This is a genomic window from Bradyrhizobium sp. UFLA05-153, from assembly GCF_054185185.1.
In genome coordinates this window covers 1-55,772 of the sequence record NZ_JBBIAM010000047.1, presented here as the reverse complement: position 1 = coordinate 55,772, position 55,772 = coordinate 1, and the positions used below count along the sequence as shown (strand labels likewise).

The following is a 55,772-nucleotide window of genomic DNA, read 5'->3' as shown; positions in this document are numbered from 1 at the left end:
TTTCTTTACAACCCGACCCGCAGTAGCTGGCCGCCTCTCCGAGCCGCTAGGAATCGAAAATTTGCGAGACGCTGACGATGCCGCTTTCATGCCGGCATGCGTCCTGTTCGCGTAGAGAACCGCACACCGTCCGGTCAACGTCCCATCAAGATCAACTTCGGCGAGATGCGCCAGGTGGGCGTGCGTGGCGTCCTGGTCTACTGCGCCGACTATCGTTGCACCCATTCCACCTTGAGCGCCGATCGCTGGCAGGTCCCGTCCGGACCTGAATGGATCCATGAGATCGGCTAGCCTACCTGAGCTGGGGCCTTTGGCAGCCACTGCCTTCCATGGTTGCTGGGGCACCGGTCCTTGGCCAACGCATTACACTTAGCGATGGCCGACCATTTCTAACAAATGCTGCAAAGAGTGGGGGACATCTCCCCCTGCGGCGTACCTCCGCAGCAATTCAGTGGCAACTTCCATCGTTACGCTGCGCGACCATCCCTCCGCGGTGTTGAAAGCAACGATGCGCACCGGATACCTGTACTGCTCGTTCAGAAGGTCGTTGATCAGCGTCTCGCGGGTGTCCTCTTCGTCGACCTCGTGCCAAGCGCAACCCGACCAGATCCCGAAGACGTCCAGCACCACGTACATGTTATGATCAGCATCTTGTGGCACGATCGATGGCGGGTCGGGGACTTCGGAAAGTTTTCTTTTTGCAATAAAGTCGTCGATGAACTGTTTGGCTCGTCCAATTGCGCTCTGGCGATCAACCTCTGTGCTTCCGAGCTTCTCAATATCGCCCAAGCGGACGATCCATTTCCAGCCCTTAGGCGAAAGCGATTGGACGAGAAAAAACTCTATTCCACCATGTTCCATTGCACGCGCTCCATCGCTTTGCAGGCGGGAGCGCAACAGGTCTCTCAGTCACCGACGCCTAGACACGCTTCTGCCGATGATGCCGAGGCAAACAGCCTGGCAAAGCGATCGTTGCAATTGCAGCGCGGAATTCCCTTCAACGTCCAAGGACCACGAAAGTGAGTCTGTCTGTCGCTTCTCCCAGAATCGCTTCGATCGGCTGTCAAAATTGGAGACCCGTCAGGCTCGCTTTGATAAGCGTCATCGTCACAGTTGGTGCGGCCGCAGGTCAGCATGGCCAAGCCAGCAAATAAGTTGGGTCCTCATCGTCAACGTTATGATGTTAGTGCGAGATGCCTGCGTTCGGCAATAAGCACCACTGCAGTCCCCGCCAGTCATCGTGCCGAGGCCGCCAACTTTGTAGGAAGGTTTTCTCTCGGCGTGGATTCATTGGAGGCTTTTACCGAGAGGCATGAAGATGACTAGCTCTGTCGAGAGTCGTTCCTTTCGGCGCCCGGGCCGGCTGCACTTGGCGCGAAACCGACGAAGCCGACACGGACCGCGAGACCGTGCTGCGCGACATCCTCGCGGGCCAGTACGCTATCCGTTGCGGATCATCGCGTTCAACGCCGTCGAGGGCTAGTCGCGGGATGCCACGGCAGATATCGCGGACGATCTCGCGCAACGGTCGCCGCGACCGCTGTTTCACCAGCACTGCAAGCCTTCATCGAGGCCAATGCGACACGGCCTTTTGCCGTCTAGCTCGCGCTGCCGTTGGCATTGGGGCAGGAGCTTGGGCTTGCGTTATCGAAACACGAAGGCGCCGATGGCATGGCCGGGCTTGGGACGGTCGATCGAGCCATCTTCGCCATAATGGGATTGCTGCTGGCATTCACCATTGCTGGTGCACTGCAGCGGTTCGACGACCGACGACAGTTGGTTATTCAGGAGGCGACGGCCGCCACTACGGCCCACGATCGTTCAGCCTTTTTGGCGGAGACGATGCCCGCAAGCTACAGACCCTTCTCAAAGAGTATGTTCGCGCACGGCGCACGATTTCCTGTTGCTGCAAAGAGCGGAAGATTTTTCCGGCAGGCAACAGAGCAAGTTGCTCGAACTAAAAAACCGGCTATGGGACTCTGCTGCCGTTGGAGCTTGTTCGCAACCGAACTGTCGGCCCGCCTGCGGCTTGTCGCAGCTCACCATCGCGCTCTATATCGTCACCGACATGGAGTATCCGCGCCTCGGTCTGATCCGGATCGAGCGCTTCGACCATTTTCTTGCGGACGCTTATGAGCAAATGGGCGCTGCGCTTCCGGTCGGGAACCGCGATCCATGATCGAGCAGCGCGGGGGCTCTCGCCGGGTCTGCGCGGTTGCTGTCGCTCCACCGGCCACATGCGCTTTGTGCCACTTAAATTTGTAAGTTGTACATCAGCTATTCAGGGCCGAAGATGATTCCGTTGTGTTCTCGAATAGCTGGGGCGACGACATCCGACCTAATTTCAAAGTCACGCAGTCTCGGTGTCCGCTCAACGGTGCTCATGTCCACGCTGATTGAGCATCTCGTGTCAAAGAAGGATCAGTTCGCACGTCGTCAGAAAAGATGGTTGAGGAGTATCGAACCATGTTTGTGCGCACCACCACAGACGATCGCCCCAATTCGCTCAGTGACTTTGGCATAGCGAGCGGCTCAAATCCAATCGTCAGGTTAAATGAATTCACGTATAGAAAAGGCAAGGTAATCTACGGCGAGAGGGAGCCTGCCGAGTACGTCTATCAGGTAAAAGCAGGGGCGGTGCGAAGTTACAAGCTGCTCTCAGATGGCAGACGCCAGATCGGCGCATTTCACTTGGTGGGGGATATTTTTGGGCTCGACAACGCTGAAACGCATCGATTTACCGCAGAAGCGGTGGTAGAGACCACTGTTTGTTTGATCAAACGGCAAAGCCTTGAGGTGGTGGCGGAGAGTGACATGGTTGTCTCACGCAACCTGCTCGGCTTGACAACCAGCAAGCTGCAACACGCGGAGGACCACGTGCTGCTGCTTGGGCGGAAAACCTCGCTGGAGAGAGTTGCTGCGTTTTTACATGAGATGGACGAGCGCCTGAGCGCTGCCGATGTGATGTCGCTGCCAATGACGCGTCGTGATATCGCGGACTACCTTGGCCTAACGCTCGAAACTGTATCGCGTGTAGTGTCGCGACTACATAAAGCGGGCATCCTCGAGTTCATCGGCAATACTCAACGGGAAATCGCAATCCTCGATCGACAGCGGCTTGCGAGCTTTGACCTGCAAAATTAACCGAGTCGGACGGATTGCTGCGATCAAAAGGACGGCTTTTCTTTGCGAGAGTCGATGCCCAGCAAGCCGCTCTGTCTGCTTGATTTTGATCTGTCGGGTTTGGAGCGTCTTCGCCATGATGTAGGGCAGTTGGTCGGCCGCAGCCACGAGCGCCAGCGCTCAATGCCGCCGCCGAGCAGGCGCGATCATTTGATCAAGACGGGCCGCGATTGATCCGTTCAACGGCCAAGCGCGATCTGAAGCGGAAGAATGTGCTGAGGCCAATAACACGGTCGAGATGCGAAAGACATTGCTGCGCTCCGCGGTTTCACAGATGCCGACTTCTGGTTGGTTCGGGCACGGCCTCTCTTCGTTCGAACGCACGTCATGCCTGAAGATGTTCCCGCATAATGTTATCCTGCAGGCTGCGGTCGAGTTCGGTTGGCTCGGTGGCGCGACGCTTGTGCCGATGATTGTGTTTGCGCTGCGCCGACTCTGGATGTTGGCGATAATGGACCGTGAAGGCGCCTTTGTTCTCAGCGCGCTGGTTTTTGTCCTGGTGAACGATCTTGCTTACGGCAGCTTGGTATCGTGTGGCCTGCTGTTCCTGTTCCTGGGCTACGCTGCCCGGCTCACGCAACAATCGTCTCCAGTGACAGGGGCTCTGCGCCATTACCGACCGCTCATGGAGGGCGATCCGTGAAGCTTCCGGCGCCCGATTCGCACAGGAATCGGGTGCGGGCTCGGCTTGTGACGCACGCCCGCCGGTTGAGACGGTGAATGCAAGGCGGGGGACTTCAGCCTCGCTTCAGAGCTCCCGCTCCATAGCAGATCCAGTCCGGCCCCGATGGGACCTGCTTGCCGGCGGTCGCCAGGCAGAGCTAGTAGGCCATACGCATGGGCAGCAAATAGGCACTTGCCTATAACTTTACGAATCCCGGAACGCACCGGAGCTTGTGTCGTTCTGACTCTGCTCCGATTGGGGCCTCCCGTAAGTCCGATCGGAGGGCTCAGCAGCATGGCGGCCTCAGTTCTGGAGCTGGGGCCGTTTATTGCGAGAAGGGACATGTTCCGTTCCGTTACAACCGCAAGGGCATATTCAGGTTGTGTCTAAGAACGAAAGAAGGTCGAACCTCAAGCCCGAGGCGGCAAATCAGGGGCTATGACCTGCTTGCCAATCTCCGTCATGGCGCGTTCGACTTCTTCCGCGAGCACGCCTAGATGGTCGGCTAGTTTGGCAAACAATTCCCGCTTCTTTTTATCGGTCGCCAAATCGCGGATCAGGGCGCACTCCGCCGCATCTGTCCGGAGCTTTTCCAACTGAGCCTGGATGTCTTTCATTTGAATGCTGCCGTGCCCGTTCCGCTACGGGAACGATTAGGACCCCCAAGGACCTTGCGTCTGTCCAAAAGTGAACAGAGCGCAGCGTCTGGTCTGGAGTTCTGGTCCTTGCAACTCGTTATGTTGATGCGCGGTTCGAACGAGCGCGCGCCACCAACGACCAGGTAGAGGAAATGCTGCGCCCCTCACGCGAGCAGATTGCCACTTCCAAGGCGCTGCTTAAGCTGGAAGTCCCGAAGCTCTGGCATCCGGAGCCGCCGAGAGGCTAAAGCCGCTCCTTTGAACTAACGCGACTTGTGATACTCTGCGCTCATCACCGGCCAAGGCATGTCCGTAGGCGTCGGTGGCTGAGAGACTGAGCGCGCTCCCGCCTGCATAGGCAAGGGAGTTGCGCTATGGCCGACAAGCGCATTTCAAAACGTCGATTCCTGAGCGAACAAGACATCAAGCTCATCGACTACACGCGCAAAATCATCAAGCAGGCGCGAGAACTATTAGACAGTCCTGCGCCCGATACCTTCTTGGGTCGAGAAACCCATTCTCGCTTCCCGGAAAACAAACCGGATTAACCTTTGCAATAGGAACAGATGGCGGGGACGGGACATTGTAGCTTGACCATGATTGATCCCCTATTCGCACGCGCGCAATCTGCTATCGAAGAGAGCCGAGAACTCCAGCGCCGAAGCCGCTCGCTTCAGGTAGAACACGAACGCGAACGTGGTGAGCTTCGCTTGATGGTATTCGAGAGCGCCATGTCTCGGAGTGAGAGCAAAGCCTACCGCGATAACAGAGGTTGAGGCTGCTCAGTGTCCAGCTCCCCGATTGACCATACCGCCATAGTGAAGCGGTATCGGCACCAGGCCGAAGAGCTTCGCACCAAGGGCGACATAATGGCCGACGCAGATACGCGGGCCTGATATGGCAAGGTGGCGGACGCCTGCGAATTACTAGCCAACAACCAAGAGAAGGTTTCGCCCAAAGAGTAAGGCATGCGCCGCCGTCTTTCTAAATGAACCTGTCGATGGAGTTTCCCGACCTATCGTGGAAGTACTGTATGCGGCAGCTTTACATCGCGTCACGCATTCTGACCGTCCCAACTTCTGCTATCGTTCGCTTGAGCGTTTGTGCCGACAACAGGCGGCGCTTCATCCACCGACACCACGCGCCGGGAACTAGAGCGCATGGCTGTTGAATACAAACAATTGGCCGATTGGCTGGATCGGCAACCATCCGAGGCGGATCGAACACCAAGAAGGCAGAAGCCGCTCAGTCGGCGTCATCTCTGTTGATTCGCCGCACACAGGTCCCGCTCTCGTGCAGCTCCAGCACCGCCTAGGACAAATTAGTTTTAGTGAACTACTCCTTAGCTGAGGAAGCGCGTTAAGGGGCGAACGGCTCCAGGGTGTTCCTTTTCGGCGGGGTCGGCCATCTCCAACAAACAATGCAAAAAGGATGGGACAGCCTCGCCGTCCTCCGAGCGTCGCCGCAGATCAGCGGCGATGTCTGTCGTTACGACGCGCGACCATCCCTCGGCGGTGTTGAAACAGACAATGCGCAGGGGAGGGCTATACCGGCCCTCCAAGAGATCGAATATCAGTGTTTCGTGGTCATCCTCACCGTCGCACCAAGTGCCGCCCCAACCACGTCCCGGATGCGTCCAACACGATGTAGGTGTCGCGGTCTAAATCTTGCGGCACGCTGGATGACGAATGAAACATAACCCCACTCCTTTCGGAAGACAAACCCGGCGCCATTGAATCACGAGCGCTAAAGCAAAGGCCGCTGTCCTGAAACAGCGGCCCTAACCGGGTTTCAAAACAATTCGCGATGAAACAGCTCAGCCTTCCCCGGGGAGCGGAGATGATCTCGCGAATGATCAGGTCCTGACACCACACATGTGAATCTGGGCCGCCCAGTGGAGGTACCTCTGTTGGGCTGCGGCCTCAATGCGGAAACGCTCGCATGCCTCCGTTCAAGCGGGAAACGTGCCATCCCCGCCGCCGGCCGTCCTGGACGGGCTCGATGCCGCTGGCGAGCTCAACGAGCTTGCGGGATTTCACGACCCGGCCCTAGCGCGATTCGGGCCAGCTCATCATAATCGGCACTAAGGAGCCACTTGGCGCACCCATTCGGACTTGATCTCTATTCGGAACGGGTGCCTCTTCTCGGGTTCTAACCACCAGCTTCCATACTCCGCCTGGAGCCAATTTGTCTTCGATATCGCGAGCGAGCCTGATGGCCGTGCGCCAAGCTGCCTCGTCATTCGGCAAATCCTCGCCAAGCTCGTCTCGATATGGATGACCGTTGTGAATATCGAAATAGTATCGCGGCATGACGCATCAACGCGATCCACACGGTTGGGTTTCGCAGCGCCTAGGTGTGCCGTCATAGTTGGCTCGCTGCCGCCCCTCAGAATGCCGCGGGCGTTCCTTATCGCGTCAGATGTATCAGGAAAACCTCGCAGGCATTCTCGGCTTCTGCGAGGGTCTTGAAGGGAGACCCAGCAATTTTGATTGCCGGCTTATTCAAGTGGATGGGGCGCCATGAGGCACCCATGAAGCCCGGGACCGGTACGACTTTCATTGCTGATCACGAACGAAAATTCGCCACTGCTCGCCATCCATATTTCGAGCTCGTCCCGTGAAGTATCAACGCGGGTAAAGTGCAGGGCCATTTCACCCACCTTTTGGTCGTCAGAAGGTGGCACGGGCGCGGGCCGGGCGCATTTACCTGCGTAAATTCCGGACTGCGTCGCGCCGAAGCGCCCCGCTCGAGGGGAGCGGCCGCGGACCTCCAGACGAAGGCGTTAGGATTGTGCTGCAGCCGTTTTCTATGCCCGGCTGTGAGCCCGGTCGCCGCTTGTGAAAGGAACAGCTCCAAAAATCTAGCGTTGGGGAAAGATTGAAAAGCTTTGCCCGTGCTTAATCCCGATCAGGTTTTAGTTGCGTGCCCGAACTGCCGAATGTGGCCAATGGCAGCGCATTTCATTCAATCGAGCTGGAACGGCCAGCCGCAGGAAATTGATTTCCGGTGCCTGAGATGCGGTCATGAACTGGCGGTGGCGATCGCAAGCACCGGTGAAGTTAGAGCGATCAGCAAGCGGCCTCGTAGAGGGGTCTTCGAGGCCGGGGTGGTTGTGAGCGCTATTGAGCGATGCGCCGCCCTTCCGCCGTCAACTCGTACCGCTGCCCATTCCTGAGAATGAAACCGGCTTTGATCAGTTGGTCCGCCAAATCCCGGCTGCATAGAGGTCTGCTGCCTCCCGGGTGAAATAGCCGACCGCTGCGCTCTTGCAGAGGGCCATAGAGCAGGGCTTGTCGCAGCACTCTTTGAATCGCTCGCGAAACGGCGGTCATGGATGCGAGCTATAGCACCGGAAATGGCCACCGCTACACATCATGGTGCCCCCCCGACCCCGGACTATCCAACCGCAACAGGCACGGGCGCGCAAGCAGATTTCCCCAAGACGCGCCGAAGCGCCCGGGGAGGGTCACACCGTCCCGACTTTGGAGACGACGTAACCGCCGGCGGCTGGGACGCATCGCCGCAGGCTCAGGGCGTGAACGACGCGGCCCGCCGGAGGAACCTGGCGGGCCACTGTTCGTACTAACTCGTGTCGGCCATTGCTTCTGTGAAGCAGGGCAATTGGAAGTGGTCGGCAGGGGCCGCTGGCTATTACAGAGGGTCGGCGGCCCCACCTCAAGTTACAAACCTATCGACGGTTGATCAATGAGGGAAAAAGGTCGCGGCCTGCGTTCTGCAGGACTAGGCTCTCGGACACCGTATGGTGCCGAGAGCCGCAGATCCATTTCTGCATACACAAGAGGGAGACTTGCGGTCGAGGCCAAGTCCCCAACCTGCAACTTGGCCTCGCCGCGTTCGTTCCTAATTCCTCGCCGCCGGGAAAAGAAGGTATGGCTGGTGGCCCAATCCATGGAGGATGGATGATCCTCCAGCGTGCTAGCCTCACTTTTTAGCTGACAATCTCCTTAGCCTTGATGCCGCGCAAGGCCTCGATGCAGTCAGCTACCAAATGCAAGAACTCTTGCCGCTTTATGCCTTTCACCTGACGACCTTCCATATTGACGAGAATGAATCTCGCCATCTCGTAGGCGACTTCGAACTGCGATTTGCCTGTAACCCGCCGATTCACGCTGGCGGGCCTTCGACTGGGTGAGGCTCGCTGTCCTGTTCTGAACGAAAACTCTGGGAACGACGTTAAGAATTATCACCGCGCGGCCTCCGGCATTTTATCGGTGATGAGAGCGCCTATCTGCGCTCCCGCCTCCTCGAACGGAATGGAGAAGCGCAAATGAAGCGTCTCCGTTTCACTCACGAACGCCTCGTCACCGAGGCAAAACAGCTTCGCGAGAAGGCCAAGTTGCTTCCCCCTGGTGTCGATCGGGAGGCTCTGCTTCGCAAAGCCAGGTTAGACGAAATGGTCGCTCATATCGACAAGTGGCTTACTTCGCGAGGTCTAAGACCGCCGACATGAAACCGGGAATGCGCACGGGCGTTGAGCCTTATGGATGACAAAGAGCTGGAAGCCCGCAGTGAACAAGCGCTCGTCGTGGTGAGCCTCAGTACGGCAACGCTGATTGCGTGCTTCACCCTTCTGCTTTCTCAACTGTAAGGCCGCCTCAGTTGCCGCCTCTCCGTTGATCACCGAGCTATGAAGCGAATATCATTTTGTCTCCGCCCTTGCTGACGGATCGCACATCGAACCGGACGGGCTTCTTCCAGATCGCAATCCGTTTAGCTTCCGTGATTGGCATCACTCTCGTTGAGGGCCTTAATCGGCAAGGAATCGCAAGCGAGACCGCCGGGCTTCCTGACGTCGGGAAAATAACAATCCATCATGAAATGAGACGTGGGGAAGCTCGCTAACCGTGCTCGCTGATCAACGCATGATCCCACGATTCGGCGGGCAGATGATGGTGCGGGAACTTCAATTCGCAGGGGCGGCTGCTCGCCGCGCGGAAGAGGCCGCGACGGATCTCGCCAGAGGCCGGTCGAAGCGGTCCAGAAACACGATTAGGGACCCGACGACATCAAGTTGAAGCCGGCAAATGATCGCCTGCTTTCAAGGGACGGAGACACACCTATGACCCGCTATCTGAACGCCCGCGCTCTCGCCTTCACCGCCGCGCTGCTCATGGCCGCCCTCGCGTTTGTCCCGCACCCGGTCAGCTCCGATCTCGGCGCCGGTTGGAATTGCAGGCAGAACGTTCTCATGACGAGCTGCCGACTGGCTCGGCAATGAGAGGGTTGGAGAGGCCGGGGCGAATTTCATTGCTTCAGCTTCTCGGTCTCGGCCCGCGCGAGCCTTCGCGCCCTTGCTCCTCTTCTCCGCTGAACAGGTCCGGACGCAGCCGGCGGCTCGGCAGGTCATCCCAATAGAAGTACACGCTCGGTCGGCGTCGGCGAAACGGACTCGTAGCTACCGCACGCCGGCACGACTTCATGTTTCTTGATGCTGATCGGGCTGGCCATGCCGCTATCCAAGCGGCCTCGTAGGCCACCTCGCAAATTGTCGATTCCTAGCAGTCACAACTCGCGCGCGCATGCGGCATAGTCGCACCTAGGTTGCTTTTCTTTGCGAAACGTCTGAACAAGGTATCTAATAATGGTTGAACTCTAAAGGTTCAACATTTGGGGTTTATGGTCATGCGCCACTTTTCGAGGCGACGACACCCCGAGAAACCCAAGCTTTACAAGTGGGTCGTCGTTTACGGAGGCATGTCCGTTGAGTGTAGCGACGAAGCCGGCGCGAAGAAATTGGCGGCCAAGCTCCGCCGGAAGGGTTACCGGCTAGCGGCTCGAACGGCGGATGGCATATCGCCCTCCTGGCGCATCGATCCCGAGGAGCTGGACGAGTGGTTGGGCCGTGAACCCAAAGCCCGTTGAGGGGCTGGCAGGCCGCTTTTGTGATCCCGTCCGGCCGGCGCGCCAGCAGCCGTTCCAGGTTCGTCTTGCGCAGGTGCAGCGGCAGTTCGCGCAAATCATCGCCGCCCATCGCCAGCACGTCGAGTAGAGCTGGACTTCGTGATCGTGCTTGCGGGAGTGCAGCGCATTGAAATCGGAAATGCCGTCAACCCCGATGATCACCGCTTCGCCGTCGATGACGAAATGCTTCTGCCGGTTCTTCAGCGCGGCCTCGGCGATCCAGGGATAGCGCTTTGTCCAGTCGGTGCCGTTGCGCGACTGCAGGCGCACGCGTCGGCCGCAGGCTGGCTTTCTGAGCGCCGCCCTCCCGCTGGCCGACGATGAACTCCCGGCTAAGAATTACGCTTCGGCACGCGGCTCATCCGCACGCCCCTGCGACGGCGCAGCAGCAGGCTGCCCCGTTTCTTCAGCGCTTTGAGATCTAGCTTGGCGATCTTTATGAGGCTTCACCACGATGACTTCCCAGCCCTTGGCCTTGCAGTAGTCGCGCACCCGATCGCGGCTCCAGGCTCGCATGTACATCACGACAGGCGCCGCCCTGGTCACCACGTCGTCGGTGAGCTCGATGCCGGCGACGAAGTAGCGGCTCTTGATCTGGGCGAGCATCATCGGTCCTGGGCATCACCATTGCGTGGCCGACCACCGCCAGGATTGTTCTTGCGCCGCGGCAACAGAAGGCGGATCGCCTTCAGTTTGCGCCGCATGTCGTCGCTGACGGCGTCAAGCAGCAGGATGTTCTCGAGCCGCTTCGCGGCCTCGCTGGGCCTTACTGGTCACTTCTTGTGGAGAAGATCTGGCCGCAGCTGCATTGGAAAGTCAGTAGATAGCCTTTCGATTCCGGCTCAGGGCGCTCTTTGCCGACAAGGCGCATGGTGGACGGGCAGGATGGGCAACGAAACTCGCTCATCTTCCACTGATGATCTTCCTGGTCGCGATTTGTCAAAGCGGCGCTCCACCGGCGAGGCGGGAGTGCAGTCGCGTCTCTGCATGGTCGAGCAGGGCGAACGGTTCGCTGCAATGATGCCGGAGCCCGCTGAGCCCACGAAGTGGACGCCGCCTGAGCTGTGATGGGAGGAGCAGGGCCGCGCAGCATTGCCGCTGCGCAGCTCCCGGCTCAATCAGCGTTGATGGCCCAAACCGATGCCCAACACCAGGGCTTTTTGACGTAGCGAACCAATAGTTCGCTTCATCTCCTTCGAGATTTTCACAACTGGCGTTCGATCCTTCGAATGCTTCTTGAGAGCCCGCAAATCTGCGGGAGTCCAATCGCGACGCACAGGCTTCTTCTTCGCTGCTTTCAATTTGAACAGCTCCTAATTCACTAACACGGCGCGCCTGTTAGCACAGCCGGACGATCTTTCAACTAACAAATTGGCGAGGCCCAATGCCCGATCTTACCGCCACGATCGATGCAACCAAACTTGAGAAGTGGGCGAACGCGCTGTCCGTTCGCGAGATGCGCAACGCTATCCGGCGAGCCGTCGAAAAGTCCGCCACCGGCAGCTCGTAAGATCGCAGTCGACACTATCGCGAAGGATTTTGGCGTACCCACGGCGCGCATCAAAGATGCCGTGAGCAAGGTCAAGCGCACGACGCTGACCAACCTCTCAGCGTCGTTCACGGCAAGCAAGATGCGTATCAACATGCTCGCGACCGGCGACTATCAGTCGCCAAGGTGGCATGACGGGAAGCACGTATCGGCTGACGGGCGGCGGTTCGGCAAGCCTCAATATCCGTGATGCGTTTCTAGTGTCTGCAAATGGCGGTACGTTCATTGCGATCAGGCGCAGCAAGTCGAGACTACCAATCAAGGCGTGTTCGCTGAGACGCCAAGCACCGCGCTTGGATAGGACGGCGCAGCCGCGCGCACTGCGTGGGACAAGGCGGCAAACACTGAGTTGGCCGCGCGCTTGCCGCGAGAGATTCAGAAGCAGCTTCTAGCCGAAGGGCTGCCGTATTTCCGCGCCAGCCGATACCGTCGCAACGTGCTCAGTGAGCGGCGTTGATCTTGCGGAGTGGCTAGTTCGTGGCGGGCTCGCGTTCGATTGGCCGAAGTATTCGAAGGGCAAGTACGACAAAGAGCAGCGAGAGGCAGAGCGCGCCGCGCGCGGAATGTGGGCGGGCAGCTACGTTGTGCCCTGGCTCTATCGGGCGTGCATCAATCAGGGCGGCAAGCCGGAAGGCTGTTTGTTCGGACGACGCGAACACCCATTCCTGAGAGGGCGAGCAATCCTTGCAGCTCACGCGGAGGTCTGTAAAATATCCTTGCAACTGATGCGGGAGCCTACAGGATGAATGACAGCGACGCGCGGGGCCTTGTGCTCAAGCGGTTTTACGACCTGCGGGAAACGAGGGACCATCTTGAATTGGCCGACTTCGCTGATCTTGAGTTAGCATCTCGCGACCTTGGCAGAGCGCTTGAGCAGCTTGCTGACAAGGGCCTGATAGATTGGAAGCCCCGCAAATCGTCAATGACGAGCGCTATAGAGTATGTGGTCATACACGCGAGAATCACCGGCGATGGGACAGACGTAATTGAGGGACGCGCAATACCGCCAACAGCAATTACGCTCGACGCAAGCATCAACATCCACGGGTCTCAAGGCGTGCAAGTTGGGGGCCAAGGGAACACTCAGAACGTCAATTTGGACCTCGAACAGTTGAACAACTATATTGACAGTTCGAACGCGAGCACGGTCGCGAAGAAAAAGGCAAAGAGCTTGCTAAAGCAGGTATGGGAAAACCCGCTGGTAAAGGGCGCGTTTGAGTGGGGCCTCAAGCATTTCGGAGGCGGCTAGCCACACGGCGATGGGTGGTTGAATTCTTCGGGGCTAAGGGCCCGACCTAAATTGAGACCGCCTCAGTTGGCGGCCTCTTGTTTATCCGCGAGTGCCACTGAACCTTGGCCTAAGCGGTTCAGACTAAGCCGTGCCGGGATTTTGCAATCACCTTCCCGGGGCTGGACAGTGCCGCCTGCACCTATTTTGAGCGGGCGGCGTTGCTGTTTCGCTGTCATAGATTCGCAATCAAATCCGTCGTAGATTACCGGTTTCCGGCAAATTGCTGGTCGGACCGAACGAGAAGATAAGGCTACGCTCCATATTACGCGTCGGCCTAGCGTATGAATTGTTTCAGTATTTGGGATATTCAGCACATGGCGTATGACACACCTACAGTGCAATTGCTCCGTACCATTCTCGATGAAGTGCTCGCTAGCCCCGCTTTCATCCGGCAGCAACATCGTTCTGCGGTTGAGGTTGCGGAGCGCATTCTGTTGCTTGCTTCGCAAGGGGAGCTGGAGCCAGCGGCGATCAAAGAGCATGTAATGAACGAGTTCTTGGCATGGGCTGCCGCGTAACCGCTTGGCTGCTTGGCTAGGAACGGTCCAGGCCGCCTCTTGAGTGAGGGTGGCTCTAGCGCGTGGCGCACCTTCGGGAATCTGGGAACCCTTCAAAATCAGTCGAGTTACTTCCGCAGTTAGCATTGCGCTCGATGAGAGAAACACCATGCCCCAAGCAGACTCAGACGAGATACGCGCCCGCGCATACAAACTTTGGGAGGAAGCCGGGAAGCCTGAAGGTCGGATAGATGAGTTTTGGTACGAAGCGGAGCAACAGTTGAAGGAAGAGAGAATCCGCCACGAGCTTAAGACGCCAGACACTCTCTGACGCCCTGTCCATCCCGTCTGTGCAGAGTGCGTTGATGGACTATCTACCCGAACTTCGGCGACTTGAGCATCAGCTCGAATTGGCTCATCGGGCTGTCTCACTCATCGCTGATGGGGCGACCGGAGAGCGTCTCGAAGCATTCGCGCGGGGAGATCAGCGATAGGCTTCGCAGACTGAAAGCGGCAAGGTCACCGGGACGGCGACGCCCCAGCGCAGAATGTTCCACCTTTGAAGTATATTTGATGCGCGATTGAAACGCGCACTGCCGCTCGTTGGTTTGGAGGGTAATCGAAGTGCCTCTTTTTAGCTATCTATTTTCATCCCTCAAAGGGCAGATTTCTTTGATGGGGGTGATGCCGGCCCAACCGAAATGCGCAACCTGACCGACCGTCGCCGCAGTGAAGGGCGCGGATCCGGTAACGGCCCGTCCGGGGTTCGCGGCTATGCTCGATCGGATTGCCGGCAGTTGCTGCGAGGCGGTCACCCGATGTCTGCTTCTTCCCCAACAGCGGTGCGGGAGCGAACATCGCGGCACTTCGCCTTTGGGCCGATTCTGTTGAAAAAGTCGAAAGTAACGCCACGACAAAAACGTCACTGAAATTAACTCAGAGCGAGCTCCGGCAAGAAAAGCCTTCGTCGTAAAGCTAGGAAGATCACCGAGCGATCCTGACTAAGTTGACGCGGTCCCCCAGGTCCCGCTGCGTCAAACGCATCAGAAGTCTTCAGAAAATGGGCATGCTCGCGACAAAGGCCTTTTTCAACAGAATCGGCCAACAGCGGATGTCCCCAGACAAAACTGGTTTTGTCCCAGAGGTTCCTCGTCCGTCCAGACACCACTTTCGGGCTCAGATTTTGAAAGTGTTGACATGGATCAACGAAGCATTGAGGCAGGTCCGCGACACAACTCGATAGATGGAGGAGTTTTCAATGACGCCTTCACGCGCCCGTCGATTGAGCCAACTCGCCTCGGCATTTCTCCTGCCGGTATTCATCACTCCAGCTTCGGCGCAAAGCCCGCCTGTGCCCAAGTATTCGGCAGACATTCCGCCCTACATTACGACACCGGACACGGTGGAGACGCGCATCGGCACCTTGAGGTTCAACAACGGCGTGCCCGATCAGAAGACGGTTCAGATGGTCTACGACCAGATTGATTTTGGTCGTGGTATCGAAGCCTTCTTAAAGGGCATGGCCGCAACGTCTGTCTATGGGCTCTGTCAAGGCATAGACAGTGCCGGTGTAAAGCGAAATCAAGGGATCGGCATCACCGAGGACTTGATGGATGCACGATCGCTGTTCCTGACGCCGAACACGACAACGGTGTACGTGTTCACCTGCATCGACCTGAAGGATGGACCGATTGTGATGCAGGTGCCCCCTGGCGTCTTAGGCCCTGTTGATGATGCCTATTTCCGCTGGGCCACTGACGTTGGCCTGACCGGACCTGATGCGGGTCGCGGCGGCAAGTACCTGTTCGTGCCTCCGGGCTACACCGGCACTTTGCCGACCGATGGGTACTACGTGGTAAAGCCGAGAACCAATGGCCTCGTGGCCTTCTATCGTGCGTTCGTGAGAGGCGGCGACATTGCTGCTGCGGTCCGTAACGTGAAGGACAATGCCAAGATCTACCCGCTTCACGGGTTAACGGAAGCGGGCGATCCTCCGGCGACTGTTTTTGTCAACACCTCAGGTGTGAAGTACAATACGATCAGCTCCAACACCTTCCGCTACTACGAGGAGCTGAATGCGGTGGTTCAGAATGAACCCGCCGACTTCGTCGACCCTGATCTGGTCGGGTTGTTCGCAGCCATTGGTATCAAGAAGGGTAAACCGTTCGCCCCCGACGCGAGGATGAAGGCGATACTGACTGATGCCGTAGCAGTCGCAAACGGTTTCGCACGGGCAAACCTGTTCTCTTCGCGAGACCCGCAAACGAAGATTTATCCAGATCGGCAGTGGATAACGCCATTCGTTGGCGGCAGCTATCAATTCCTGAGCGGGGCTGAACGGCTGTTGGACGCAGAAGCGATGTTCTTCTACTACGCCACCGGCATCACTCCGGCCATGTCGATGGCAAGGGTCGGGACAGGATCCGCGTATGCTGGCGCCTTCCGCGATGCGAAGGGGAGTGAGCTCGATGGAGGCAAGATCTACAAGATCACTCTTCCCGGACCTATCCCGGCAAAGGAGTTCTGGTCGTTTGTGGTCTACGACAATCAGACGCGCTCGCTGCTGGAGACAGACCAGAAGTCAGCCGGTCTCGACAGCAACGCCAAAGGACTAAAGAAAAACCCCGATGGCTCGACTACTGTTTGGTTCGGTCCCAAAGCCCCCGCTGGGCAGGAAGGCAACTGGGTTCAGACCATGTCTGGCAAGGGCTGGAATGTGCTGCTTCGACTGTACGGTCCTCTTGAGCCATGGTTCGACAAAAGCTGGAAGCCTGGCGACATCGAGTTAGTCCAATAACCGAAATCGGAACGGGCTGTCGCCGAAGGTCGGGTCATGAGCGTCGCTATGGCCTCTTCCCGGCCATGTCCGGTCTTCCCCCTAACCGCCGACATGAGAGCAAGCGCTGGATTTCGTCGCTACGGGGCCGATTTTGTTGCAGAACTCTCTTGAGGAGCCGAGTGAACCGTGATTCCGTCGAGGTGAAGCGGCCATCGACGGAGAGTTTCGATGATGGGGCGGTGCAAGGGTGAGCAGGGTCAACTGTTCTATGCGTTCGACCTCGAGGCCGTAGTACCGGACGACCATCAGGTTCGGCAAATTGCGGCAGTTCTCGATCTCTTGTGGGTGCGCGTCGAGCTTGCGCCGCATTACTCCAACACTGGTCGGCCCTCGGTCGATCCAGAGCTGATGATCCGGATGCTCATCCTTGGCTACGTATTCGCGATCCGCTCGGAGCGCGCACTATGCCGCGAGGTTCAGCTCAATCTCGCCTATCGCTGGTTCTGCGGCCTTGGCATAGAAGACAGGATCCCGGATCACTCGGCATTCACGCGCGCCCGCAACGAGCGCTTTCGCGATCATGATGTCTTTCGTCATGTCTTCGAACACGTCGTCGTTTCGTGCATCAAAGCTGGCCTTGTCGGCGGCAATGGTTTCGCCGTCGATGCCAGCTTGATCGCGGCGGACGCCAATAAGTGCCGCTCGACGCCGGGCGATAAATGGAGCCACGACATCGACCCGATGAGGGCTAGGCGCGCCGTTCAGGACTACCTCGCCAATCTCGACGATCCAGCATGGGGTCGTGCGACCGACGTCGTGCCGAAGTTTGTCGCGCCGTCCGACCCAGCCGCGCAGTGGACTGGCGCACTGCGCAACGCCGCGTTCTTCGCCTACGCCGACAATTACCTCATCGACATCAAGTTCGGCATTATCATGGATGTCGAAGCGTCCCGGGCGATCCGCCAATCCGAGGTTGGCGCATCCCAGACGATGATCGAAAGGACTGAGAAGACGTTCGGCATCAAACCCGACTGGCTCGCCGGGCCTACGGTGCGGCCCACAATCTCCACTTCCTGGTCGATGTGAAGGGGATCGCGCCCCACATCCCGGTGATCGACAAGTCACAGCGCGACGACGGCACGTTCAGCCGCGACGATTTCATCTATGACGCGGCGCGCGATCAATATATCTGCCCCAGCGGCAAGATTCTGCCGCGCTCAAGTGGAGCACGCGGACCACGCGGAGATGACGCTATCTCGTACTTCTCGCGCGTCGCTGATTGCCGCGACTGCCCGCTCAAGTCCAAATGCTGTCCAAACTCGCCGAGCCGGAAGATCACACGCCACGTGCACGAGGCAGCGCGCGATGTCGCCCGCGCGATCGCCAAGACGCCTGCCTACGATCAGACCCGACGAGATCGCAAGAAGGTTGAGATGCTGTTTGCGCACCTCAAGCGGATCCTGCGGCTCGGCCGCCTGAGACTGCGTGGACCGGCCGGCGCGCGGTTCGAATTTACGCTTGCAGCAATCGCTCAGAACCTTCGTCGCTTTGCCAAGCTTGCGCTCCATCCACCCGACACGGCCGCACCATGCGTTGCGTAAGTGGCGTCCGTCGCGTTGGTTGCGTCAGGCATCAGTGCCAGGGCGTCTCCGCAGCCCATGCCGGGCAGGCGGCCAAAAGATCGCGAGCCCAAATTTTCAGATCACAGCCCCGCTGAGAGCGTCGATCCTACCGACTTCTGCAACAAAATCGGCCAGAAACAGACATAGCCCCCGTATTTCCAGCGTCCCCGGCGTCGAAACCAGCCTTTTGTCTGGGCGGCAAAAAGCACTCTTAATTTGGCGCCCTCTTCTTTCGGCTCGCGCCCTTCAAAGCACTGGTCGAGGTCGTGATTGATCCATCAGTCATCTGCAGACAGGTCAAGAGATCGACATAGCTTGCGTCGAGGATGGTCGCCTCTCTTTCACATTGAGTTCTGTTTGACGGGGAATACGAAGACCAAATCGAGCCCAGTTGGTCTCGCGCTGAGTTCTCGTCACTCATGCACTTGTCGAAACTTTGACCAAGGTCCAAGCCCGCCGCCTTGTCGGCCTCCACCGTCGCCTTGCAGGTGGCTTCAACGTTGAGCTTTGGCACTGCATCGGACGCTGGCATAAACAATTGAGTACCTACCGCAATTGCCTTGATTGCTGGGTGCATAGGATATCCTTCCCTAAAGAAGACGGCTCCAAAGCGTTCAGCGCGAGGACCGACATGCTTCCCACGTCCAAGCCAACCACGAAATCGCGCCGTTTCATGCACGCTCCGAATTTTCCGGAGCCGATATTATGGTACTGTTGAATTCGGCATTGTGAAAGGGGCGAAAAGTGACTTCGCCACCACCCCGAGAAAACCAATCCGGCGAGGCTTCCCCTGCGCCCACGAACGCCATGGCGAAACCAGCAGCGCCGCAGTACCCGCCACGAAATCCCGCCGGTTCATTCGATCCTCATCAAGCTTGAGGACGACAGGGCGCAGAATATCACTTTTCGATGTGTCACACTCCCGCTGCGAATGCAAAAGCGCGTGGCAAAGACTGCTAATGGCATGGTCCGGCCGTGCTCCAGCCCCGCCAGTGATCGAAGCTGGTTCGGGGCACCGAAAAGGAGCGCGCCATGTCTCAGAAATCTAGCAGCGCAATTGCCGTGGTTGGTATCGATATCGGCAAGAACTCGTTTCACGTCGTAGGGCACGATCGGCGTGGTGCGATCGTACTCCGGCAAAAATGGTCGCGTGGCCAGGTCGAGGCGCGACTTGCCAACCTGGCGCCGTGCCTGATCGGGATGGAGGCTTGCGTCGGCGCGCATCATCTCAGCCGCAAGCTACAGGAACTCGGCCACAATGCCCTTCTCGACGGGAGATCGGACAATCCTTGGCAGCATATCAAGGCGCGGCAATCGGTATTTGCGCAGCCTGTTCGTTCAGGCGGCCTGGGTCGTGCTGGTCAAGGTTGGGCCAAAGCATTGGGAACGCTATGGCCTCAAATCTTGGATTGAAGCGGCGAAGAAGCGACTACACCACAACGTGCTTGCCATTGCGCTGGCCAACAAGCTCGCCCGCATCGCATGGGCGGTTCTCAACAAGGGGCGCGCCTTCGCATGCGACAAGACCGATGCGATGGCGTACCGCCCAGCCTGATCCTCGCGCCGTGCTCGGGGCCGTCAAGACGTGGCCTGGCAGCATGGAAGCAAGAGGTAAGCCTGTGCGACGGCCAGCCTTGACGGCCCCTTCCGCGCGGCCCGTTCTGCACGCCCAGGCCGGGACGAAGGAACGACGCCAGGCACGAACAAAGGAACAGCCATAAAATGAGGAGAGACCCATCGACGATGTAATCTTACCCGCCGAGGTCTGCGAGAAGATAAGACGAGTATGGAGGATCGGTCTTCCCGGCGCATGCGAACACTGGTGACCCGAATGGCCCGGTCAAGGCCTGACCGCTAATCAGATCGCAGCGCGCTGATATCCATGATGGTCCGGAGCAACGCTCCAAACAGAGGCCGGATACATTGATGCAAGACCGCTCACCGCCAGGTCGTCGAAATCTTCTTGCAACGCGCGGCCGGACCATACATATGGGTCATTCGCGACTGAGGCCGGGCAGTGCTCGCTACCAATCGATGTCCGCTTCGGTCCCGATAGCGCCCGCATTTGAGCAGACGCAAATGGCGGGAGGGGCCAATTCCGGACTCATGCAGAGCAGCAACTCTAGAGAAAATTCGTCAGCACCGCTCAACCGCGTTGCCGGATCGTCAAAGCTGGGCGATCACCCTGCAAGGGTAGCCTTTTTTGCGGTGGCAGCGCGCCTCCCAGCAAAACCCTAAGGGAACAAGTTCCCTTGGTAACCGTTTTGGTCGTGGTCACACCGCATTGCCCCCAACGGTCATATCCGACGTGGCGCCACTATTGGCTCTGATGAGCTGGGTACCAGCCGAACGGAGTTTGTCGTCATGGAAATCCAGCCGGAAAAAGAGGAGCGCACCGAGCTCACCCATAGCCAGGTCGTCGCGCCGCAGGTCGAGTCAATCCTCACTGCCGTGGAAATCCAGCCGGAAAGAAAGGACGCGCACAGGATCAAATTTCTCGCGATTGAAACATGGGCCCGGGCTGTCTTGGGCAGCATCAGCGTCGGCAGGACTGAAAACAATATTGTACGCGAGACTATTCAGCGGATCGCGACGGCTGATCCGGCAAACGTTCAACTGATTGCTGCTTTACAGATGGAGTTGCTGGCCGAATATCACCAAATCGCGCTGGCGCAATCGCGCCGCATGTTCTTTTGGGCACTTGTGGGTTCGGGAGTTGGGCTGATCTTCTTTGTCGCGGCATTTGTGCATGCGTTTCCAAGTGAAATCGCTTTCTTCTCCGGCGCTATAGTCGAAATCCTAGCAGGCATTGTTTTCGTTCTTTATGGCAAGGCAACAGCGCAGCTCAGCAGCTTTCATAGCAGGCTAGAGGATTTAGATCGTTACCTTCTGGCCAATAGCCTGTGCGAGGCCCTTGATGGAGATGAGCGAAATAAGGCTCGGGCTGCCTTGATACAGGAAATAACCCGTCCTCCGGCAATTCAGAATACTTGGTGGCGGCTAGCATAAAGCTGACCGCGCTTAGGACCTGCTTGCCGGCGGTCGCCAGGCAGTTTCAATTACGGCCATTTCATGGTGGTTTACGAGCCAGGAACAAGCGGCGACGCCACGTGTTTTCGACCAGCTCTGGTGGTCAATCTCCCCCCGGTTTGGCGGACCAGAGCCCAACCCCAAGGCCCCAGCCGCCTCCACACGGACCTGGGGCCTTTCGGTGAATGACGCAAAGACGACGCCTCACAGGAGACCTTAGTTCGTCTGCGGGAGAAGTCTCAGAACTCTCTTAGCGGCAGCAACAGCTGCACGCCAATTGGCCGGCCAGTGAAGCGTTCGATGAACTGCCGCACGGGCTCTGTAACCTCGTGGCCTTCAGAAGGCGGTCAAAAAAGTTGGTGTTAGCCGGAAGAAGGTCGAGCGCAGTCTGTCCCGCGAAAAGCGTTAGTGCTCGCGCTGCATCAGCAGAAGCAGCGCCAGCAGCGCCACGTCTATTCGTCGGTCCAGGAAATGCCGAGCTCCTGAGCGACTTCCTTCAAGCTTCGAAGCCTGAAGCTCGCTTCGATCTTCGCGCCGCTCTCGGCTTCGTATCTCGCGAGTTCGCGATCATTGAGCGCCTGCGCAATGGCCTCAGCGTCCTCCTGCGAACCGAGAAAGCCGGATAGCCTTTCGACCTTTCCGTCGACTATGGCCGAGACCATCCAGCGGCCGTCCTTGGTCGGTACCGCTATGTGGAAGATCGGATACTCAACGCCGGTCGGTCCCTTGCTCATCATTCTGCTCGTTCAAATAGCCGAAGCGCCCCTTTACCCGAGTTCGGCAGGTTCCCGTGTGCGATTAGGCAGTCGAATTTGCCGCTTACCGCCCAATGAGCAGGACTATTGTTGCCAACGTAACAGTGACGGCGATAGCCGGTACAATGAGCCACAATGTTTCGTGCTTCATAATCGCCCAAGTTTAGCTGCGGTGGGGGACAACTGCGGAGGCTTGGCTAAGGCGGCTACGTTAGCTGCCGGCCTCAGAAGCTGTTGACCGCAACTTCTGCTCGGCACGTCGGCTGGGAGAAGGCTTACCCCCGAAACGTTGCTGAATTTCTTCTTGGGGCGCTCAAAATGGTTTCAGGACTGCTGCTTTAAAGGGCCGCCCGGCTCTCATTCAATTCCAGGCCGAGGAATCATAGAGGCAATCGCTATCAGGCCGATGGCCGCTAACGACCAAGCCAACACATGAAATGTCCATGATGGCGGGGTCCGCATATCGCCCCCTTCGAGATCTCCCTCCAGAATAGAAAGCGCTCCGTTTTGACGGCGGCAGTTGAGCTAGATCAACGAAAAGGCAGAAACCGGGAGAGCGTGGTAACGCAATGCTGAGCGTTCGCGACCTTCAGTCCGATCTCGGACGTTCGCAAATGCAAAAACGGGAAAAAGTGGCAATGGGTTTGAACCGTAGCCAGTTCAACCAGACTATCTTATGCCGTGGATTTGCATTCCCACCCGGGGCTGGAGAAACCGCCGCCTGCGCGACATTTCAAGCAGGCGGCGTATTTATTCTTGGAGAATGGAAAAGGCCCCAGCCCCGGGGGCTGACCGGCCGAGGCCTTCCACAGTATCCGTCTAGCTTCCTTCATTTCTCATGTCAGGAAGAGCCTGATCTATGGTGCTTTGTACGCGAATGACGGCTCGGTCTCTCGAATCTTCTTCCCCCATGCGCAGCATAGGAGGCTCGCCTACAAGAACGCGCCACCGCCAAACGTTCGGACTCGTGCTTTCGTTTATAAAGTACTCGACGCCACGATAAATCATCCAGCATGCACTCCGTAGCGGCCGAATTCACTCAGCCCTTGGGCCATTGCGTGAAGGTTCCGCCGCTCTTTCGGCTGGTCCGTCCTCGCTGCTTGCGAAAGCGCTGAGTACGGCCGTATATCGCCTGGCGGGACCGCCCTAGGCGTTTGGCGATTTCGTCAGCTCGAACGCCGTCGTCGATAAGTGAGCAGAGCGTAGCTTCTTCGTCCGGCAACCAAGGCCGTGCTATTGCGCGATCGTTGGACATCGAAATCACATCAGAGGTCAATTCGAAAACAGTAGCGCCAGATAGTAAAATGAACGTCAAAATACAAAGTTTGGCTGGCGGCGCGCAGCCGTCGCCGGCAACGCGGCAGCCAATTGCGGCGCGGGCGCCGGTTGTTCAGGACTTTGCTTTGACAAAATTTTAGCCCCAGCTCGAGGCGACTCAGAGCTGAGGCCAATTTTCCTGGCCGACCGTAACATCAGCTTAGGCAGGCAACATGCCTCACGGTCGCCGCGTATGCGATTGGTGAATCGGCCTTCCTCGAATTTGTCGTATTAGCGTTGATCCTCAATCCAAGCCTGCAGGCCGCGTTGGATGAGCTGACGAACGGCGTCCGAGCGCGAGCCACCCTGACTTTTCGCAAAGGCATCTATGGCCTTGATCAGCGAGGCGGGCATTCGGAGCACCACCTGTTCGCTCGCGCCTCACGATCAACAGCCATCAGCGCTATCCTCCAAAAATGGCCCGCCGGGGCGAAGCAAACGGGTACGGCTACGGCTATGGTAGACGTGCCGCGAAAACCGGGTTTCCAACAGTAGTTCACGTCGGCGCCAATGCCGGCGGGTTTGTCTTGTTAGCTACGCCGGCTCCTATGTCCGGAATTTCCCCCCGCTTCATTTCGAGCAGCCGCTCGCGGCATCCTCAGTCTGGTAACGAGCGTCAGATTGCTACTGCAGCCGGCGCACTCATAAATTTTCAGAGCGTAACCCCTCGCCACGGGAATGAGCGCTTTGAGCACCCGAGCTTGACCGCATAGCGTGCAACCGGCTTCGCCGTTCACGATAATAATTCCTCAAATAAACAGTCAGACCGCAATAACTGGGATGAAAACTGAGTCCGCCCCAGGAGGCAATAGCGGCTCTACAGCTCGCCCCTTTGTCGGCGTTCAGTCCAGGGCGCGCCTAGCGGGGTCGGTAGGTCTTTGCCCGAGAACCATTGGCCCGGTTGCGCGCAGAAGCCGGCAATCCTTCATCAACCATTGAGGAGCATGCTGAAGAGGTCGCGGGGAATTCCGCCCAGCCTCCTTCCTACCGCGACCGGACATGAAAGCCCGTCGGCGCCAATGCCGGCGGGTTTTTCCTTTTACAACTCCCGCTCCATCGCTGGATGACTGCGGTTCTTGACCTTGAACCAGTGCTTCTGCCGGCCGCCGCGCTAGGCCGATCGCAGGGGAAGTTTCGAGACCAGGCAGAACAGGTCTCGCTCGCGTTGAGATCAATTTTAAGTAGATTGTCGCAGTTAACACTACCTCCGCCTTGTCGGCGCGGCGGACAACCCCATTCTTGTTAACGATCCAGATGACGAACTATGGATTGCAGTGCGGTCCGCGATCAAACTGGAAGCGAAATGTGACTACTATCCTAGCCCTGCTAGGGAGCGCGATCATCGGACTGGCGATAGGCCTGTTCTTTCGGGTCTGGGCCATGGTGCTAGTGTCTCCGGCGATCGCGATCCTCGCCGCGATCGTTCTTCAGGCCTCCGGCTTTGGCTTTCTCGCTGGGGTGTCCGTCGTCACCGGATGCCTGGTCGTCAGCCAGATCGCCTACCTGCTGGCAGCAGCGTTCCACCTGCATAAGGGGGACATCTCAGCTCAGGACGAAGCTGACGGCGACCCAGGCGAACACCGCTATCAGGATGTCCGCGATAAGCACCAGTAGCGCAAGGCCCGTCCAGGACGGCAGCTTTCGGCGCAGCCGGAGGGTTTTTCGCCGTGTCAGCAGACGGTCCAATAAGATCGGAGGTGCGTACCTGACAGCAATGCCGGCCGCACTCCTTTGAAACACCATGGATCTCATTGCGGCACACCTTTCAATGCCAATGATCGGTTTACCGTTTCATGAGCAAGGGCGGTGCCAGTGCCGAGCATGCGCGGCAGCGGCGCGGAATGACAGCGTTGGAAGTGTGGCACGTGAACCTGCGTGTCGCGTGACACGGGCGGCCTCCGTTAGGCACCGTACGGGAGTCTGATCGGTTGTATGGAACGGGCTCAATAACGCACCTATTCGCCGCTAGCCTTTTGCGCAATTTCATAGGCCATGGCGCGGTTCTTGAAGTAGTCGAGGACGTAGAGGCGTATCGCGGACGATAGATTACCTTGCTGGCGGTTGCGGTCGATCTCACCAACCAGATCCGACAGTGTCATGTTGCGCCGGCGGGCGATCTCCTTCAGGGCCGTCCAGAACGCCTCTTCCAGGCTGACACTGGTCTTGTGGCCGCCGACGACGATGGAGCGCTTCACCACGGGGGATTTCACGGCTGTCCTCGCGACCCTATGGGTCCTCACGCCAAAAGTGTCATTTGCGCCAGCCGGCCAGTCCGATCCTGCAAACGAGAACGGCTCCGGCGCGCGAGGCTGGAGACACACCAGAGCCGTCCCTCCCTGTGCGCTCCGCCGCGCGCAAATTCACCCTACCGTCAAAGAGCGGCAAAGCGAGGCGCGCTCTCGGAGTAGCCCAGAAGTTGTACTTGACGCAGGAATCGTCGCCGGAGTCTGATCCGCGGCCATGGGGCGGGGTCAGCATATCATCGACGAGCTCAAGAAGTTCGAGCGGCTCTGCCTGGAGTTGGCGGAGGAGAGCAGGGTGTCTGGCAAGGCCGATGCGCTGCGCAGGTTTGCTGCAAAACTACGGTCTAGGGGCGGCAAAAAGGTCCGTAGGACCGTAGATGCTCGCCGGCGCAGGCGAAAACCTGCGATTTCAGAAGGGTTTGACAGATACCCGTTCCGGCCGGATCGTCCTCAACGTGAAAGCCGGGCTTGTGCTGAGCGGCATCAGTCCCTGAACCATTCGGGCGTAGCGTTCTAGACCACTGTCGGAACCAAGCCTTCCTGCTCGTCTTGAATCCTAGCCGCCCGGAGTTTTGCGTAAATGGCCCCACGAGCCAATTGGAAAGGCTTCTTGCGTCTATCCCTAGTCACCTGTCCGGTCGCGCTTTATCCGGCGACTTCCGAAAGCGAGAAGATCTCGTTCAACCAACTCAGGCGACAGACAGGGCACCGCATCAAATACCTGAAGGTCGATGCCGACACCGGCGGAGGTGCCCAATGAGGACATCGTGAAGGGCTATCAGCTTGAGAAGGATCAGTTCGTCGAGGTCACCAAGGAGGAGTTCGAGGAGATCGCGTTGGAATCAACGCGCACCATCGAGATCGACGAGTTCGTCGACAGAGCCGACATCGACCCGCGCTACCTGATCCGTCCCTACTACCTGCGACCGGACGGCAAGGTTGGCCATGATGCCTTCGCGGTGATCCGCGAGACTATCCGGGAGATGGACAAAGTCGCGATCGGCCGAGTGGTTCTGACGAACCGAACACACATCATAGCGCTCGAGCCACTGGACAAGGGCCTCGTCGGCACGCTCCTGCGCTTAGGAACACAGCGGTCCGAACGCGGGTTGCTCTGACGTCATGGTAGGAGAGCCGCATGGATATGAGAGAAGCTTCGGCAATGACGGAAGCCTCCGGGCTTGTGAGCGATCCGGATGGCGTGGAGCAGGTCTCCGGAGAGAGGAGAGGCGCTGCGGCGGGGCCGGGAAGGGAGCCTCGGCCGCTCCAGTCGCCTTCGCAGGAGGCCGCGATGCGCTGGGCCGATTGGCTGCGCGAGGTGACCGTGAGCGCCCCGCTGCAGTCGCTGTTCGTCGCGTTCCTGCTCGGAGTCTGGGTCGCACGGCGGCGCTAGTAAACCGAGGGCCGCACGGCTTCATGGCAAGGAAGCTCAAGACATTTCAGACTTCGCTGGCCTTCTACGATCTCGCGATCGCGGCGCCTTCGATGAAGGCGGCATTGGAGGCGTGGGGCGCTGGCAGCAATCTCTTCCACCAAGGTGTCGCCAGAGAGACGGACGACCCCGACGTAGTCGCCGCGACGATGTCCAAGCCGGGCGTGGTGCTCAAGCGGCCGGCGGGATCGAACGGGCGCTTCGCCGAGCACTCCGATCTCCCGTCCGACCTAGGATCGGGGGAGAACGGTCGGCGGGGAAAGCGTCACGCGAAATCGGCAAAGCGGCCCGCTCCCAAGATCAGCGAACGGGACGCCCGAGAGGCCGCCGCTGATTTCGAGAAGGAGAAGAAGCGTCGCGACGCCGAGCGCCGGCGCGAGGAGGCCGCCCGGGAAAGGGATCGCGAACGGCGGGAGAAGGCGACGGCGAAAGCCCGAGCCGCGCTGGACAAGGCCGAGCGCGAGCACGCGAAGAACGCGGCGGACCTGCAAGCCGAGGCCGAGGCTATCGAGAAGCGCACGCAGGCCGAGGACGACCGGCGGGAAAAGGAAAGAGGACGGCTCCAAGCCGCGCTGTGGCGCGCGCGGGAGTAGGCCGGTAACACCGCATTAAGTATTGCGATTCCTTCCGCAAAAATTTTGCCTCGGGGTCTTGAAACTTTTTTCCGGCTTCTAAATTTTTTTGGCGTCGCCATCGCGCGACCGGGACGCCTTCGGGTCCCGCCACTTGAGTCGGGCGCCGGACGGTGTCCGGAGCCTGCTCGTACCCATCTTGCTCCAAGGAGGATTTGGATATGAGGTATGATTGGACTCCCCTCTGGAGGTCGACCATCGGGTTCGACCGCCTTTTCGACGTTCTCGACGAGGTCCAGCGGACCGCCGAAGAGAGCTATCCCCCCTACAACATCGAACGTCTCGACGAGAACCGCTTCCAGATCTCGGTGGCGCTCGCCGGCTTCACGCCGGATGAGGTCGCGTTGACCGTCGAGCAGAACGTGCTGACGCTCGAAGGCCGCAGGAACGAGAAGGAAGAGAAGACTTTCCTGCATCGCGGCATCTCGGCGCGCAACTTCAAGCGCCAGTTCACGCTGGCCGACCACGTCGAGGTCAAGGGCGCCCGCTTCGAGAACGGCTTACTGGTGATCGACCTGCAGCGGGAAATCCCCGAGGCGATAAAGCCGCGCCACATTCCGATCGGCAGCGGCAACGTCACCCAGATCGAAGCGAAGGCCGCCTGAACCTAGGTAGTCAATCGGTCCCAGCCGCGCGGGCTTTCCCGCGCGGCCCAGCTCTCACTCGTCTTTGAAATGGAGGCAGCCATGCGGCCGACGACCGCCATCGACGACAACGTATTCGACTTCGACTACCTGCTGCATCCCGGCACCCGGTTCGAACACCCGCGGGATGTGGTCTCGCATCCCGGCCTCAGCCTCGGCGAGAAGCGCGCCATTTTGGCTTCATGGGCCTCGGATGCATCAACGATCGTATCCTGCCCCTCCCTGCGGGCTCCGGAAGGGCTAAAGGCGCCGGTCACCATCGACGAAATCCTTGAGGCGCTTTGCACGTTGGACGGAGGACCTCGGCACCCGCCCGGCGGCAAGCCGATGCGTGTTCGATCGACCGAGCGACGTGCTGCGGCCTGACCGGAGGATAGCGTCATGAAAAAAGCATCGCCGCATCTGGCAAGCGACGTATCCGATCAAACCATCGCCCGCATGCTCCAGGCGCAGGTGCAGCCACGGAAACCCGCGAAGTCAGCGAGACGCGAGATCTACTCGCCGGTCAATCTGGCCGCCGAGACGGCCGATCTAGAAGCGCGTGCGTGGAAGGCCATCAAGAGGGCGCGAGATGCTCTGCGGCTCCCGGTGCCTGACACTTTCCTCGGCCGCCAGCATTACGATTTCATCCCGCCACCAGATGAGAATAATAAGGAATGACGACGATGCTCGATGCAGATTTGGCCCGCATTCGCGCGCACCGGAACAACATCCACCGCTACCGGCGATTGCTTCGGACAAGACTGTCCGACCTGGAGCGCCAGTTCATCGAGAGACGTCTGGCCGAGGAGCAGACTGCGCTGGACGCTCTGGCCGCTGAAAGCTTCCCGATCGCATTCACCATTCCGAGGGAGCAGTCCGCCAGCCTGGGGACGCAACCGTGAGCCACGAGCTCCGGGCAGTATCGGGGCCGATCGCCGCCTAGCCGCCTTCGGGCGCGGCGGGGGCTCAATCCCCTTGGCACTCCGGACAGGTGTCGCCGATCGAATGTACGACATCGCGAAGCTCGGCGGCCGCGTCCGCTGGAGAGACGCCCGGCGGCGGATCGCCTTGCGCAATGTCGAAGGTGCGCTGACGAGCGTGCGGATCGGCGCGGTCCTGCATCCAGCCGTGCTCCTCGCATTCACAGATGGCGCCTGCTTCGTGCAGAACGCTGATCGCCCAGCCGCGAAGCGTGCGGATCGCCGGTCGCCTTTCGTTGGTCATCAGCATCGAGATCGCTCCTACCGGGACGAATCCTTGTGCGGCCCGCGTCGTTGCGGGCGATTAGCACAGGGCAGGGATTCCGGATTGCAGGGGCTGCCGCTTTTCCACGTGTTCCGCACCCGTTGGACTGTAACCAAGTCATCCCGAATCGGCATAGACTAGAGTGCTGCAAAAGGGGGCTGGAGGTGCAATGACGCCGACCTGGTACGTCACGTTTGAACTCAAGCGCGGTGTCCTGCCCAAGCAGCGTAGCCGCGCTCGCGAGACGAAGATGTTTGCGACCGAGGCAGAAGCTAGGGCTTTCACGCAATTAATGCTCGAAGAAGGCTCGGTGGTCTTCGCGGGCACAATCAATCCCCATTTACCCAGACGGCTCATTTCGCCTTCATGCATCCACTCTTGGCTGGAAGAACGAACCGGAGAAAGCAGACCGATGCCAAGGTGACCGCGAGTAAGGGCCTGGGCCATTTCGTAGGCCATACGCCAGAGATCGGGCTGAAGTGCGAAGGCAGGATGACTGACAGCCAACCTCGTCTCGCTTCGTCTTGAGGAAAGGCGCGGTACAGGACAAGTGGATGATCTGGGACAGAGAGCGTCGCGGGCCTGCCCGGTTACTACGCGGCTTGGCGTGCGAATTGTCAGAAGAGCAGGCTCGGAAGCTCCTAGAGCGGCTGACACGGGCCGACAGTGAAAAATAGCAGCTCTGATCAGGAGCCCCGACTTGGGCAAATACGACTGCTGGGGAAAACAGCCGTTTATTCACTGCGCTGCATTGTCCGACTCAGCGAAAGCACTTTCCATTCCTGCTTTTTCGGATGCGCTATGCAGTTCAGTCGCATTATCAGTCCCGTAAAGGATCTGGAAGTATGGAGCGCAATAGCCGCGGCTTTTCGTTCGTAATCAGCTACGAAAGCCGCACCGGGCCCGGCCTTCACGGGAAGCCCGGCTTTTTAGCCTCGTGGCGACCACTCTATCCGAACAGACCCGCCATTAAGGTATGCGGCTCGCCCTTTGAAACGTTTTCTGAAGCCGAGAAAGCCTGCGAGTCCCTCCTGACGCACTTGTCGCGATGACCAAAGTCCGCAGCCGATCCACGCGGTCTCCGGGTGCTCACCGGGCGGACCTAGATTCCACGCCCCAATACGCAGTGGTCCCGCCGGGCATCGATGTCCCAGCGATTGAAATTTTGCCAGCTCGCACCGGTGCCGTTTTGATGACGGTATGTCTAGATCGGTGCGCCGCCAGATTAACAGCCCGCACCGTGACCGCCCGGTCAAGATCACCTTCGGCGAGTGGGCGTGCGTCACGTCCTGGTCTATTGCCGGCCTGACGCGAATGAGAAGGTGCCCGTGAAGGAGTGCTTCAGGATCAGACGGGTCGATATGCGATACATTGGTAGACAGCTTTGGAAGACCATAGAGAAGACCCTATTGTCAGGGGACGGAACGGGCCAGAGTGGTCGGCAATGATTGCTAGGCTGGACAACTGCGCGGCCGCTGCGGACGTGATTGAATCGGCGAAAAGGTGATTCATGGCACGTTATTCTAGCGAGGGGCTGAAGAAGATTCGTCAGGCGAATGAGGAGCGCTTCTTGCGTGACGCTCACGCCAAGTTCGGCAATAGGTTTGACTATTCTTCGATGGCGTACCAGCGACAGAAAAAGCCAATCATCATCATCTGTCCCAATCACGGGAAGTTCCAGCAGACGCCGGATAAGCACCTTCAGTCGGCCAATGGCTGCCCAAAATGCGGGGTTGATGTTCGATCTACCAGTCGGACGGATGCTGGGCGGCGAAAGTTCGCTAAAGAGTTCAAGTCGAGATTCGGAGATCGGCTTGAGCTTATTTCCCACTACATCTCTTCGAGAAGCCCTATCCAAGTTAGATGCAAGATGCACGGCATCGAATTCAAGGGCACTCCGGATAGTCTTCGCGCATCGTCGCATGGATGTCCAAAGTGTGTAAGCCAGGGAGCGGGCCTGAATCGACTGATGAGCGAAAAAGAAATCCGCCGACGCATTTTTGCGAAGTTCGGGGATCAGTTCGACTTATCGAAGGCTAAGTTTGGAGGCTTGGGAAAGACCACAACAATCATTTGTTCAATCCATTCAGAATTCCAAATGACGCCTGGAGATTTCCTACAAACGAAACACGGATGCCCTAAATGTGGACGTCTCCGCACGGGCTACGCGGAAACTAGAATTCAGAGACTGGAACAAGGAGTCGTGAGGTCACAACCAACCACGCTTGCTCTGTTGAAGGTCGAAATATTCGGTATCTCTGGCTATAAATTAGGAACGACCAATCGTACCGTGATGAGTCGATATCGCGAGGCGTTACGCGAAATCATCTTCGAAACAACGTTGGATGAACTCGACGCACTTAAACTCGAGCGGCACTTACATGGAAAATATTTTCGTTGGCGCGATACGAAGGTGTTCCTTGCTGGCCTTCGATCAGGGCAACGCTGGTCCGGCGATTCCGAGATCTATCAAGAACAGTGTGTGCCACATCTTTTAGCAGATTTGCGAGGAGCAGTCGCGGCACTACAAGAAAAAGATCCGGGGTACTGGGAGAAGTCTCCAAAGTTTATTCCACCGATTCTAAGAATTCGGCGCATGCGCAAGGAGCGAGGAGTATTCAATGAATCGAAAGCCGTAATTCGTCTTGATAGCAAGGAGGTGTTCGCATCAGCTACTGCCGCTGCGAAGGCCGTTGGATCAACCCAAGGACTTGTCTCATCAGTTTGCAACGGAAAACGTGGACACACGAAAGGCATACGCTTCGCATATCTAACTGAGTACAAGGCGGGAAAGAATCCGGCGCACACTTCTCGGACTGGAGAAAACCATCCTCGCGCCAGAGCTGTCCGGTGTATCAACACCAACGCTGTCTACTCGACGGTGTCTGCTGCCGCGAGGGCTGCGGGGGCACATTCAGGTAAAATTGTTGCGGTATGCAAAGGTCGTCGACGAACGGCCGGTGGTCTCCGCTGGACTTATACTGATTGACTTTCCCAGGAGCTTCTCCAGCGAGGCTCCTCAAGGAGCTTGTGCAGTAAGTGAACAATGAGCGCTCATCAGAATAACTTGCTTGAAAAACAGCAGGCCGAGGCGCTGGCCTTCTCTCGACCGCTCGATGTCCATCGCTCCTGAGCGCGCTTGGAAATCCGCGCCGGTTTTCCAACGCCGTTGCGCACGATCCAGACGTTTCAAGCGAAGATTAGCAGATTATTTATCTTCTATTCGCATTCTAACTACCTGAAATAACAAGATTCCTCATATCGTGTTGCGCACATGTTGCGCCTTCGGCCGGTGATGCGGGTCGGTGGCGCAATTCGCGCTGTCTGAAAGCGAGTTCTCCAATGGCCAATACCGGCCCCGGATCCTGCCAGGTTTGCAACAGCCCGCATCGGCATTCTATCGACGTCGCCTTGGCGCACGGGCTCGGTCACGACGCGATCGGCAAGCGCTACGACATCTCGCCGCACAGCGTACAGCGCCATGGCAAGAACCACCTGTCGCCCCAGATGCGCGCGGCGGTGCAGCACGCCTTGCATCCGAGCACCGTCGACCTAGACGCCCTCAAGGTGAGCGAAGGCGAGAACCTGTTGCACCATCTCGTGCACCAGCGCGCCAGGATCGGCCAGCATATCGAGTTGGCCGTGGCGACCGGCGACGCCAGCGCAGCCATCCGCGGCGAAGCGGCCATCACCAACAACCTGCAACTCGTGTCCAAGCTGCTCGGCGTTCTGGTCAACGTCCACGAGACGCGCCACCAGCACATCTTGACGCATCCGGACTATCTGCGCCTGCGTGAGGTGCTGTTGCGGGCCCTAGCGCCGTTCACCGAGGCGCGCATTGCGGTCGGCCGAGCGCTCGCCGGCATGGAGACGCAGGCAGCGGAGGACATCACCAAGGCCGCGGGCAGGGCGCCCATGGTCATCGAGGCGAAGCCGACCAGCCCGCCGCCGTGCCCTGTGCCGATGCCGGAGGCGTCGCCTTGTCCCTGATGGCCCGCGACCTGGCGTATGCCTGCGATCCGGTGGCGTTCGCAGAGGACTCGGGCGTGCAGCCGGATCCGTGGCAGCAAGAGTTCCTGCGCCGGCCGCCCCGCCGCGGGCTGATCCTGGCATGTCGCCAGGCGGGCAAGACCGAAACGTGCGTGCTGCTCGCCAACAACGTGGCGCACACCGAGCCGGGCGAAACGATCGTGGTCATCAGCCCGGCCCAGCGCATCAGCTCGGAATTCATTCGCCGCGCCAAGGGCCGCTATCTGCACCTGCCGGGCGCGACCCTGGCCAACGACGCTGTGCAGCGTATCGAGCTGCCCAATGGCTCGCGCATCATCGGCTTGCCGGGCGAGGCGGACAACGTGCGCGGTATCGCCCGGGTGCGGCTGGTGCTTATCGACGAAGGCGCCCGCGTGTCGGACGAAATCTATGCGGCCGTTCGGCCGATGCTGGCCGTGCATCCCCGTGGCCAGTTGATCGGCCTCACGACCGGCGCCGCAAAGCGGGGTTGGTTTTACGAGGGCTGGACCGATCCGGAGTCGGATTTCGAGAAGATCCGCGTCACTCCGGACATGTGCCCACGCATCACCTCCGAATTTCTGGCAAGCGAACGCAAGGCACTCGGCGAAACGGCTTTCCGGACGGAATACGGACTGGAATTCCTCGACGATCAGGAAGCCGCGTTTCCGAACGAAATTATTGACGGGATCTTTGACAAGGAGCTGCGGCCGCTATGGTCATGATGGTTGCTGATTGGACCGTAATCGAAGCGCGCCCGAGAAGCGCGTGGGTGGTGGGCGTCGACTTGGGCAAGTCGGTCGACAGCACCGCGATTGCGATCATGCATCACACGATCAAGGGTACCGGCGAATGGACGGCCGATCACAAGACGCGCACCAGGCGCGAGAAGTCCGTGCAGCGTTTCGACCTGTTGCATTTACAGCGCTTGCCACTCGGCATGAATTACGTCGCACAGGCGAACGCAATCAACGAAGTGATGCAGCGCGAGCCGCTCAAGAGCGCAAAGGCCAAGCTGGTCATTGACCAAAGCGGCGTCGGCGCGGGCGTGGTCGACTTGATGGAAGCAAATGGGCTGCGGCTGATCCGATTGCAGATCACCGCCGGCAGCGAGCAGACGCATGAAGGTCGCCTTTACAGGGTGGCCAAAACCATCCTGATTTCGAAGATGGAAGCCGCCATGCACTCGAAAGAGCTGCACGTGGCGGCAGCGCTGACTGAGGCGGAGTCGCTTCGGGATGAGCTGCGGGACTTTCAGCGGCACGTCACGGCGTCAGGCGCCAACACGTGGTCGGCGAGGGCAGGGAAGCACGACGATATCGTATTGGCCGTCAGCTACGGCATTTGGTGGGCGACGTCGGGACCGCAGATATCGGTTGAGCCGTTTCCGTTGGTTTAGGTGACAATCGCTTCGGACTGCTTCGATGTATCGGAAGGCGTCTCGGGCAGTTTTAAGAAATTCGCGTACGCTTCGATGATCTTTGCTTCGAGCTGAAGATAAAAAGGAAATTTTAGGTCGATGATCGGGCGCGGCATTACCTTTCCTTCCGTGGTTAGCGGGTTACTCCACTCCAAGAAGTTGCCGTCACGATCTTTCCTTTTGCTTCGCTCGAACAGCTCCCTGTATCGCCGATGCGTTACACCGTGAAAGTGCGAGAAATCGACAGCTGGATATGATTGATGGCGGCCTCGATCTGCTCCCTCGAGCCGCACAGAATCTCCGTGCATATTGGCAGTTAAACTTTTTGGGTATGGTTCCAAAAAGACGACTTTTGCGATGCCAGCGGCCACGATGTGTTTTGCGCACATGTGGCAAGGGAAAGTAGTTGAATAGAGTGTTGTTCCGCCGAGCGACCGTCCCAACCGTACGGCGTCACAAATTGCCGACATCTCTGCATGAATAATTCTGCCGTATTCTAGGGCGTCTAGAAATTGCGACGAGCTGATAGCGGGTATGTTCAAAACCTCGTCCGGATCTCGATCGAGAGCCTTTGCAACCTCCGATAAGAGTTCTCGTTTTCGTCTGTCGTTGCTATCGTGCTCACGCACGTAGTCTCGGTCATCGAATTCCTCAGGGTCATCGCACCAGTAGGTTCCACCGCGAGCTTTTGGTACCTCATTGGATCCCATTGCCGCGATTTCTCCGTCGCGCGAGAATATTGCCGCCCCGACCTGCCTCGATAGATCCAGTGTGCGGAGAGCGGCGGATTTCGCAACGAACATTCCGTACTCATCGCGGCTTGGCGAAATCTTGTTTGAGCCAAAGAGTAGATTCACAAATCTGCGAATTTGGTCTTCAAGTTCTTTTTCGCTCTCGTCAGTATTTAGGATAAGGTCGCCATTGTGAAATATCTGCGAGACTCTTTGACCATGAGCGTTGTCGGCCTCGTTCTGATCAGTTTGGATAATCTCGGACGCTTTTGCGCGAAATGAATCGTTCGTGCCCATATTTTCAGCTCGCGCGAAGCTGTTAGCTAGGTGTTCGACACGAGTACCGGTGCGGGAATAAAGCGATATCTGAAAGAAAACTCGGCCATAAATCGAGCGGAGTAGTTCGATCTCTTCTCGTCGTTTGAATTGATGTAGAAGAAAAACAGTCTTTTCAGGCACTGAGACATGAGTACCGCTTTGTTTAACCCGCTCTTGCACGACGCTTACGATTGAAAGCGCGGCCAAAAGCTGGTCGTCTTCGAAATATTCACGCAGTTGGTTGCCATATTTGATGTACCGCTCCAGACGAAGATGCGGTGGTGTAGCAGCCAGCGGCTCGTTCGGCGGAACCTGTCTCTCAAGTTCTTTGAAGACGTCCGTCACTTTAATGGGGATGACTTTGTAATCGAACTTCTCGAAGTGCGTCTGAAAGTGCTTTATCGATGGCCGCATGTCCACGCCAACTGGCGCGACGAAACCAAGAAAAATTTCGGGAAAGTCAATTCGAGCAAAGGCAGCACTCAACCGAATTTACTCCTGTTTAACGAAATGATAGTTTGCTCGTGCAGCGCACGTAGGATTGATTCCGCCATGATCGTCAAAGTCCACCAGGGAACTACTGGCGTCCTCCAGCATGCGAATGAGTTGCTGCGCGCTCATCAGGTGGTGATTGACGCTTGGTACGAGGCCTGGGCCAAGGAACAGCGTTCCAAGGCGGTGGAGCTGCTTCGTAAACGTCATCGAGACCTATCGGCACGGCAGTTGGAAGCCGAATAACCGGTTACGGCGAATCGTCTTTCTACCTACTGTTGTGCATCTATAGCGGCCGCGCAAGCTGGCGCGTGCCGCCTATCAACGCTTTCACAATCGGGAAAAGTCTTGTCGCGCCCCGTGTCGCGCCGAGCCGCCATGAGTGGACTTGAGCCCTTGAATTTGCACATGATTTTGGCGCGACAGGCGCGACAAGAAATCAGCTCGAAATCGGGTGGCGCTATTCGAAATAATGAAGGAATTTCAGTGATTTAGCGGCTGGCTGGGGAACCTGGATTCGAACCAAGACAAACAGAGTCAGAGTCTGTTGTGCTACCGTTACACCATTCCCCAACGGAATTGCCTAACAAATTCAATAGTTTATTGAACTGTCGGGCGGCGGCCGGAGGCGCGCGCGGCGCAAATCACGGCTCAGGCGTGGTGGGTTTCTACCCGCTCGCCTCTGGGCTTGCAAGCACTGCTGTGGAGGGGATTTTCGTTGGCGCGAAACCAGGCGATCGAAACCGCGACCGGCGAGGGCAGGCGAGGCGGCGGTGTGCGCGACGGTTTGCCCCATCTTCAAAGCCTGAGACCGCGGTCGGGACGTCGTCTCCTCAATCGTCCTCAGGGGCAGGCAACTCGCAGAAGGAGACCCGTGATGCCCTATGTCGATGGTTTCGTGCTCGCCGTGCCAAAGGACAAGGTCGACGCCTACAAGGCGCTGGCGCGAACGGCGTGCGAGGTCTGGATGGAGCACGGCGCGCTCGACTATATCGAGTGCCTCGGCGACGACGTTCCCTACGGTGAGGTGACCTCGTTTCCGCGTGCGGTGATGGCGAAGGAGGACGAGATCGTGGTGCTGTCCTGGATCGTCTACCGCGACCGCGAAAGCCGCGATGCCATCAACAAGAAGGTGATGGAGGATTCCCGCCTGAAGCACGCCGGCATGCCCTTCGACGGCAAGCGCCTGATCTTCGGCGGCTTCGAAACCTTTATCGAGGCGCATCGCGCGGAGTCGGCCTGACCGTCGGCAAAGGTCAGGCGAAACGCGCAACGAGCGCGAAAGCGTGTTCGCGATTGCGACGGGCATAGTCCGCATGTGCCAATGCCGCATTGTGCAATCGCGTTTCACCTTGCCGGTTCCAGAGTGGCATGCCATCCTTCGCGCGCCAGGAAAATCAAATGGAAGCAGGCCGCCCGCCGAAGTTTCCAAGCCTAAAAAATCCGGTCGGAGAAACCCTTTGGGAGGTGTGGTTCATGGCATTGAAGCTCACTACGCGGCTGCTTTGCGCGGCCGCGATGGCCGTTGCGCTTGCGGCAGGCGCGCAGGCTGAGGACAAGGTCGTCAAGATCGGAGTCATTTTGCCGATGTCCGGCAGCACGGCGTCGATCGGTGCGCATGCCAAGGCCGCGCTCGAAGTCGCGACCGACATCATCAACAACGCCCATCCCGAGCTCGACAAGCTGCCGCTTGCCAAGAACGCCGGGCTCACAGGCCTTGGCGGCGCCAAGGTCGAGATTGTCATCGCCGACAACCAGGGCAGCCCGGCCACCGGGCAAAACCAGGCACTGCGTCTGATCACGGAAGAGAAGGTGGTCGCGATCCTCGGCGCCTACCAGTCCGGCATTACGCTGACGTCGAGCGCGATTGCGGAGAAATACGGCATTCCATACCTGACGCCGGAATCGGTCGCCGCCAATCTCACCGAGCGCGGCTTCAAATGGTTTTTCCGCACCACGCCGATCGCGCCGGATTTCGTTCGCATCTACGACGAATTCTTGACCGACATAAAGGCGGCCGGAGCGAAGACTGACACGATCGCGCTGGTCCATGACAACACCGAATACGGCACCTCCGTCGCCAACACGATCACCAAAGGCTTCGAGGAGAAGGGGCGCACCGGAGTCATCGACGTCGCCTATGCCGTCAACGCCACCGACTTGCAGGCGCAGGTGCTTCAGCTCAAGGAAAAGAAGCCCGACGTCGTGCTGATGATCTCCTACACGTCGGATGCGATCCTGTTTGCGAAAACCATGCAATCGCTCGACTACAAGCCGCCGATGCTGCTGGCTGACGATGCCGGCTATTCCGATCCGTCCTTCATCAAGGCGGTCGGAAAGCTCTCGCAGGGCGTGTTCAACCGCTCGTCCTGGGCCGTCGGCCCTGCCGGCTCGCCGAGTGCCGTCATCGCCGACATGTACAAGAAGAAGAGCGGCGAGGAGATGGAGGACACGGTCGGGCGCGAGATGCAGGGCTTCTTCGTGCTGGTCGACGCCATCGACCGCGCGGGCTCGACGGATCCTGCGAAAATCCAGGCGGCGCTGAAGGCGACCGACCTCAAGCCCGAGCAACTCATCATGGGCTACAAAGGCGTGAAGTTCGACGAGAAGGGGCAGAACGTGCTGGCGTCGGCCTACATCATCCAGCTTCAGGACGGCGAGAATTACGTCTCGGTGTGGCCGAAGGGCAATGCCGAGAAGGCGCCGGTGATGCCCTACAAGGGCTGGTGACGATTTCGGAGGCGGGACCGGCGGTCCCGCCTTTTTTGTCGGCTTGATAGAGCGGCGCGGCTCATGTCCTTTGTTCTCGTGCAGGTGATCGTCGGCGGGCTCCTGCTCGGTGCCGTCTACGCCCTGTTTTCCTCCGGCCTCACCCTGGTGTGGGGCATGATGAACATCGTCAATTTCGCGCATGGCGATTTCGTCATGCTCGGCATGTACGTCGCCTATGTCGTCTACACCTTGATGGGAGGCGGGCCGCTTCTCGGCGCGCCGCTGGCTGTGCTGGTGCTGGCGACGCTCGGCGTCGTCGTCTATTTCGGCCTGATCCGCGACATCATGAAGGGGCCGATGCTGGCGCAGATCCTCGGCACCTTCGGTCTGGCATTGCTTTTGCGCTATTCCGTGTTCTGGTGGTTCGGTGCCGACTTCAAGTCGCTGCCGCAGAATATCGTAGGCGGCACGTATGCGGTGGCGGGGCTGCGCCTAGAGGCGTCGCGGCTGCTTGCCGGCGTCGTCGCGCTGCTGGTTACGCTCGGCCTGCACCTGTTGCTGACGCGCACCTCACTCGGCTCGAAAATGCTCGCGGTGGCGGAGGATGCAACTGCCGCCCAGCTCATGGGTATCCGGCCCGACACGATGCAGGCGATCGCCTGGGCGATTGCGGCGGGTGCGACGGGACTTGCCGGCGCGCTGATCGCGAACTTCTTCTACATCGTGCCGACGGTGGGCGAAACGCTCGGCATCGTCGCCTTCGTCACGGTCTCGCTCGGCGGTTTCGGCAGCGTGCCAGGCGCGCTGGTTGCGGGCCTTCTGATCGGGGTCATCGAGTCGCTGTCGGGCTTCCTGATCGGCGCAGTCTACAAGGACATCGTCGTCTATATCCTGTTCCTGTTCTTCCTGTGGTTCCGGCCGCAAGGCCTGATGGGGAAGATGTGATGCGGCGCCTGCTCTGGCTGTCGGTACTGTCAGCGGTCGCGATCGCTTATCCATTGCTGCTGTCCTCGCCGTTCCAGCAGCGCCTCGGCGCGCTGGTGCTGCTCTATGCGATCGCGGCCTCGGCCTGGAACATCGTGGGCGGCTATGCCGGGCAGGTCTCCGTCGGCCATGTCGTGTTCTTCGGCTGCGGCGCCTACGCGGCGATGGGCGCCTACGCCAAGTTCGGTCTGTCGCCGCTATTCGGCATTCCCGGTGGCATCGTGATTGCGGCGGCGCTGGCGGCCGTCATCGGCGTGCCGACGCTGCGCCTGTCTGGTCACTATTTCAGCATGGCGACGATTGCGGTGGCCGAGACGATGCGGCTGATCGTCACCAACACGGATTACCTTGGCGCGGCGGTGGGCCTATCCGGCCCGACGGTCGCCCGCAACATCTTCGATCTCTCGTTCATCTCGTCGCTGCCCTACTACTATCTCTTCCTCCTGGTTCTTGCGATCACGCTCTTCATAACCTGGTGGATGACGAACAGCCGGATGGGATTCTATCTGCGTGCGATCAAGGATTCCGAGCGTGCCGCGCGCTCGCTCGGTGCGCCCGCGAGTCGCACGAAACTTTACGCGTTCATGCTGAGCGCGGCGCTGACGAGCGTCGCCGGGGCGCTCTATGCGATGATGTTCGGTTTCGTCGACCCCGAGTCCGGCCTCGGCATCCTGATCTCCGTGAAGATCCTGATCATGGCCGCGCTCGGCGGGGCAGGGCTGCTGTTCGGTCCGCTGGTCGGCGCCGCAATCCTCGTGCCGCTGGAGGAAATCTCCAACAGCGTGCTTGGCGGCAAGGGCGCAGGCCTCACCTTCGTGGTCTATGGCGCGATCATCGTGCTGATCGCGCGCTTTCAGCCCGGCGGCATCTTGAGCCTTTTCAAGCGCCGGCCCAAGCCGGGAAGCGAAGCGGGAGCGCCTCATGCTCCTTGAAGCGCGCGGCATCACAAAGGCCTTCGGCAGCTTCAAGGCGGTCGACGATGCCTCCGTGACGCTAGAGCAGGGCGATATCCTCGGCCTAATCGGGCCGAACGGCGCCGGCAAGTCGACCTTCTTCAACTGCCTTACCGGCGATCTCAGGACGACCGCAGGCCACGTCCTGTTCGAAGGCCGCGATATCACCGATCTCGCGCCGGAGCGGCGCGCGCAGCTCGGGCTCGCGCGCACCTTCCAGGTGCCGCAGACGTTCGAGGGCATGACGGTGCTCGAGAACGTCATGATCGGCGCGTTCCTGCGTACCAAGCCTCGCGCCGAAGCCGAGGCCAAGGCGCGCGCGGTGCTGGAGCGGGTCGGGATGATCAGGCTAGCGGATGCGCCGGCGCGCTCGCTCGGCACGCCCGGCCGCAAGCGCCTGGAGATTGCCCGTGCGCTTGCCACCGAGCCGAAGCTGCTGCTGCTCGATGAAGCGATGGCGGGTCTCAATGCGCATGAGGTCAGGCTCGCAATCGATCTGGTGCGCGACATCCACCGCGCCGGCATCACGCTTGTCATCGTCGAGCACATCATGGAAGTGATCATGTCGCTGGCGAGCCGGGTGATGGTGTTTCACCAGGGCAAGGAGATCGCCCGCGGCAGCCCGCATGAGGTAACGGCGAACCCGGCGGTGATCGCGGCCTATCTCGGTACGCGTGCCGCCAAAGCGGCTGCCGGCCACACGCCGATCGAACTGATGGGCGGCCCCACATGAGCGGGCTTCTGCTTCGGATCGAGCACCTCGAAGTGCGCTATGGCGACCTGATCGGCGTGTCCGACGTATCGCTGGAAGTCCCCAAGGGCAGCATCGTCGCGCTGCTCGGCTCCAATGGCGGCGGCAAGACCACGACGCTGAACGCGATCGCAGGCCTGATCCCGGTACATTCAGGCACGATCAGCTTTCGCGGCGAGGCAATCGCGGGCCAACGGGCCTTTGCGATCGTGCGCAAGGGGCTTGCGCTGTCCCCGGAGGGCTGGCGGCTGTTCGTGCAGCAGAGCGTCGAGAACAATCTCCTGCTCGGCACGACGCCGTTGCACGACAAGTCGCGCAAGGCGGCGCTGCTCGAGCGTGTCTACGAGATCTTTCCGCGGCTCAAGGAACGCCGCAACCAGCGAGCGGGCACCATGTCGGGCGGCGAGCGGCAGATGCTCGCGGTCGGCCGCGCGCTGATGAGCGACCCGAAACTGTTGATGCTGGACGAGCCGTCGCTCGGGCTGGCGCCGGCGGTCGTGGAGTCCATGTACGAAACCTTCGGCCGCCTGCATCGCGAGGGCCTGACCATCCTGCTCGCCGAGCAGTCGATCGAGCTTGCCCTCGAAGTCTCCGATTTCGCAACCGTCTTGCAGGTGGGCAGAAGCGTCTTGTCCGGCACCGCGACGGCGCTGGCGAACGATCCGCAGGTGCAGAAGGCCTATCTGGGGGCAGGGTGAGACGGACGCGGCCCGTTACTTGATCTTGTCGTAGGCGGCCGCAAAATCGGTGAGCGGCATCGGGATGTTGATGGTCTCCTTGGACATGTTCTGGAAGGAGACCTTCAACTGCTTGCCGGATTTCAGCGCCGCAAGCAGGTCCGCGGAAATCGGCGTCGAGACGTAGCAGCCGCGATTCTCGCAGGTCTGGATCGGCAGGTCGACCGTCTTGCCCTCGTCGACCTGGAGCTTGGCGCCGACGGGGATATTGAGGCCGAGTGGCAGCTGGATCAGCGCCGTGGGTACGCGTGTGTCGGCGGGCACGCGGATGTTGATCAGCACGATGAGCTGTCCCGTCTTGGTCAGCACCGCGTTCTGCTCGATCGCGCATTCCAGCGGCGCCTCGCGGCTCGCGCTGGTGCAGCGCGCGGCCCAGCCTGCTTGCGGCGCCGGCGCAACGTCGGCCTGCGGCTGCGCGGCGGGAGCCGCGGGCTGTGCGGCCTGGGGCGGAGCAGCCTTGGATTTGGTGCCCTGGGCGTGAGCGGATCCGCTCCACAGCAAGGCAACCGAAAGGAGGGCGGCAAGATTGGAGCGCATGGACATGAAATATCGCTTTGGCTTGAAAGGAGGGAAACGTGCCGGAATTGGAATTGCGACGCCTGCTTACTCGGCCGCTTCCTTGACCGCGCCGTGTTCGGTCGTCTCGGGTTCGCTCTGCTTGGAACGGCCCCAGCCGGAGAACCAGTTGGAGAGCTCGTCGAGATAGAGATAGACCACGGGCGTCGTGAACAGGGTCAGGGCCTGGCTGACGATCAAGCCGCCGACCATGGCATAGCCGAGCGGCTGGCGGATTTCGGCGCCGGTGCCGTGCCCGAGCATCAACGGCACGCCGCCGAGAAGGGCCGCCATCGTCGTCATCATGATGGGGCGGAAGCGGAGCAGCGCGGCCTGGCGGATCGATTCCGCCGGCGTCTTGTGCTCATCGCGTTCGGCCGCGATCGCGAAGTCGACCATCATGATGCCGTTCTTCTTCACGATGCCGATCAGCAGGATGATGCCGATCAGCGCGATCAAGCTGAAGTCGAACCCGGCCGCCATCAGGATCGCGAGTGCGCCGACGCCGGCCGAAGGCAGGGTCGAGAGAATCGTGATCGGGTGGATGTAGCTCTCGTAGAGAATGCCGAGGATCAGATAGACCACGACGAGGGCTGCCAGGATCAGCAGCGGCACGGTGCCGAGCGACTGCTGGAAGGCCTGCGCGGTGCCCTGGAAGCTCGAATTCAGCGTCGCCGGCGCGCCGAGATCGGCCATCGCTTTCTGCACGGCTTCCGTGGCCTGTCCCAGCGCCATGCCCTGTGCGAGGTTGAAGCTGATCGTGATCGCCGGGAATTGGCCCTGATGGCTGATCGAGAGCGGGCGCACCGGATCGGTGGTCCAGGTCGCAAACGTCGAGAGCGGTACCTGGTCGCCCGTTAGCGGCGATTTCAGGTACAGCTTGTTCAGGCTGTCGAGGTTACCCTGCATCTCCGGCAGGATCTCCAGGATCACGTGATAGCTGTTGAGCTGCGTGAAGTACTGGGTGACCTGGCGCTGGCCGAACGCGTCGTAGAGCGTGTCGTCGATCAACTGCGGCTGGATGCCGTAGCGCGAGGCGGTGTCGCGATTGATCTTGAGCTGAACCGTGGTGCCCTGGGTCTGCTGGTCGGTCGCGACATCGCGTAGCTCCGGCAGCGTCTGCATCTTGGCGAGGATTCGGGGCGCCCAGTCATTGAGTTCGCCGAGGTCGGCGTCCTGCAACGTGAATTCGAATTGGGTGCGCGTCGGCCGGCCGCCGAGTCGAACGTCCTGGGCTGCCTGCATGTAGAGGCGAGCGCCTTCAACCTTGTCGAACTTCGGACGCAGCCGCGCAATGATCTGCTGCGCCGAGGCCTCGCGCTCGTTGCGGGGCTTCAGCGTAATGAACAGGTTGCCGTTGTTGCCGGCCCGGCCGCTGCCGCCGATCGCCATGGCGACGCTGGCGACGTCGGGATCGGCCATGATGATCTTGCCGAGTTCCTCCTGCCGCCGCACCATGTCCTTGAAGGAGATGTCCTGCGAGGCTTCGGAGGTCGCCGTGATCAGGCCGACGTCCTGCTGCGGGAAGAAACCCTTCGGGATCAGAATGAACAGATAGACCGACAGGGCGAGCGTGGCGAAGAAGATCGTGAGCGTGGTGCGGCGCCAGCTCAAGGCGAGGTCGAGAATGTGTTCATAGCCGCGCAGCATCGCGTCAAAGGCGCGTTCGCTCCATTGATAGAAGCGGCCGTGCTTCACCTCGCCATGGGCGCGCAGGAAGCGCGAGGCCATCATCGGGGTCAGCGTCAGCGACACGAACATCGAGACGAAGATCGTCATCGCGAGCACGACGGCGAATTCGCGGAACAGGCGGCCGATGATGCCGCCCATCAGCAGCAGCGGGATCAGCACCGCGACCAGCGAGATGCTGATCGACACGATGGTGAAGCCGATCTCCTTGGCGCCCTTGTAGGCGGCGGCGAGGGGAGAATCGCCGTTCTCGATGTAGCGCGTGATGTTTTCGAGCATCACGATGGCGTCGTCGACGACGAATCCGACCGCGATCGTGAGGGCCATCAGCGACAGATTGTCGAGCGAATAGCCGAACACCCACATCAGGGCGCATGCGCCGAGCAGCGCCAGCGGAACCGTGACGGTGGGAATGACGGTCGCCCAGAAGCTGCGCAGGAAGATAAAGATGACCATGACCACCAGGACGATGGTCAAAAGCAGCGTGAACTGGACGTCCTCGACCGCGGCGCGGATGGTCGTGGTGCGGTCGCTGATCAGCTCGATCTTGATCGCCGGCGGGATCGCGGCCACCAGCCGGGGCAGGGTTGCCTTGATCCGGTCGACCGTCTCGATGACGTTGGCGCCGGGCTGCTTGAACACCACCAGGAACACGCCGCGCTTGCCGTTGGCCCAGGCCGCCTGCTTGGCGTCCTCGGGACCGGTGACGGCCTGGCCGATATCGCGGATTCGCAGCGGCCCGCCGTTGCGATAGGCGATGATGACGTCGTTCCAGTCCTTGGACTGGAGCAGCTGGTCGTTGGCGTAGATGGTATAGGCCCGTTTCTCGCCGTCGATATTGCCCTTGGGGCTGTCGACCGTCGTGATCGCGATCTGGCTGCGCACGTCTTCCAGCGACAGGCCCTTGGCCACCAGCTTCGCCGGATCGATCTGCACGCGAACCGACGGCTTCTGCTGGCCGCCGATGAACACCTGCGCCACGCCGGAGATCTGGCTGATCTGCTGGGCGAGCTGGGCGTCAACTGCGTCACTGACGGTGGTCAGCGGCAGCGTCTCGGACGTCGCCGACAGCAGGAGGATCGGCGAGTCCGCCGGGTTGACCTTGCGATAGGTTGGCGGCGAGGGCAGGTTTTTCGGCAACTGGCCGCTGGCCGCGTTGATGGCGCCCTGCACGTCGTTGGCGGCGCCGTCGATGCTGCGATTGAGGTCGAACTGGATGGTGATCGAGGCTGTGCCCAGATAGCTCGTCGATGTCATCTGGGCGATGCCGGGAATCTGCGCGAATTGGCGCTCCAGCGGCTGGGCGACCGAGGAGGCCATCGTCTCCGGGCTGCCGCCGGGCAGGTTCGCGGTGATCTGGATGGTCGGGAAGTCGACCTGCGGCAGCGGCGCGACCGGCAGCAGGGGGTAGGCGACGAGGCCGACAAAGAGAATGCCGGCCATCAGCAGCGATGTGCCGATGGGATAACGGATGAAAGGTGCCGAAATCCCGCCGTCGTTCATTCCTGTCGAACCTTGTTCTGGCCCGGAGTCGAACTTGCGACCGCCGTAGAGACGAGGCTTCCAGGCTGCACCTTGAACTGACCGCCGGTGATCACTTGTTGTCCCGGGCTAAGTCCTTCATCGATCACCGAGCGTCCATCGATGGAGTAGCTGACCTTGAGCTTGCGCAGTTCAGCCTTGTTCTCCTGATTGACCGTATAGGCGTAGAGACCGTTGGTCGAATGCTGGACCGCGTCGTCGGGGACCACGGTAGCGTCCTTCAGCGTCCGCACCAGAAGGCGCGTCGAGACCGATTGGCCCGGCCACAGCGTGTGGTCCTTGTTGTCGAACACCGCCTTCAGCCGAATAGTCCCGCTGCTCGTGTCGACCTGGTTATTGATGACGGCGAGCTTGCCCTCAGCGAGCGTCTTCTTGCCGTCGGTCGTCAGCGCGATCACCTTGAGCGCGCCGGCCTTCTGGCCCTCATTAATATAAGGCAACTGGTCCTCGGGCGCAGTGAAGATCACCGTGATCGGTTCGATCTGGGCAATGGAGACGATCGCCGTCTGGCTGGAGGCGTTGACGATGTTGCCGATATCGACCTGGCGCAGGCCCGCGACGCCCGTGATTGGCGACTTGACCTGGGTGTAGTCGAGCTGGGTCTGGGCATTGGAGATCGCGGCCTCGTCGGCTGCGATCTGCGCGGTGAGCTGGGCGACGGTGGAGCGCTGGGTGTCGGTCTGCTGCCGGGTCGCGAATTCACCGAGCTTGGTATAGCGCTGGAGGTCGAGATTGGCGTTGGCGAGGTTCGCCTCGTCCTGCTGCTTCTTGGCCTTGGCCTGGTCGAGCACGGCCTGGAAGGGGCGGGGATCGATCTCGACCAGAAGGTCGCCCTGGTTGACGATCTGGCCCTCGGTGAAGGCGATCTTGTCGATCTGGCCGTCCACCCGGGTCCGGACCTGCACGGTATTGAAGCCCTGAACCGTCCCGAGCCCGGTCAGATAGACCGGGAAATCAGCCTGCTGGACCGGTGCGATGGTGACAGGAACTGCGACCGGCCGCGGCGGGCCTTTCTGCGCGGTCTGGGTCTTGGCGGCGTCCGGACCATAGAAGCGTTGCCAGCCGAAGTAGCCTGCCACGGCCACGGCTGCGATGAGGGAAAACCACAGAATCGGCCGCGACTTTTTCATATCGGCTTCGTATCGGCTCGCTTGCCCAAAGGTTGAATTATGGGTCTCTGAAAGAGTTCCGGCGGCAGCCTGTATAATACACGCCAAGTTCCAGTGTAAACAACACTGTCGCTTGAGAATCCTAAACAATCGGAAAGCTTTGCATCCGATCCGGGCTGCGTGCGCACATCGTGAACAGCCGTTCTCTTGGGCAGCCTGTTGGGCACCAGCATCGATCAACGTGCAAAGGTTTCGCGATGCTCGCACGCCGCGTGCGCAATCCGAAGCGGCGCTGACGGGCCAAGACCTTCGGATGCAGTCGCGCCGTCCGAGCCAGAACGGTTCTAAATTGATTGCGCCGTGTTTCCGTTGTCAGCCCATGCGACGTCGTCCATATCAGCGCCCGCACAACGGGAGCGCATGATGGACGAACTGAACGGCAAGATGATCGCATGTCAGATTCTGATCACGGGCCTGATCGCGCGCGTCGCCAACGAGCAGGGCGATCCCTTGCGCTTCCTGACCGACTTTCGCGACGAGATCAAAGCCGTCGTGAAGGGCGTCAACATCGCCGGCATGGACAACACCGATGGCGTCCGTTCGGTCGCACAAGCGACCGTCGACGAGTTGTTCTCGCTGATGAAGCCGCCGAGCAGCGATTGATGCTGCAAACTCCGAGATCACGAGGCGCAGTTTTTCAGTTCTTTAGAACGCTTACAAACTAGCTCCTTAGAACGATTTCAAACTCCAGATTAGAATCGTTTTGATCTGGAAGTATTCAAAGCGTTCTCACGGGTTGCCCGCATTGACCACATATTTTGTGGCCGATACCAACGCCCAACGTTCATCGCGAATGACGCGCATGAGCGATCATGAAAATGGGGCGTGTGGTAATGGGGCAGGTGGTTGCACCGAAGTCGCTGCGATCGTTCGCGGCAATCGATTTCATCGACGAAAGGTTCGAAGGCGGCTCTGGCAAGGCGGCATCAGCCGTTGCCGGATTGATCGCGGTGGCATCGTTCTCGGGCGCCGCCGAGGCGCAGCAGTCGAATCTTCCCCCCGTCAGCGTCGATGCGCCAGTCGAGCGCCCGCGGCCTGCCGCCTCGAAGCCATCGCCGGAGCAGATTCGTGCGCGCAATGCGCTTCGCCGCGCGGCGCAGCGCGAGCAGGCGCAACAGACCGCAGCTGCGCCGTCCCAGAGCGCAGGTGCGCCGGACCGCGATCCCTATGCCGATCCGGCAGCTCCCTACAAGGTCGATCACGTGCAGGCCTCGGGCAAGTTTCCCGAGCCGATTCTGAACACGCCGAAGACCATCACCGTGCTCAGCAAGGAAGTGCTCGAGGACAAGAACGCCACGACGCTGAAGGAGATAGGTCGCTCCACCGCCGGCGTGACGCTGGGCTCCGGCGAGGGCGGCAACGCATTCGGCGATCGCTTCTTCATCCGCGGCTTCGATGCGCGCAACGACGTCTTCATCGACGGCATTCGCGATCCCGCCGTTAGCATCCGCGAGAACTTCTTCACCGAGCAGATCGAGATCCTGCGCGGACCGGCTTCGTCCTATGCCGGTCGTGGCACTGCGGGCGGCGCCATCAACATCGTCACGAAGCAGGCCGGCGACGCGAACTTCAAGCGGATGGATACCGAGTTCGGCACCGACATGACCAAGCGCGTTACGCTCGACGTCAACCAGGTCATCGACCCGACTTTCTCGGTCCGCACCGGCGGCCTGTTCCAGGATGCCAACGTCGCCGGCCGCAATTACGTGACCGACAATCGTTGGGGTACCTTCGTCTCGACCAAGTACACCCCGACCAACGACATCAAGATCACGACGAACTACGTCCACACCGATCTCAGCGGTTTGCCGGATTTCGGCGTGCCCTACTACAAGCAGGGCAATGTGCCGGTCACCGAGGCTGGCATTCCGCGCCAGAACTGGTACGGCTTCGTCAACCGCGACTTCCAGACCGCGCGGCAGGACTTCGGCACCGGCACGATCGAGTACAAGGTCAACGAAGCCATCACGCTGAGCAGCAAGGTTCGCGGCGAGCACTCGCTGCTGAACTATATCGGCACGCTGCCGCAGAACCCGAATACGACCAACGTCAATCCGCTGCTCTGGACGACCACGGCCAGTGCGCAGAGCCGCTACCAGAACGTGGATGTGTGGGCCAACCAGAACGAGGCCACGTTCAAGCTCGACACCGGTGGGGTCAAGCACACCGCGGTGTTCGGCGTCGAATATGCGAACGAAAACATCTCGATCGACCGTTACACCGGTCTCTCCTCGGAACTGTTCGGCGGCGGCTCAACGAGCAACGGCGCCGTCCAGAACGTCAATCTCTATTCCCCTCAGTACACTTTTCTCTCGGGCTTCGGCACGCCGTCGCTGGTTGGAAACCCGACGCGTTATGGTGTCAACACCAGCAGCGTCTACGCCATGGACACCGCGAACTGGCAGGACACCATCATCGTCAATGGCGGTGTCCGCTATGATGGCTACAGCCAAAGCTCTTCGACAAACTCGGCTTATCTCAAGCAGAATGCCGATCTCGTCAATTACAACGTAGGCCTGCTCTACAAGCCGATGTCGATCGGCAGCATCTACGCGGCCTATGCGACCTCGGCCAATCCGTTCGGGTCGGAGCTTGACGCAACCGGCACCGATTACGGTGGCGTTCCGGCTAACACGGCTATTCTGCTCGGCCCCGAGCTCAACAAGGCGGCCGAAATCGGCACCAAATGGGAACTCGCCGACCGCCATCTGCTCGTGACGGGTGCACTGTTCCAGACCACGAAGGACAACGCCCGCGAGACCGTCAACGGCCTGCTGACTTCGGGCGCGGCCTACCGCATCCAGGGCATCGACATCGAGGCCGAGGGCAAGATCACGGACCGCTGGAGCATCTTCGGCGGCCTGGTGCTGATGCAGTCGAAGGTCACGCAGAGCGGCATCGCCTCCAACATTGGCCTCCAGCTGGCTAACGTCGCCCACCAGTCGTTCAGCATGCTCACCAAGTACAAGTTCGACGACGGTTGGGAGCTCGGCGGGCAGGCGGTGTATCGTTCCAAGGTCTATGGCGGCACGTTTGCGGCCAACACCGGCAACGAACTGCCGAGCTACTGGCGCTTCGACGCGTTCGTCGAAAAGAAGATCGACAAGAACTGGACCATGAAGCTCTACGCGCAGAACCTGACCAACAAGCTCTACTATGACACGCTTTATCGCAGCGCCGTGCCGTTCGTGGCCGTCGCGCCGGGACGGGCGTTCTATCTGGTCACGACGGCCAAGTTCTGATCATGCTGACCTGCATACCCGGCGTCTTGAGCAAGGATGATGTGGCGGAGTTCCGCCGCATCATGGATGCGAGCGAGTGGGAAGACGGCCGTTCGACGGCGGGTGCGCAGTCGGCGATGGTCAAGCGCAATGAGCAATTGCCGCCGGACAGCGACGTCGCGCGCAAGCTCGGCAACCGCATCATCTCGGCGCTGACGTCGAACCCGCGCTTCCTGGCGGCGGCGATCCCGCTCCAGATCTTCCCGCCGCTGTTCAACCGCTATGCGGCGAGCGGCGGGCACCATTTCGGTCTGCACGTCGACAACGCGATCCGCGGCGATCGCCTGACCGGCCTTCGCATCCGCACCGACCTGTCGGTCACGCTGTTCCTCGCCGAACCGGAGGAATATGACGGTGGCGAACTCGTGATCGAGGACACCTACGGTTCGCACGAAGTTAAGTTGCCGGCCGGCGACTGCGTGCTGTACCCCTCGACCAGCCTGCATCTCGTCACGCCGGTGACGCGGGGCGCGCGGGTGGCGTCTTTTTTCTGGCTGCAGAGCATGGTACGGGATGATCAAGCCCGCAGCCTGATCTTTGACCTCGATACCGCCGTTCAGGCGCTGGCGCAGCGGCTTGGACGCGACGACCCCGAAACGGTCAAATTGACGGGTATCTATCACAACCTCATTCGCTACTGGGCCGAAGTATGAAGACCACAACTTTCCGAGCGAGCCTTTGCCGAGCAAGCCTTGCCGCAGCCGTGATGCTCGCGGTGATCGCCCTCGCAGTCCCCGTTTCGGCACAGCAGCAGGCGGCAACGCCGCCAGCCACATCGCAGCCGGCCGCCACTCCGGCGGCGCCACCAGCCGCAGCGCCTGCGGCGACGGCTGCCCCCATGGCGCCTGCGGCCGAGGCTGCTGCGTCGACTGATGCCGGCCGCACGCTGAAATCGACTGCGCCTGTGATGAAGGAGCTGTCGCCCTGGGTGATGTTCATGTCGGCGGACATCATCGTCAAGGCGGTGATGATCGGGCTCGCCTTCGCCTCCCTCGTCACCTGGACCATCTTCATCGCGAAATCGATCGAGCTGACGCTGGCACAGGGCAGGGTGCGCGCGGCTCTGAAGAAGATCGCCGACGCACGCTCGCTGGCAGAGGCCCAGTTTGCGCTTGGTGCCAAGGAAGGCATCCTGCCGTCATTCCTTGCGGCAGCACTGCGAGAGGCGCGGGCGTCCGCGGGGATTTCCAGCGACGCCGGCATCAAGGAACGCGCCGCCTCGAGCTTTGCCGAGATCGCCCGCGCGGAGTCGCGGCGGATCCGGATCGGCATGGGCGTGCTTGCGACCATCGGCGCCACGTCGCCCTTCGTCGGCCTGTTCGGCACCGTCTGGGGCATCATGAACAGCTTCATCGGCATCTCGAAGTCGCAGACGACGAACCTTGCGGTCGTCGCGCCCGGCATCGCCGAAGCGCTGCTTGCGACCGCGATCGGCCTCGTCGCGGCGATCCCCGCCGTCATCATCTACAATCATTTCGCGCGCATGACGAAGGGCTATCTCGAGCTCGTCAGCCGCGCCTCGGGTGCGGCGGCGCGGCTGCTCTCGCGCGACCTCGACCGCAGCCACGGCAGCGTTCATTCGCGCACAGCGGCGGAGTAGGCGATGGGCGCTTCGATCGCAGACAACGATCTCGATGACGATGCGGACTTCTCCGAGACGCATGAGATCAACGTCACGCCGTTCATCGACGTCATGCTGGTGCTGCTGATCATCTTCATGGTTGCGGCGCCTTTGTCGACGGTTGATCTGCCGGTCGATCTGCCGACCTCCACTGCCACACCGCAGAAGAAGCCGGACAAGCCGACCTATGTCAGCATCAAGTCCGATTTGACGCTTGCCATCGGGGAGAACCCGGTCACGCGTGCCAACCTGGCCGCCTCGCTCGACGGCCTGTCGGACATGGGCAAGGATAAGTACGTTTTCCTGCGCGCCGATCGCACGGTACCTTATGGCGAACTGATGGGCGTGATGGAGTTGTTGCGCTCGGGTGGCTACTCCAAGGTGAAGCTGGTGACGCTTGAAGGTGTCCCGGCCTCTCCGGGGGCGCCCGCGGCAGACTCTGCGAAGCCCTAGAGGCTGTTCTTATGTCCGGTTTCGAGACCGAACCAAAACCATCCCGGCGGCTGTGGGTTCTGGCCGCGGTGGCGGCGCTTGCGCTCCACCTGGGAGGTGCGGCGTTGGCGCTCGCGCATTTGCGGACGGATGGTGGCGACGATGGTCTGGGTGCGGCCGGTGCGGAATTCGCCGTCGAGATGGCTTCGCCCGATGCGCCCGAGTCCGAACTTCCGCCCGGACCTGACACCGATGCCTCGCAGGAACAGCGGGCGATACCCGAACAAAAGGCCGAGGTGAAGGAAACGGAGCTTCCCAAGGACCAGCACCAGGACGTCGACGATGCCGACCGGATCGTCACCGACAACAACGCGAAAAAGCCGGACGACGAGAGCCAGAAGGTAGCGGCCATCGAGACCCCGGCTGCCGAGGCATCGCCGCAATCGGTAGCCACGGCGCGGCAGAAGCTCGATGAGGCTGCGCGCGAGGCCGAGAAGGCCGTGGCGCCGGTGCTCGGGATCGGCAAGGACATCCTGAAGCTGACTGCCGACTGGAACCGCAAGATCAGTGCGCATTTCAAGCTGCACCAGGTCTACCCGGAGGGGAAGGAGCCCAAGTCCCAGAAGGTCAAGGTCACCCTGGTCCTCAACCGCAAAGGCAACGTGCTTTCGGTCGATGTGGTGGAGTCCTCGGGAGACGATGCCTTCGATGCGGCGGCGGTCTCGATGATCCGTCGCTCGGATCCCGTGCCGCAACCGCCGGCAGGACTGACGGATGAAAAGTTCGAGCGCACGCTCGACGTCACCTTCCCGCCGCGCGAGACGAAGAAGAAATCGGCTCAGCGCCAGTAATAGCGGATCGCGACGTAGACCACGACCAGGCAGGCGAAGATCAGCGCCACCGGCAGCGGCCGCTTCTCGGTTCCGCCGAACGCCGTCACCCCGAACGTGCCGGCTTTCTTCGGCTTGGGCGGCGGGCGGCGGAAGGCGGTAACATTGTCCTTCACGGGCTCGCTGGCCCGGGGACGAACATCAGGCGGAGTTCCGGCTCCGCCCATTTCGGCATAGTACGCCTTGTAGACCGAGGTGATGGTGGCCTCGGTGGCCTCGTCCTCATTCGTCTGCTCCAGCAGCTTCTTGTAGCTCGCGAGGAACTCCTGGGCTTCCGGAGGCAGCGCAGACAACCCGTTGAGCTTGGCCATCATCTTCCAGGTGGCGAAATCGGCGCGGGCGCGGGTGTCGGCTCGTCGCGCGATCAGCATGTCGGCAGCTTTGACCAAGTTGGCCTCGGGCCCTTCGGGTTCTCTGGTTCGTCCTGGTTCAACTACGCGTTGCCGGTCAGGAAGAGAACGGCCTTAATCACATATCCGGTCAACGTTCCCAGTATTGCCGAGATAACATCAAGATTTAGACCGAACTGCGAACCCGCAAGGGGGAGCAGGATCAGGATGGCGATCAGGATCAGCATCCCGAACGGCTCGAGCCGGGCCAGCGGCAGAGCGAGCGGCCGCGGGAGGAGCCCGACCGCAACCCGGCCGCCGTCCAGCGGCGGTATCGGCATCATGTTGAAAACGGCCAGCACCGCATTGATCAGGAGCGAATTCCTGAGGTTGTCGAAGATCCATTGCGCCGAACCTGCCGGCGCGAAAGGCAGGGCGTGGAGTGCCAGGCCCGCCAGCAGCGCGAGCAGGATGTTGGTCGCGGGGCCGGCCAGCGCCACCCAGACCATGTCGAGCTTCGGATTGTTGAGATTGCGAAAGTTCACCGGTACCGGCTTGGCATAGCCGAACAGGAACGGCGAATGCGCAAACAGCAGCATCGCCGGCAGGATCAGGGTGCCGAACGGATCGATATGCCGGAGCGGGTTGAAGCTGACCCGGCCGAGCTTCCAGGCGGTATCGTCGCCAAGACGGTGCGCGACGAAGCCATGCGCGGCCTCGTGGAAGGTGATGGCGATCACCAGCGGCAGCACCCAGACGGAGAGGTCGTAGAGGGAGATGTTCACGCGCGCCGCCTTGGTTCATGCATCCGGCGCACGCTAGCATGGATTCGGTGACCTTCAGGCTACCGGGATCGTTCCCTCGTACTGCGTCAGGCCGTCGTCGATGCAGACCCAGCCCATCTTCTCCGACACCCAGATGTGTTCGGTCGGGGCAAAGGCATTGCGATCGTCGAAAGTGGCCAGCGCGACACCGGTCGCAGTGCCGTTGGTGCGGCGGGAGAACAGCCGCGTGCCGCAGGACTTGCAGAACACGCGCTCGATGGCCGGAGATGTCGGATAGAACGCGGTCTCGCCCTCGACTGTCAGCGCGCGCGGCTCGAACAGCGCGCGGGCATAGAACGGCGAGCCCATCGCCTTCTGGCAGAGGCGGCAATGGCAGACGCGGACGTTAAGCGGCTCGCCCTCCGTCTTGAAGCGAACCGCGCCGCACAGGCATCCGCCTTCTCTGGTCATGACGCCCTCAATAGGTGGCGCGCCCGCCGGAGATATCGAACACCGCACCGGTCGAAAACCCGCAGTCTTCCGATGCGAGCCAGGCGACCATCGCGGCGAGTTCCTCCACCAGCACGAAGCGGCCCTTCGGGATCTTCGACAGCATGAAATCGATGTGCTGCTGCGTCAGCTGTTCAAAGATCGCGGTCTTCGCGGCCGCCGGCGTCACGGCGTTCACCAGGATGTCGTGCGCGGCAAGCTCCTTGCCGAGTGACTTCGTCAGCGCGATCAGGCCGGCCTTGGAGGCCGAGTAGTGCGCCGCGTTCGGATTGCCTTCCTTGCCTGCGATGGATGCGATGTTCACGATCCGCCCGTATTTCTGCTTGAGCATCGTCGGCACGATCGCCTTGCAGCAGATGAAGGGGCCGTCGAGGTTGATGCGCAGCACCTTGCGCCATTCCTCGAGGTCGGTCTCCCAGACCGTCTTGTTGATGCCGGCGATGCCGGCATTGTTGA

The 55,772-nt window shown here is 60.1% G+C and carries 57 protein-coding genes, 1 tRNA gene and 5 pseudogenes; 43 read left to right on the top strand and 20 right to left on the bottom strand.

The features are described from left to right. Positions 1-96 precede the first annotated feature (96 nt). Positions 97-291, top strand: a complete 195-nt coding sequence (locus Q2941_RS26100; protein WP_458194131.1) for a hypothetical protein — start codon at positions 97-99, stop codon at positions 289-291. A 78-nt stretch (positions 292-369) separates the two neighbouring features. On the opposite strand, the gene Q2941_RS26095 is transcribed toward Q2941_RS26100, so the two are convergent. Then, a complete protein-coding gene (locus Q2941_RS26095) occupies positions 370-861 on the bottom strand; it encodes a hypothetical protein (protein WP_458194130.1) in 492 nt (163 codons plus the stop codon). 485 nt (positions 862-1,346) lie between these two features. Between Q2941_RS26095 and Q2941_RS26090 the strand changes: the two are divergent. The 5 genes and pseudogenes from Q2941_RS26090 to Q2941_RS26070 form a co-directional block, all read left to right on the top strand. Beyond that, positions 1,347-1,602 (top strand): annotated as a pseudogene (locus Q2941_RS26090) (hypothetical protein); the annotation flags it as partial. Positions 1,603-1,903: 301 nt separating this feature from the next. Continuing rightward, positions 1,904-2,179: a hypothetical protein gene (locus Q2941_RS26085; protein ID WP_458194129.1), complete on the top strand. Its 276-nt coding sequence runs from the start codon at positions 1,904-1,906 to the stop codon at positions 2,177-2,179. A 287-nt stretch (positions 2,180-2,466) separates the two neighbouring features. Beyond that, a complete protein-coding gene (locus tag Q2941_RS26080) occupies positions 2,467-3,144 on the top strand; it encodes a helix-turn-helix domain-containing protein (protein WP_458194128.1) in 678 nt (225 codons plus the stop codon). 54 nt (positions 3,145-3,198) lie between these two features. Beyond that, complete coding sequence (locus Q2941_RS26075; RefSeq protein ID WP_458194127.1) at positions 3,199-3,357, top strand: hypothetical protein; 159 nt, start codon at positions 3,199-3,201, stop codon at positions 3,355-3,357. Positions 3,358-3,421: 64 nt separating this feature from the next. Further along, positions 3,422-3,826 carry a hypothetical protein gene (locus Q2941_RS26070; protein ID WP_458194126.1) on the top strand — a complete coding sequence of 135 codons (405 nt, stop codon included), beginning with the start codon at positions 3,422-3,424 and terminating at the stop codon, positions 3,824-3,826. Between the two features lie 431 nt (positions 3,827-4,257). On the opposite strand, the gene Q2941_RS26065 is transcribed toward Q2941_RS26070, so the two are convergent. Continuing rightward, positions 4,258-4,464 carry a hypothetical protein gene (locus tag Q2941_RS26065; protein WP_458194125.1) on the bottom strand — a complete coding sequence of 69 codons (207 nt, stop codon included), beginning with the start codon at positions 4,462-4,464 and terminating at the stop codon, positions 4,258-4,260. Between the two features lie 395 nt (positions 4,465-4,859). Here Q2941_RS26065 and Q2941_RS26060 point away from each other — a divergent pair, with 395 nt between their 5' ends. Then, positions 4,860-5,033: a hypothetical protein gene (locus Q2941_RS26060; RefSeq protein WP_458194124.1), complete on the top strand. Its 174-nt coding sequence runs from the start codon at positions 4,860-4,862 to the stop codon at positions 5,031-5,033. Between the two features lie 1,500 nt (positions 5,034-6,533). Here the strand turns inward: Q2941_RS26060 and Q2941_RS26055 are convergent. Further along, positions 6,534-6,797, bottom strand: coding sequence for a DUF6894 family protein (locus Q2941_RS26055; protein ID WP_458194122.1), 264 nt, complete (start codon positions 6,795-6,797; stop codon positions 6,534-6,536). Positions 6,798-9,568: 2,771 nt separating this feature from the next. On the opposite strand from Q2941_RS26055, the gene Q2941_RS26050 reads away from it, so the two are divergent. Beyond that, positions 9,569-9,727, top strand: coding sequence for a hypothetical protein (locus Q2941_RS26050; RefSeq protein ID WP_458194121.1), 159 nt, complete (start codon positions 9,569-9,571; stop codon positions 9,725-9,727). 657 nt (positions 9,728-10,384) lie between these two features. On the opposite strand, the pseudogene Q2941_RS26045 reads toward Q2941_RS26050, so the two are convergent. The 3 genes and pseudogenes from Q2941_RS26045 to Q2941_RS26035 form a co-directional block, all read right to left on the bottom strand. Continuing rightward, a pseudogene (locus Q2941_RS26045) lies at positions 10,385-10,689 on the bottom strand (ATP-dependent DNA ligase); the annotation flags it as partial. Positions 10,690-10,749: 60 nt separating this feature from the next. Next, complete coding sequence (locus Q2941_RS26040; protein WP_458194120.1) at positions 10,750-11,016, bottom strand: hypothetical protein; 267 nt, start codon at positions 11,014-11,016, stop codon at positions 10,750-10,752. 512 nt (positions 11,017-11,528) lie between these two features. Then, entirely contained in the window at positions 11,529-11,711 is a 183-nt protein-coding gene (locus tag Q2941_RS26035) for a hypothetical protein (protein ID WP_458194119.1), read from the bottom strand. 83 nt (positions 11,712-11,794) lie between these two features. On the opposite strand from Q2941_RS26035, the gene Q2941_RS26030 reads away from it, so the two are divergent. The 7 genes and pseudogenes from Q2941_RS26030 to Q2941_RS26000 all read left to right on the top strand — a co-directional run bounded on the left by Q2941_RS26030 (position 11,795) and on the right by Q2941_RS26000 (position 18,127). Continuing rightward, complete coding sequence (locus Q2941_RS26030) at positions 11,795-11,920, top strand: hypothetical protein (protein WP_458194118.1); 126 nt, start codon at positions 11,795-11,797, stop codon at positions 11,918-11,920. Positions 11,921-11,981: 61 nt separating this feature from the next. Next, complete coding sequence (locus Q2941_RS26025) at positions 11,982-12,149, top strand: hypothetical protein (RefSeq protein WP_458194117.1); 168 nt, start codon at positions 11,982-11,984, stop codon at positions 12,147-12,149. Between the two features lie 552 nt (positions 12,150-12,701). Beyond that, entirely contained in the window at positions 12,702-13,208 is a 507-nt protein-coding gene (locus tag Q2941_RS26020; RefSeq protein WP_458194116.1) for a hypothetical protein, read from the top strand. A gap of 356 nt (positions 13,209-13,564) precedes the next feature. Next, positions 13,565-13,768, top strand: coding sequence for a hypothetical protein (locus Q2941_RS26015; RefSeq protein WP_458194115.1), 204 nt, complete (start codon positions 13,565-13,567; stop codon positions 13,766-13,768). A 148-nt stretch (positions 13,769-13,916) separates the two neighbouring features. Then, positions 13,917-14,078, top strand: a complete 162-nt coding sequence (locus tag Q2941_RS26010; RefSeq protein WP_458194114.1) for a DUF2934 domain-containing protein — start codon at positions 13,917-13,919, stop codon at positions 14,076-14,078. A gap of 927 nt (positions 14,079-15,005) precedes the next feature. Continuing rightward, the gene (locus Q2941_RS26005; protein WP_458194113.1) at positions 15,006-16,544 is read left to right on the top strand and encodes a DUF1254 domain-containing protein; all 1,539 of its coding nucleotides are present in this window, start codon (positions 15,006-15,008) and stop codon (positions 16,542-16,544) included. A gap of 210 nt (positions 16,545-16,754) precedes the next feature. Then, positions 16,755-18,127, top strand: a pseudogene (locus Q2941_RS26000) (transposase). 232 nt (positions 18,128-18,359) lie between these two features. Here Q2941_RS26000 and Q2941_RS25995 read toward each other — a convergent pair. Continuing rightward, the gene (locus tag Q2941_RS25995) at positions 18,360-18,725 is read right to left on the bottom strand and encodes a hypothetical protein (RefSeq protein ID WP_458194112.1); all 366 of its coding nucleotides are present in this window, start codon (positions 18,723-18,725) and stop codon (positions 18,360-18,362) included. A gap of 455 nt (positions 18,726-19,180) precedes the next feature. Between Q2941_RS25995 and Q2941_RS25990 the strand changes: the two are divergent. Both Q2941_RS25990 and Q2941_RS25985 read left to right on the top strand, forming a co-directional pair. Further along, positions 19,181-19,703: pseudogene (locus tag Q2941_RS25990) on the top strand (transposase). 809 nt (positions 19,704-20,512) lie between these two features. Next, the gene (locus Q2941_RS25985; RefSeq protein ID WP_458194111.1) at positions 20,513-21,157 is read left to right on the top strand and encodes a TRADD-N-associated membrane domain-containing protein; all 645 of its coding nucleotides are present in this window, start codon (positions 20,513-20,515) and stop codon (positions 21,155-21,157) included. 473 nt (positions 21,158-21,630) lie between these two features. Here the strand turns inward: Q2941_RS25985 and Q2941_RS25980 are convergent, their stop codons facing one another. Both Q2941_RS25980 and Q2941_RS25975 read right to left on the bottom strand, forming a co-directional pair. Next, positions 21,631-21,912 carry a hypothetical protein gene (locus Q2941_RS25980; RefSeq protein ID WP_458194110.1) on the bottom strand — a complete coding sequence of 94 codons (282 nt, stop codon included), beginning with the start codon at positions 21,910-21,912 and terminating at the stop codon, positions 21,631-21,633. A 1,569-nt stretch (positions 21,913-23,481) separates the two neighbouring features. Next, positions 23,482-23,604 carry a ribbon-helix-helix domain-containing protein gene (locus tag Q2941_RS25975; protein ID WP_458194109.1) on the bottom strand — a complete coding sequence of 41 codons (123 nt, stop codon included), beginning with the start codon at positions 23,602-23,604 and terminating at the stop codon, positions 23,482-23,484. Between the two features lie 951 nt (positions 23,605-24,555). Between Q2941_RS25975 and Q2941_RS25970 the strand changes: the two genes are divergently transcribed. Continuing rightward, positions 24,556-24,864, top strand: coding sequence for a hypothetical protein (locus Q2941_RS25970; RefSeq protein ID WP_458194108.1), 309 nt, complete (start codon positions 24,556-24,558; stop codon positions 24,862-24,864). Between the two features lie 341 nt (positions 24,865-25,205). Here Q2941_RS25970 and Q2941_RS25965 read toward each other — a convergent pair whose 3' ends face one another. Beyond that, entirely contained in the window at positions 25,206-25,460 is a 255-nt protein-coding gene (locus Q2941_RS25965) for a ribbon-helix-helix domain-containing protein (RefSeq protein ID WP_458194107.1), read from the bottom strand. A 613-nt stretch (positions 25,461-26,073) separates the two neighbouring features. On the opposite strand from Q2941_RS25965, the pseudogene ku reads away from it, so the two are divergent. From ku to Q2941_RS25930, 7 genes and pseudogenes are all read left to right on the top strand, one after another. Next, positions 26,074-26,575, top strand: a pseudogene (gene ku, locus Q2941_RS25960) (non-homologous end joining protein Ku); the annotation flags it as partial. Positions 26,576-26,631: 56 nt separating this feature from the next. After that, the gene (locus tag Q2941_RS25955) at positions 26,632-26,886 is read left to right on the top strand and encodes a hypothetical protein (protein ID WP_458194106.1); all 255 of its coding nucleotides are present in this window, start codon (positions 26,632-26,634) and stop codon (positions 26,884-26,886) included. Between the two features lie 23 nt (positions 26,887-26,909). Then, the gene (locus Q2941_RS25950) at positions 26,910-27,518 is read left to right on the top strand and encodes a cell envelope biogenesis protein TolA (protein ID WP_458194105.1); all 609 of its coding nucleotides are present in this window, start codon (positions 26,910-26,912) and stop codon (positions 27,516-27,518) included. A 200-nt stretch (positions 27,519-27,718) separates the two neighbouring features. Beyond that, positions 27,719-28,162, top strand: a complete 444-nt coding sequence (locus Q2941_RS25945; protein WP_458194104.1) for an Hsp20 family protein — start codon at positions 27,719-27,721, stop codon at positions 28,160-28,162. An 81-nt stretch (positions 28,163-28,243) separates the two neighbouring features. Next, positions 28,244-28,567, top strand: a complete 324-nt coding sequence (locus Q2941_RS25940; protein WP_458194103.1) for a hypothetical protein — start codon at positions 28,244-28,246, stop codon at positions 28,565-28,567. A 15-nt stretch (positions 28,568-28,582) separates the two neighbouring features. After that, on the top strand, positions 28,583-28,861 hold the full coding sequence (locus tag Q2941_RS25935; protein WP_458194102.1) for a hypothetical protein: 279 nt from the start codon (positions 28,583-28,585) through the stop codon (positions 28,859-28,861). After that, positions 28,858-29,085 (top strand): hypothetical protein, encoded by a 228-nt coding sequence (locus Q2941_RS25930; protein ID WP_458194101.1) that lies wholly within the window; start codon positions 28,858-28,860, stop codon positions 29,083-29,085. The genes Q2941_RS25935 and Q2941_RS25930 overlap by 4 nt, the downstream gene beginning before the upstream one ends. 64 nt (positions 29,086-29,149) lie before the next feature. Here the strand turns inward: Q2941_RS25930 and Q2941_RS25925 are convergent, their stop codons facing one another. Further along, a complete protein-coding gene (locus Q2941_RS25925; RefSeq protein WP_458194100.1) occupies positions 29,150-29,413 on the bottom strand; it encodes a hypothetical protein in 264 nt (87 codons plus the stop codon). A 184-nt stretch (positions 29,414-29,597) separates the two neighbouring features. Between Q2941_RS25925 and Q2941_RS25920 the strand changes: the two genes are divergently transcribed. The 5 genes from Q2941_RS25920 to Q2941_RS25900 all read left to right on the top strand — a co-directional run bounded on the left by Q2941_RS25920 (position 29,598) and on the right by Q2941_RS25900 (position 34,835). Then, positions 29,598-29,852: a hypothetical protein gene (locus tag Q2941_RS25920; RefSeq protein WP_458194099.1), complete on the top strand. Its 255-nt coding sequence runs from the start codon at positions 29,598-29,600 to the stop codon at positions 29,850-29,852. Positions 29,853-30,938: 1,086 nt separating this feature from the next. After that, positions 30,939-32,417 carry a DUF723 domain-containing protein gene (locus Q2941_RS25915; RefSeq protein WP_458194098.1) on the top strand — a complete coding sequence of 493 codons (1,479 nt, stop codon included), beginning with the start codon at positions 30,939-30,941 and terminating at the stop codon, positions 32,415-32,417. A 353-nt stretch (positions 32,418-32,770) separates the two neighbouring features. Continuing rightward, a complete protein-coding gene (locus Q2941_RS25910) occupies positions 32,771-33,418 on the top strand; it encodes a hypothetical protein (protein WP_458194097.1) in 648 nt (215 codons plus the stop codon). Then, complete coding sequence (locus tag Q2941_RS25905) at positions 33,409-34,161, top strand: terminase large subunit (protein ID WP_458194096.1); 753 nt, start codon at positions 33,409-33,411, stop codon at positions 34,159-34,161. The genes Q2941_RS25910 and Q2941_RS25905 overlap by 10 nt, the downstream gene beginning before the upstream one ends. Beyond that, the gene (locus Q2941_RS25900; RefSeq protein ID WP_458194095.1) at positions 34,152-34,835 is read left to right on the top strand and encodes a hypothetical protein; all 684 of its coding nucleotides are present in this window, start codon (positions 34,152-34,154) and stop codon (positions 34,833-34,835) included. Before Q2941_RS25905 ends, Q2941_RS25900 begins: the two co-directional genes overlap by 10 nt. Here the strand turns inward: Q2941_RS25900 and Q2941_RS25895 are convergent. After that, on the bottom strand, positions 34,832-36,391 hold the full coding sequence (locus Q2941_RS25895; RefSeq protein ID WP_458194094.1) for an anti-phage dCTP deaminase: 1,560 nt from the start codon (positions 36,389-36,391) through the stop codon (positions 34,832-34,834). The genes Q2941_RS25900 and Q2941_RS25895 overlap by 4 nt on opposite strands. A gap of 66 nt (positions 36,392-36,457) precedes the next feature. Between Q2941_RS25895 and Q2941_RS25890 the strand changes: the two genes are divergently transcribed. Beyond that, positions 36,458-36,643: a hypothetical protein gene (locus tag Q2941_RS25890; protein ID WP_458194093.1), complete on the top strand. Its 186-nt coding sequence runs from the start codon at positions 36,458-36,460 to the stop codon at positions 36,641-36,643. Between the two features lie 253 nt (positions 36,644-36,896). On the opposite strand, the gene Q2941_RS25885 is transcribed toward Q2941_RS25890, so the two are convergent. After that, positions 36,897-36,970: transfer RNA gene (locus tag Q2941_RS25885), tRNA-Gln, on the bottom strand. 304 nt (positions 36,971-37,274) lie between these two features. Between Q2941_RS25885 and Q2941_RS25880 the strand changes: the two genes are divergently transcribed. From Q2941_RS25880 to Q2941_RS25855, 6 genes are all read left to right on the top strand, one after another. Continuing rightward, positions 37,275-37,640, top strand: a complete 366-nt coding sequence (locus tag Q2941_RS25880; protein ID WP_458194092.1) for a DUF1428 domain-containing protein — start codon at positions 37,275-37,277, stop codon at positions 37,638-37,640. Between the two features lie 233 nt (positions 37,641-37,873). Further along, entirely contained in the window at positions 37,874-39,127 is a 1,254-nt protein-coding gene (locus tag Q2941_RS25875) for an ABC transporter substrate-binding protein (RefSeq protein ID WP_458194091.1), read from the top strand. Positions 39,128-39,190: 63 nt separating this feature from the next. Continuing rightward, positions 39,191-40,054, top strand: a complete 864-nt coding sequence (locus Q2941_RS25870; protein ID WP_254112823.1) for a branched-chain amino acid ABC transporter permease — start codon at positions 39,191-39,193, stop codon at positions 40,052-40,054. Continuing rightward, positions 40,054-41,025 (top strand): branched-chain amino acid ABC transporter permease, encoded by a 972-nt coding sequence (locus Q2941_RS25865; protein ID WP_458194090.1) that lies wholly within the window; start codon positions 40,054-40,056, stop codon positions 41,023-41,025. Before Q2941_RS25870 ends, Q2941_RS25865 begins: the two co-directional genes overlap by 1 nt. Continuing rightward, complete coding sequence (locus tag Q2941_RS25860) at positions 41,015-41,779, top strand: ABC transporter ATP-binding protein (protein WP_027523739.1); 765 nt, start codon at positions 41,015-41,017, stop codon at positions 41,777-41,779. The genes Q2941_RS25865 and Q2941_RS25860 overlap by 11 nt, the downstream gene beginning before the upstream one ends. Continuing rightward, complete coding sequence (locus Q2941_RS25855) at positions 41,776-42,495, top strand: ABC transporter ATP-binding protein (RefSeq protein WP_027523740.1); 720 nt, start codon at positions 41,776-41,778, stop codon at positions 42,493-42,495. The genes Q2941_RS25860 and Q2941_RS25855 overlap by 4 nt, the downstream gene beginning before the upstream one ends. Before the next feature lie 15 nt (positions 42,496-42,510). On the opposite strand, the gene Q2941_RS25850 is transcribed toward Q2941_RS25855, so the two are convergent. The 3 genes from Q2941_RS25850 to Q2941_RS25840 are packed head-to-tail and all read right to left on the bottom strand — an operon-like array spanning position 42,511 to position 47,450. Then, entirely contained in the window at positions 42,511-43,077 is a 567-nt protein-coding gene (locus Q2941_RS25850; protein WP_458194089.1) for an invasion associated locus B family protein, read from the bottom strand. A gap of 60 nt (positions 43,078-43,137) precedes the next feature. Continuing rightward, positions 43,138-46,281: a multidrug efflux RND transporter permease subunit gene (locus tag Q2941_RS25845; protein ID WP_027523742.1), complete on the bottom strand. Its 3,144-nt coding sequence runs from the start codon at positions 46,279-46,281 to the stop codon at positions 43,138-43,140. Further along, entirely contained in the window at positions 46,278-47,450 is a 1,173-nt protein-coding gene (locus Q2941_RS25840) for an efflux RND transporter periplasmic adaptor subunit (RefSeq protein ID WP_027523743.1), read from the bottom strand. Before Q2941_RS25840 ends, Q2941_RS25845 begins: the two co-directional genes overlap by 4 nt. A 402-nt stretch (positions 47,451-47,852) precedes the next feature. Here Q2941_RS25840 and Q2941_RS25835 point away from each other — a divergent pair, with 402 nt between their 5' ends. From Q2941_RS25835 to Q2941_RS25810, 6 genes are all read left to right on the top strand, one after another. Continuing rightward, on the top strand, positions 47,853-48,092 hold the full coding sequence (locus Q2941_RS25835) for a hypothetical protein (protein ID WP_027523744.1): 240 nt from the start codon (positions 47,853-47,855) through the stop codon (positions 48,090-48,092). 230 nt (positions 48,093-48,322) lie between these two features. Next, positions 48,323-50,731, top strand: coding sequence for a TonB-dependent receptor (locus tag Q2941_RS25830; RefSeq protein WP_458194142.1), 2,409 nt, complete (start codon positions 48,323-48,325; stop codon positions 50,729-50,731). A 2-nt stretch (positions 50,732-50,733) separates the two neighbouring features. Then, on the top strand, positions 50,734-51,423 hold the full coding sequence (locus Q2941_RS25825) for a Fe2+-dependent dioxygenase (protein ID WP_027523746.1): 690 nt from the start codon (positions 50,734-50,736) through the stop codon (positions 51,421-51,423). After that, complete coding sequence (gene exbB / locus Q2941_RS25820) at positions 51,420-52,370, top strand: tonB-system energizer ExbB (protein ID WP_027523747.1); 951 nt, start codon at positions 51,420-51,422, stop codon at positions 52,368-52,370. Before Q2941_RS25825 ends, exbB begins: the two co-directional genes overlap by 4 nt. 3 nt (positions 52,371-52,373) lie before the next feature. Continuing rightward, positions 52,374-52,844: a TonB system transport protein ExbD gene (exbD, locus tag Q2941_RS25815; RefSeq protein ID WP_027523748.1), complete on the top strand. Its 471-nt coding sequence runs from the start codon at positions 52,374-52,376 to the stop codon at positions 52,842-52,844. A gap of 11 nt (positions 52,845-52,855) precedes the next feature. Next, the gene (locus tag Q2941_RS25810; protein ID WP_458194088.1) at positions 52,856-53,674 is read left to right on the top strand and encodes a TonB family protein; all 819 of its coding nucleotides are present in this window, start codon (positions 52,856-52,858) and stop codon (positions 53,672-53,674) included. Here Q2941_RS25810 and Q2941_RS25805 read toward each other — a convergent pair. From Q2941_RS25805 to Q2941_RS25790, 4 genes are all read right to left on the bottom strand, one after another. Beyond that, the gene (locus tag Q2941_RS25805; RefSeq protein ID WP_027523750.1) at positions 53,662-54,084 is read right to left on the bottom strand and encodes a hypothetical protein; all 423 of its coding nucleotides are present in this window, start codon (positions 54,082-54,084) and stop codon (positions 53,662-53,664) included. The two genes, Q2941_RS25810 and Q2941_RS25805, sit on opposite strands and share 13 nt — an antisense overlap. A gap of 62 nt (positions 54,085-54,146) precedes the next feature. Next, positions 54,147-54,827: a site-2 protease family protein gene (locus Q2941_RS25800; protein WP_254112817.1), complete on the bottom strand. Its 681-nt coding sequence runs from the start codon at positions 54,825-54,827 to the stop codon at positions 54,147-54,149. A 54-nt stretch (positions 54,828-54,881) separates the two neighbouring features. After that, complete coding sequence (locus Q2941_RS25795; RefSeq protein ID WP_027523752.1) at positions 54,882-55,277, bottom strand: GFA family protein; 396 nt, start codon at positions 55,275-55,277, stop codon at positions 54,882-54,884. A gap of 7 nt (positions 55,278-55,284) precedes the next feature. Beyond that, a partial coding sequence (locus tag Q2941_RS25790; RefSeq protein ID WP_458194087.1) for an SDR family NAD(P)-dependent oxidoreductase occupies positions 55,285-55,772 on the bottom strand: 488 nt, incomplete at its 5' end.

Coding starts and splice junctions, on each gene's coding strand:
- Q2941_RS26080 (WP_458194128.1), top strand. CDS start 2,467: ATGTTTGTGCGCACCACCACAGACGATCGCCCCAATTCGCTCAGTGAC.
- Q2941_RS26005 (WP_458194113.1), top strand. CDS start 15,006: ATGACGCCTTCACGCGCCCGTCGATTGAGCCAACTCGCCTCGGCATTT.
- Q2941_RS25980 (WP_458194110.1), bottom strand. CDS start 21,912: ATGAGCAAGGGACCGACCGGCGTTGAGTATCCGATCTTCCACATAGCG.
- Q2941_RS25840 (WP_027523743.1), bottom strand. CDS start 47,450: ATGAAAAAGTCGCGGCCGATTCTGTGGTTTTCCCTCATCGCAGCCGTG.
- Q2941_RS26020 (WP_458194116.1), top strand. CDS start 12,702: ATGAATGACAGCGACGCGCGGGGCCTTGTGCTCAAGCGGTTTTACGAC.
- Q2941_RS25900 (WP_458194095.1), top strand. CDS start 34,152: ATGGTCATGATGGTTGCTGATTGGACCGTAATCGAAGCGCGCCCGAGA.
- Q2941_RS26060 (WP_458194124.1), top strand. CDS start 4,860: ATGGCCGACAAGCGCATTTCAAAACGTCGATTCCTGAGCGAACAAGAC.
- Q2941_RS25795 (WP_027523752.1), bottom strand. CDS start 55,277: ATGACCAGAGAAGGCGGATGCCTGTGCGGCGCGGTTCGCTTCAAGACG.
- Q2941_RS26050 (WP_458194121.1), top strand. CDS start 9,569: ATGACCCGCTATCTGAACGCCCGCGCTCTCGCCTTCACCGCCGCGCTG.
- Q2941_RS25825 (WP_027523746.1), top strand. CDS start 50,734: ATGCTGACCTGCATACCCGGCGTCTTGAGCAAGGATGATGTGGCGGAG.
- Q2941_RS25875 (WP_458194091.1), top strand. CDS start 37,874: ATGGCATTGAAGCTCACTACGCGGCTGCTTTGCGCGGCCGCGATGGCC.
- Q2941_RS26040 (WP_458194120.1), bottom strand. CDS start 11,016: ATGCTCGCCCAGATCAAGAGCCGCTACTTCGTCGCCGGCATCGAGCTC.
- Q2941_RS25930 (WP_458194101.1), top strand. CDS start 28,858: ATGACGACGATGCTCGATGCAGATTTGGCCCGCATTCGCGCGCACCGG.
- Q2941_RS26065 (WP_458194125.1), bottom strand. CDS start 4,464: ATGAAAGACATCCAGGCTCAGTTGGAAAAGCTCCGGACAGATGCGGCG.
- Q2941_RS25925 (WP_458194100.1), bottom strand. CDS start 29,413: ATGCTGATGACCAACGAAAGGCGACCGGCGATCCGCACGCTTCGCGGC.
- Q2941_RS26070 (WP_458194126.1), top strand. CDS start 3,422: ATGCGAAAGACATTGCTGCGCTCCGCGGTTTCACAGATGCCGACTTCT.
- Q2941_RS26015 (WP_458194115.1), top strand. CDS start 13,565: ATGGCGTATGACACACCTACAGTGCAATTGCTCCGTACCATTCTCGAT.
- Q2941_RS26030 (WP_458194118.1), top strand. CDS start 11,795: ATGCCCGATCTTACCGCCACGATCGATGCAACCAAACTTGAGAAGTGG.
- Q2941_RS25950 (WP_458194105.1), top strand. CDS start 26,910: ATGGCAAGGAAGCTCAAGACATTTCAGACTTCGCTGGCCTTCTACGAT.
- Q2941_RS25935 (WP_458194102.1), top strand. CDS start 28,583: ATGAAAAAAGCATCGCCGCATCTGGCAAGCGACGTATCCGATCAAACC.
- Q2941_RS25855 (WP_027523740.1), top strand. CDS start 41,776: ATGAGCGGGCTTCTGCTTCGGATCGAGCACCTCGAAGTGCGCTATGGC.
- Q2941_RS25860 (WP_027523739.1), top strand. CDS start 41,015: ATGCTCCTTGAAGCGCGCGGCATCACAAAGGCCTTCGGCAGCTTCAAG.
- Q2941_RS25955 (WP_458194106.1), top strand. CDS start 26,632: ATGGATATGAGAGAAGCTTCGGCAATGACGGAAGCCTCCGGGCTTGTG.
- Q2941_RS25880 (WP_458194092.1), top strand. CDS start 37,275: ATGCCCTATGTCGATGGTTTCGTGCTCGCCGTGCCAAAGGACAAGGTC.
- Q2941_RS25845 (WP_027523742.1), bottom strand. CDS start 46,281: ATGAACGACGGCGGGATTTCGGCACCTTTCATCCGTTATCCCATCGGC.
- Q2941_RS25830 (WP_458194142.1), top strand. CDS start 48,323: ATGGGGCAGGTGGTTGCACCGAAGTCGCTGCGATCGTTCGCGGCAATC.
- exbB (WP_027523747.1), top strand. CDS start 51,420: ATGAAGACCACAACTTTCCGAGCGAGCCTTTGCCGAGCAAGCCTTGCC.
- exbD (WP_027523748.1), top strand. CDS start 52,374: ATGGGCGCTTCGATCGCAGACAACGATCTCGATGACGATGCGGACTTC.
- Q2941_RS25975 (WP_458194109.1), bottom strand. CDS start 23,604: ATGCCCGCCTCGCTGATCAAGGCCATAGATGCCTTTGCGAAAAGTCAG.
- Q2941_RS25870 (WP_254112823.1), top strand. CDS start 39,191: ATGTCCTTTGTTCTCGTGCAGGTGATCGTCGGCGGGCTCCTGCTCGGT.
- Q2941_RS26100 (WP_458194131.1), top strand. CDS start 97: ATGCGTCCTGTTCGCGTAGAGAACCGCACACCGTCCGGTCAACGTCCC.
- Q2941_RS25915 (WP_458194098.1), top strand. CDS start 30,939: ATGGCACGTTATTCTAGCGAGGGGCTGAAGAAGATTCGTCAGGCGAAT.
- Q2941_RS25810 (WP_458194088.1), top strand. CDS start 52,856: ATGTCCGGTTTCGAGACCGAACCAAAACCATCCCGGCGGCTGTGGGTT.
- Q2941_RS25985 (WP_458194111.1), top strand. CDS start 20,513: ATGGAAATCCAGCCGGAAAAAGAGGAGCGCACCGAGCTCACCCATAGC.
- Q2941_RS26055 (WP_458194122.1), bottom strand. CDS start 6,797: ATGCCGCGATACTATTTCGATATTCACAACGGTCATCCATATCGAGAC.
- Q2941_RS25865 (WP_458194090.1), top strand. CDS start 40,054: ATGCGGCGCCTGCTCTGGCTGTCGGTACTGTCAGCGGTCGCGATCGCT.
- Q2941_RS25835 (WP_027523744.1), top strand. CDS start 47,853: ATGGACGAACTGAACGGCAAGATGATCGCATGTCAGATTCTGATCACG.
- Q2941_RS25995 (WP_458194112.1), bottom strand. CDS start 18,725: ATGCACCCAGCAATCAAGGCAATTGCGGTAGGTACTCAATTGTTTATG.
- Q2941_RS25945 (WP_458194104.1), top strand. CDS start 27,719: ATGAGGTATGATTGGACTCCCCTCTGGAGGTCGACCATCGGGTTCGAC.
- Q2941_RS25940 (WP_458194103.1), top strand. CDS start 28,244: ATGCGGCCGACGACCGCCATCGACGACAACGTATTCGACTTCGACTAC.
- Q2941_RS25805 (WP_027523750.1), bottom strand. CDS start 54,084: ATGCTGATCGCGCGACGAGCCGACACCCGCGCCCGCGCCGATTTCGCC.
- Q2941_RS26075 (WP_458194127.1), top strand. CDS start 3,199: ATGCCCAGCAAGCCGCTCTGTCTGCTTGATTTTGATCTGTCGGGTTTG.
- Q2941_RS26010 (WP_458194114.1), top strand. CDS start 13,917: ATGCCCCAAGCAGACTCAGACGAGATACGCGCCCGCGCATACAAACTT.
- Q2941_RS25920 (WP_458194099.1), top strand. CDS start 29,598: ATGACGCCGACCTGGTACGTCACGTTTGAACTCAAGCGCGGTGTCCTG.
- Q2941_RS25890 (WP_458194093.1), top strand. CDS start 36,458: ATGATCGTCAAAGTCCACCAGGGAACTACTGGCGTCCTCCAGCATGCG.
- Q2941_RS25910 (WP_458194097.1), top strand. CDS start 32,771: ATGGCCAATACCGGCCCCGGATCCTGCCAGGTTTGCAACAGCCCGCAT.
- Q2941_RS26095 (WP_458194130.1), bottom strand. CDS start 861: ATGGAACATGGTGGAATAGAGTTTTTTCTCGTCCAATCGCTTTCGCCT.
- Q2941_RS25850 (WP_458194089.1), bottom strand. CDS start 43,077: ATGTCCATGCGCTCCAATCTTGCCGCCCTCCTTTCGGTTGCCTTGCTG.